Genomic DNA, 56,770 nt, shown 5'->3' with positions numbered 1-56,770 from the left:
CGATTCGCTGAACGAAGGGGTGCCGCAGGAGGCGGAGAAGCTGGCGCAGGAGGGTGCCGCGGCGGCGCGCGAGTATGGCGCCACGGACGTCTCGGCCGCTGGTTTCATGGGTGAGCCGGCCGCCATACTCGTCGACCAGTCCGGGTCAGCCGGCCTGCTGGTGACCGGCAGCCGCGGGCACCGGCCGCTCGCGTCGGCGCTGATCGGCTCGGTCGCCTACGCGGTGAGCGCGCACGCGGCCTGCCCGGTGGTCGTCGTGCGCGGCGACCTCGGGCCTGACGCCGGAGAGGGCCCCGTCGTTGTCGGGTATGACGGCTCCGAGATCGCCACGCGCGCAGTCGATTTCGCGGCAGACCAGGCCGCGCGAGCCGGGCGGGAGCTGCGCATTGTCACCGTGTGGTTCGACACCACCGAAGCCGCGGCAGCCCTGACCACGGTCACCGACCTGCGCACGCAGCTCACCGCCGATGCCGCCCACGTCGCGCGCCTGGCCGGGCAACGAGCGCTGCAGCGACACCCGCAGCTGGTGGTGTCCGAGGTCGCCTGCGAAGGGTTGGCAGCCCGCGAAATGCTCGCGCAAGCGCACGACGCCTCGCTCCTGGTGACCGGGACCCGTGGGCACGGCGGTTTCGCCGGCCTGCTGCTCGGTTCGGTGAGCCACGCGGTGCTCGGCGGAGCGCGCTGCCCGATCGCCGTGGTGCGCTGAACGCCCGCCGAGCGGGTGCATTAGCCTCAGCCCCATGTCGACGCAGGAAAGCGGTCCCATCGAGGGGTTCTGGACGGTCATCCCTGCCGGGGGTTCGGGCACGCGGCTGTGGCCGCTGTCGCGCTCCGGTTCACCCAAGTTCCTGCACGACCTCACCGGCTCGGGGTGGTCGCTGTTGCAGGGAACGGTCGACCGGCTGGCGCCGCTGTCGGAGGACCGGCTGCTGATCGCGACCGGCCTGCGGCATGCGCCCGAGGTGCGCCAGCAGCTGCCCGATCTCGGCATCGATGCGCTGCTGGTGGAGCCGTCGCCGCGCGAGTCGATGCCGGCCATCGGGCTGGCCGCGGCCATCCTGGAGCAGAAGGACCACGACGCCGTCGTCGGGTCGTTCGCCGCCGATCACGTCATCCGTGACGACGAGTTGTTCCGGCGTAGTGTGCGGGAGGCGGTCGCGGTCGCGCGCACCGGGCGGCTGGTCACCATCGGCATCGAACCCACAGGTCCGGCAACGGGATTCGGCTACATCAAGCTGGGTGACCCGCTCGCCGTCGACGGTGCGCCGCACGCGCGCGGGGTGGAGTCGTTCGTCGAGAAGCCGGACGCGGCGACTGCGCGCAGCTATCTGGATAGTGGCCAATACCGCTGGAACGCAGGCATGTTCGTCTTCCGGGCGACCGTGCTGCTGGACATGCTCGACCACTACCAGCCAGGTCTGGCCAGCGATCTGCGCTCGATCGCGAACAACCCGCTGCGGCTGACCGAGCTGTGGCCGCGGCTGCGGGAGATCTCGATCGACAAGGCGCTCGCCGAACCTGCCGCGGTCGACGGCCGGGTGGCTGTCATCCCGGGCGAGTTCGACTGGGACGACGTCGGCGACTTCGACTCTCTCGGCGCGCTGCTCGCCGACAGCGAGGACGGCGTGAAGGTCCTGGGCAACGCGGCGGACGTCGTCGCCGAGGACACCAGCGGGGTCATCGCGCCGCGGTCCGGCCGGGTGGTCGTGACCCTCGGGGTGCGGGACATCATCGTCGTGGACACGCCGGATGCGCTGCTGGTCACCACCCGGGCCCGCGCGCAGGACGTCAAGAGCGTCGTCGAGCGGCTCAAGTCCGGCGGCCGGGCCGAGCTGACCTGACCATGTCCGTGCGGGTGCGCGCGCTCGACGCCGGCTACCGGAATGCGGTGCGGCCGTTGCTGTTCCGCGTCGGCGGCGGCGACGCCGAGGCCGCGCATCACCGGACGCTGCGGCAGATGCAGTGGATCGGGGAGCATCCCAGCGTCATACGGGCGCTGGAGCTGGGGGTGCCTCGACCGGCCACTCCGGTCGAGCTGGCGGGGCTGCATTTTCCGGGGCGCGTCGGCCTCGCGGCCGGGGTCGACAAGGACGGCGTCGGCGTCAAGACCTGGGAATACTTGGGTTTCGGGCACATCGAGCTCGGCACGGTCACGGCACATGCGCAGCCCGGCAACCCGCAGCCGCGCCTGTTCCGGTTGCGCGACAGCCACGCGATCATCAACCGGATGGGCTTCAACAACTCCGGTGCGCAGGCGCTGGCGGAGCGCCTGCGTGCGGCAGGCCCGGTCGGCATACCCATCGGGGTGAGCATCGGCAAGACCAAGGTCACGCCGGTCGAGGACGCGATCGAGGACTACCTGGCCAGCCTCGCGGTGCTCGACGGGTGCGCCGACTACTTCGCCGTCAATGTGTCGAGTCCCAACACGCCCGGGCTGCGCTCGCTGCAGGACAAGGGGCCGCTCGCGGAGCTGCTCACGCACCTGGTGCGGGCCGCGGGGGAGCGGTCGGGGACGCCGATCTTCGTCAAGATCGCGCCCGACCTGACCGATGGCGCGATCGACGACGTGCTGGAAGTCGCGCAGGCGGCCGGAGCCAGTGGCGTGATCGCGACCAACACCACGCTCTCGCGGGACGGGCTGGCCGGCACCGACCTGCCGCTTGCCGCGGAAGCCGGCGGCCTGAGCGGCGCCCCGCTCACCCGTCGCGCCCGGTATGTCGTCACCCGGATCGCCTCGACCGGCGGTCTGCCCGTCATCGGTGTCGGCGGCATCATGACCGCCGACGACGGCCGGGCGCTCGTCGACGCCGGCGCCTCGCTGGTGCAGGTCTACACGGGCTTCATCTACCGCGGCCCCGCCCTCGTCGCCGAGCTCAACCGCGCCCTGGCCTCCTGATCGAGCGGCACACAAACGCATCGACCGGCACAGTAGATCCGGCCGTATTTCTGGGCCGCTCGTTCAGTGTGTGTACCGCTCAATCACGGAGGTGTGCATCGACTTGCGGGGAAGGGGTCCGTCCGGGAGGGCCCAGCCGCCGTTCTGCCCAGGTCGGAATGGCTCCGGGCGGACGCCGAGCCCCGCCATGACCGTCGCGAACCGGTGCGGGTTCAGCGCCTCTCCCCAGTCCCAGTGCCCGACATCGCGTATGTCGGGGTGCCGGCGCAACCGGTCGTCGCGGCGCTTGGCGCGCCATACTGCCTCCTCCGCCGCGTCTCCGGTCAGGCCGTCCGCGACGTGAAACTTCATCCGCCCGTCCGCCTCGCCCACGATGCCGAGTTGCCGCCAGTAGAAGTCGACCCGCCCGATGAAGCCGGACGCATCGAAGAACTCGACCTGCAACTCGGGCATCGGCAGCCCGAGCTGGAAGATGCGCGTGCGGCTCAAGGACTCCAGCGGCGACTCGGCGCGAGCGTCGGAGAGGCACATGGCTAGTTCGGCCATCTTGCAGCCACGCGATCGCTTGGGCAGCGCCCGGGCCTGGGAGAGAAGTGCGGACTGCTCGACCACGCCGAGACGCAGTGCGGCGTCGGCTGCCGCGATCGCCGACTCCAGCGACGCCGATCGTGCCCGGTCGATCACCGTGCGGTCGAAGGTCGTCACCCGTAACCCTTCGACCTCGATGTGCTCCGGCGCGAGTGAGGTCCGGCGTCTTCGGGACTGCGGTGATCGTCCGCGTATGTCGGGAGCTGTCGCGAACTCGACCAGTTCGGTGGCGTTTCCGATCGCTGGAAGGTCCAGGATCGCATCCGCCGTGCTGTGCGAGAAAGTGAGCGGAGTGCGCGCGGCGTGCTGTACCGCGAGCGCCATCAGGATGCGTCGATCGCGATCGTTCAACGTCCTGAGGTCGCAGGCGGCGAAGGCGCCGCGTCGAAACCGCGACCACATGTCGCTGGACACTGATCCGTTGCTGGTGATCAATGCCAGCCGGTCGGCAGCGGTCGGCACGAAGAGGTCATGGACTCGGCGCACTGTCTCGGCACAGGAGGCAAGGTGCGCTCGGCGCGCATCCGCGAGATTCTCCGGTCCGTGGGCACGGACCGGATCAGGTGTGAAGGCGTGCGCAGAGGTCATGGCGCAGCAGCCTGCCGCAGCACACGCAATCCGCGCAGAAGTTATCCACAGCCTCCATCGGGCCCATATTGACCGGCACACAAACGCATTGACCGGCACAGCAATTTGCGGATTTTTCTGTGCCGCTCGATGCGTTTGTGTGCCGCTCGATCGGGGAGGGTGGCCGGTAGCCTGGGCGGGTGTTGCGTCGGGCCAAGCGGATCCGGGAGCTGTTCATCCCGGTCGTGTTCGGGCTGCTCGTGCTCATCACGCTGGTGTGCGTGCTCGCGAGCTGAGGGACCAGCGGAGGCGGACCGGAGCGGACGCCCTGCAGCACGACGTGCGCGAGACCGCGGCCGAGATCTTCGCCGCGCGCGCGGCGTAGTCCGACCGCGGATTCGAGCCCTTCCTGGTGCTGGTCGCAGCCGCCGAAGGCACCGGTCGTAGCATCAATGACTTGTGAGTGAACTTGCCCAGACCCGCACCACCGAACACGCGACCGCTGCGGTCCTCGCCGAGGTCGACCGGCTGCTCCCGCAACTGATCGCCTGGCGCCGCGACCTGCACGCGCATCCGGAGCTGTCCTACCAGGAGACGCGCACCACCTCCTTCCTCGCGGACACGCTCACGGCAGCCGGCATGGCGCTCACTCCCCTGCCCAGGACCGGCTTGATCGTCGACATCGGGGCGTCCGAGCCCACCCAGCGCGTCGCGCTGCGCGCCGACCTCGACGCGCTGCCGGTGCCGGAGCGCAGTGGCCTGCCGTTCAGCTCGACCGTCGACGGCGTCTGCCACGCGTGCGGGCACGACGTGCACACCGTTGCCGTCCTCGGGGCCGCGCTGGCGCTGAAGTCAGTCGAAGCCGAGCTGATCGCACGCGGCCTCGCCGTGCGCTGCATCTTCCAGCCGGCCGAGGAGGTCGTCCCGGGCGGCGCACACGACGTGCTCGAGTTCGGCGCGATGGACGGCGTCGACCGGGCGTTCGCCGTCCACTGCGACCCCAGCATCGACGCCGGCACCGTCGGCCTGACCGTCGGTCCGATCACCGCGGCCTGCGACGCGGTGGACGTCACCCTCACCGGCCCGGGTGGCCACACCTCGCGCCCCCACCTCACGGCCGATCTGACCTTCGCGCTCGCGAAGGTTCTCACCGAGGTGCCGTCGGTGCTCAGCCGGCGACTCGATCCACGGTCGGGAGCCTCGCTGGTCTGGGGACAGGTCGACGCGGGTCACGCCGCGAACGTCATCCCGGCGACCGGTCACGCCCTGGGCACGCTGCGCATCCTGGACGCCGACGAATGGCGCCGCATCGACGGGCTGGTCGAGCAGGCGGTGCGGGACGTCGTGGCGCCATACCAGGTGGTGGCGAAGGTCGACCACGTCCGCGGAGTGCCGCCGGTCGTCAACGACGCAGCGGCGGTCGCCGCACTGGACCGGGCGGTCCGTGCCACCGAGGGCGACCAGGCCGTGGTGCCCACCCGGCAGTCGCTCGGCGGCGAGGACTTCTCCTGGCTGCTGCAGTCAACGCCCGGCGCGCTTGCCCGGCTCGGCACCCGCACCCCCGGTGGTGCGACCTACGAGTTGCACCAGGGGGACCTGGTCGTCGACGAGTCCGCCATCGGCATCGCGGCCCGGCTGCTGGCCGTCGCAGCGCTCGACGGAGCCTGAATCCGTCCCGTTCCGAACGCCGTCCGCCCGGCCGGGAAGTAACGGTTCGGTCCCATCGCGGTGATCGGTGGGCGCGTCGCCGCCGGCGACGATAAGCTGCCCACTTGCGCTGGATCCGGGAGACAGGTGTCACCCCTCCGGCATACCCTGAGCACCCGCACCCCGCGGAGCCTTCTCAAACCCGACACAACGTAGTTGCACAACCAAAGGAGACACCGTGCGTTCGGTGATGAAGATTGCGGCCGTCTCGGCCATCGCAGCCATGGCCCTGGCCGGCTGCGGCAGCAAGCCAGCCAAGAACAGCTCGACCAGCGCAGCCGGCGGCAGCACGAAGTCTGCGGGCTCGACCGGCGGCACGACCGCCAAGGCAACCGGCAAGAAGCTGAACGCCTGCATGGTGCTCGACACCGGCGGCGTGGACGACAAGTCGTTCAACGAGAACTCCTGGGCCGGCATGCAGGCCGCCCACCAGGCCAACCCGAACGTCTCGATCAAGTACGTCCCGTCCAACTCCGGCAGCGACTACACCCCGAACCTCACCAAGTTCGCGCAGAGCGGGTGTGACCCCGTCATCGCGGTCGGCGGGCTGATGGGCGACGCCCTCAAGAAGGTCGCCGCCGCCAACCCGAAGGTCCACTTCGCCGAGATCGACAACGGCAACCAGAACGCCAGCAACATCTACGGCATCGAATACAACACCGCGCAGGGCGCCTTCCTGGCCGGCTACCTCGCCGCCGGTATGACGAAGACCGGCACGGTCGGCACCTGGGGCGGTTTGGCCATTCCGCCGGTGACGATCTACATGGACGGCTTCTGGGAGGGCGTGCAGTACTACAACAAGCAGCACTCCAAGAGCGTCAAGGTCCTCGGCTGGAACGAGAAGAACCAGAAGGGCGGCACCTTCTCCGGTTCGTTCACCGACCAGAACAAGGGCAAGTCGATCACCCAGGCGATGGCCAGCCAGGGCGCCGACATCGTCTTCCCGGTCGCGGGCGCCTCCGGTCTCGGCGCCGGCGCGGCCGCTGCTGCCTCCGGTGGCAAGCTCAACCTGATCTGGGTGGACACCGACGGCTGCGAGAGCGCGGCGAACTACTGCAAGTACTTCATCTCCAGCGCGACCAAGAACCTCGCCGGCGGTGTCGAAACCTACCTGAAGGCTGCGTCGGCCGGCGCGTTCCCGACGGGCAACTACATCGGCACGCTGCAGAACAACGGAGTCGGCCTGGCGCCGTTCCACGACTTCGCCTCGAAGGTCCCGAGCGTGCTGCAGAAGGAGCTCGCGACGGTGAAGGCGGACATCATCTCCGGCAAGATCACCATCACCTCGCCGAGCCAGCCGAAGTAGGCACAGGCGATCGACGGGGTGGGCGGCGCGCGCAGCGGCCGCCCACCCCGAACCTGTCAGCACGAAGGTAGGGAGTCTCTGCGTGAAGCTCGAACTGCGTGGCATCACCAAGCAATTCGGCTCGTTCACGGCCAACGATCACATCGACCTGGTGGTCGAACCCGGGCAGATCCATGCGCTGCTCGGTGAGAACGGCGCCGGCAAGTCGACGCTGATGAACGTGCTCTACGGCCTCTACGAGCCGACCGCGGGCGAGATCATCGTCGACGGCGAGCCGCAGAAGTTCGACGGCCCGGGCGATGCGATGCGCGCCGGCATCGGCATGGTCCACCAGCACTTCATGCTGGTGCCCGTGCTGACGGTGGCCGAGAACGTCATGCTCGGCGACGAATACACCAAGTCGGCCGGCATGCTCGACCAGCGCAAGGCGCGTGAGGTGGTGCGCAGGCTGTCGAAGGACTACCACCTGGAGGTCAATCCCGACGTCCTCGTGGAGGACCTCCCGGTCGGTATCCAGCAGCGGGTGGAGATCCTCAAGGCGCTTGCCCGGCACGCCAAGGTGCTGATCCTGGACGAGCCGACCGCCGTGCTGACCCCGCAGGAGACTGACCATCTGATGGACGTCATGCGGTCGCTGAAGGCGGACGGCACGTCGATCGTGTTCATCTCGCACAAGCTTCGCGAAGTCCGTGCCATCGCGGACACCATCACCGTCATCCGCAGGGGAAAGGTCGTGGGCCAGGCCGATCCGTCCGCGACACCGGCCGAACTCGCGGCCCTGATGGTCGGCCGGCCGGTGCAGTTGCAGGTCGACAAGGCGCCCGCTGACCCGGGCGACGTCATGCTCGGCATCGAGGGCCTGCACGTCATCTCGCCCACCGGGCAGGTGCTGGTCGACGACGTCTCCTTGCAGGTGCGGGCCGGTGAGATCTACGCCGTGGCCGGGGTGCAGGGCAACGGCCAGTCCGAGCTCACCGAGGCGGTCGTCGGGCTCGTCGAGCCGACCTCGGGCACCATCTCGCTGGACGGGCGGGACATCACCGACACCAGCACCGACGAGATTCTCGGCCGCGGGGTCGGCTACGTCCCCGAGGACCGCATGCATGACGGTCTCATCGGCAGTTTCAGCATCGCTGAGAACCTCGTCCTCGACACGTATGACGAGGCGCCCTTCGGCAACGCGGTCTCGCTGAACCTGCAGGAGATCACCAAGAACGCCACCGAGCGGGTCGAGGAGTTCGACGTGCGCACCCAGAGCGCCGAAGCGGCAGCCTCCACGCTCTCCGGCGGCAACCAGCAAAAGGTCGTGCTCGCGCGGGAGATGAGCCGCCCGCTGAAGCTGCTGGTGATCTCCCAGCCGACCCGCGGTGTCGACGTCGGGTCGCAGGAGTTCGTCCACAAGCGCATCGTCGCCGAACGCGACAGAGGCACCGCGGTGCTGCTGGTGAGCACCGAACTCGACGAGGTCATCGGCCTCGCCGACCGCGTCGGTGTGATGTATGCCGGCAAGATCATCGGCGAGTTGCCGCCGACCGCATCGGCCGAGGAGTTCGGTCTGCTGATGGCGGGACAGACCGCCACCGACGCGAAGGAGGCGTCATGACCGACGAAGGTCCGGAGCAGCAGCCCGCGCCACCGGAGCGCGGTGACGTGCTGGTCGCCGAGCAGGAGGCCGGCGGTCAGAAGACGCGCGACACCATCGGCGACATCCTGCGCAGCGACCACCCCGCCGTGGTCACGGTGCTTGCGGTGATCTGCGCGATGATCGTCGGCGCGATCCTGATCATCGCCTCCGACAGCGCGACCCGCGAAGCGGCGGGCTATTTCACCGCCGCTCCCATGGACACCATCTCGGCGGCATGGGACGCGGTCAAGGACGCCTACATCGCGCTGTTCCAGGGTGCGATCTACAACCCGAATGCCCCGCAGGCGTTGTCGCCGATCTCCGAGACGCTGGTCTACGCCACTCCGCTGATCCTGGCCGGCCTGTCGGTGACGCTGGCGTTCCGGGCCGGACTGTTCAACATCGGCGCGCAGGGCCAGATCCTGATGTCCGCGGCACTCGCCGGCTACATCGGCTTCGCGTGGCACCTGCCGGCCGGCATCCACATCATCGTGGCGATCGTCGGCGGCATCGTCGGTGGCGCGATCTGGGCGGCGGTGGCCGGCCTGCTGAAGGCGAAAACCGGCGCGCACGAAGTGATCACGACGATCATGCTCAACTACATTGCGGTGTTCTTCGTCAACTGGCTGCTCACCGAGAGATGGTTCCAGGCGCCGCCATACAACCAAGCGCAGTCGCGCACGGTCGCCGGCAACGCACAGTTCTGGCACCTGATGGGCTCCGACCTGCGGGTCAACTTCTCGTTCATCCTGGCGATCGCCGCCACGGTCTTCGTGTGGTGGCTGCTGAAATACGGCACCTTCGGTTTCCGGGTGCGTGCGGTCGGCGCCAACCAGGACGCGGCACGCACCGCAGGCATGAGCGTCGCCTCGACCTACATCGGTGTGATGATCGTGGTGGGCGCGCTGTGCGGCCTGGCCGGCGTCTCGCAGATCCTCGGCACGGCGAACAACTACCAGGTCACCGCCAGCGTCGACGGCGGGGTCGGCTTCACCGCCATCACCGTCGCGTTGCTCGGGCGCGGCACCGCGTGGGGCACGTTCGCGGCAGGCCTGCTCTTCGGGGCGCTGTCCGCGGGCAGCGGCCAGCTCCAGGTCGCGACCCAGACACCGCCCGACCTGGTGCAGGTCCTGCAGGCCCTTGTGGTGATCTTCATCGCGGCGCCGGGCCTGATCCGGCTGATCTTCCGGCTCCGGCGCAGTAAATCCGCTGGCTCGGCCGTGCTCGCGAAGGGATGGAACGGATGAGTCCCGAACTCGGCAAGAGCGACGCGATCGTGGAGTCCTCGGTCGACACCGTCGAGGTGTCACCGGGCGAGGTCGTTACCCAGCACCTGGTCGAGGTGCGTATGTCGACCCGGCGCCGCATCGGCATCGGCGTCGCGATCATCGTCATCGGCCTGATCGTTGCGCTTGCGCTGGCAGCCTCCGCCGGCTCGCACTCGACGCGCTTCGACCTCAACGGCGCCAACCCGGGCGTCTCGGTGCCGAAGTTCTCGCTTCCCGGTGTCACGGTGATCGTGATCTGCGGTGTGCTGATCGTGCTGCTCGGCATCGCGCAACTCGCCCGGGGCTTCGGCAAGCGCACGATGCGGTGGGTCGGCATCGGTGTCGCCGTGCTCTTCCTGCTCGGCTTCCTGACCTGGGCCGGCACCGAAGGCAAGCAGCCGATTCAGGTGGGGTCGCTGCTGCAGCAGACGCTCTTCCTGGCGACACCGCTGATCCTCGGCGCGATGGCCGGTGTGATGTGCGAGAAGACCGGCGTCATCAACGTGGCGATCGAGGGGCAGATGCTCTTCGGTGCCTTCGCCGGGGCGCTCTTCGGCACCATCGCCAGCAACTGGGTGGGCCTGCTCGCCGCAGTGGTGATCGGTGCGCTCGTCGGTGCGCTGCTCGCGGTCTTCGCGATCAAGTTCATGGTCAACCAGGTCATCCTCGGCGTGGTCATCAACGCGTTCGCGCTCGGCCTGACCGGCTATCTCTTCGACGCGATCATGGCCAACAACGGCGGCGGCACCAACCAGCCGAGCGTGTTCAACCCGATCAAGATCCCGGTGCTGGGCGACATACCCGTCGTCGGCTCCCTGCTGTTCGACCAGACGATCATCACCTACCTGATGTACGTCATCGTGATCGTCATCGACGTGATGCTGGTGCGGTCGCGGTGGGGCCTGCGCACGCGCGCGGTCGGCGAGCATCCGAAGGCGGCCGACACAGTCGGCATCAATGTGCTGCGGCTGCGCTACCAGAACGTCATCATCGGCGGTGGCATCGCCGGCCTGGCCGGTGCGGCGCTCACGATCGGGTCAGTCGGGCAGTTCAACAAGAACATGACCTCCGGCCAGGGCTTCATCGCGCTCGCGGCGCTGATCTTCGGCCGGTGGACGCCGCGTGGCGCCCTCGGTGCGGCGCTGTTCTTCGGCTTCGCGAGCGCACTGCAGACCGCGCTGTCGTTGCTGGCCACACCGGTCAACATCGACTCCAACCTGCTGCAGATGCTGCCCTACCTGGCCACCATCTTCGCGGTCGCCGGCCTGGTCGGGCGGGTGCGCGCACCCGCCGCCGACGGTGAGCCCTACGTCAAGGGATAGGTGAGCCGATGAGTGCGGATGCCGGTGTCGACTGGGACGCGCTGACTGCCGAGGCGGCCAGCGCGATGCGGCACGCCTACGTGCCCTACAGCAAGTTCCCGGTCGGCGTGGCCGGCCTGGTCGACGACGGCCGGGTCGTGTCGGGCTGTAACGTCGAAAATGCGGCGTATGGCGTGGCGCTGTGCGCCGAGTGCGGCATGGTCAGCGACCTGGTGCGCGGCGGCGGCGGGCGGCTGGTCGCGGTGTCCTGCGTCAACGTGCAAGGCGAGGCGCTGATGCCGTGCGGGCGGTGCCGCCAGCTGCTCTGGGAGCACGGCGGTCCGGAGTGCTTGCTGCTGACCCCGCTCGGCGTGCGCACCATGCAGGAGGTGCTGCCGCAGGCGTTCGGCTCCGGCGATCTGGAGCACGTCGGACGTGGTTAGCCGGCGGTCGGCACTCCGCCGGCCAGGCAGCTGGTAGTCACCTTGGCCAGCTTGGTGGCGTCCAGCGGGTTCAGCTGCTCGATCTTGCCGTTCTTGAGGGCGAGCAGCGTGGCCTCGGAGAATTGCGAATATCCTTTGTCGGCAACGCAATTGGTCACATTGCCAACCAGGGACCGCGGCACGCCCTTGCCGACGAAGTAGTTCGTCATACCGGCTGCGACCTGGGCCTTGCTGGGCTTGGCGTAACCGCCGGATGCCGTGCTGGGGGACGTGCTCGGGGCGGCGGCGGACGACGACGTGGGTGAGCTCACCGCCTTGTGCGACGTGCCGGAACTGCAGGCTGCGAGCCCGAGCGGCAGAGCGAGCAACAGGCCGGCGGCAGCGGCCAGCTTGAAGTGCAGCGAACGCATGGGGTGTCCTCCCGGGTGGTGATGTGTCGGCTCTTGGACGTCGAAACGCCCCGGTCGGTTGCACACCGATCGGGGCGTTTCGAGGTACGGCGGGCGGGTCAGCTGCCCTTGACCGCGGCCGTGGCGCAGGTAGTGGTGGCGTTCTTGAGCGTCGTCTCGTCCTTGGCGTCGCCCTTGGAGCTCGAGCTGCCGCTCTTCATCGCGTTCAGGGTCTTGGCGCTCAGCTTGTCGTAGGTCTTGTCCAGGGTGCAGGTCGCAACCTTGTTGGCGACCGAACTCGAGATCCCTTTGGACTGCATGATCTTCGCGTATCCGGTGGCAGCGTCTGCCTTGGACGGCTTGCTGCCGCCGCCACCACAGGCGGCGAGGGTCATGGGCAGGCTGAGCAGCACGGCGGCTGCGGCGGTGCGGGCGATGAGCTTCATGGGTTCCTCCAGAGGGATCGAGCTGGTGTGTGGATGTGGTTTCCGGTGCAATGGACGCACCGGACGCGCAAGCGGTTCCCGGCGACTGCGAGAATCACCGACATGACCGAGAGTTTCGATGCCGTCGATGTGATCGCCGCCAAGCGCGACAAGCGAGTCCTGCGCAAGGACGCTATCGACTGGGTGATCGACGCCTACACCCGAGGTGCCGTCGCCGACGAGCAGATGTCCGCGCTGGCGATGGCGATCTTCCTCAACGGAATGAGCCGCGAGGAGATCGCACACTGGACGACGGCGATGATCGTATCCGGCGAGCGGATGGACTTCGGCTCGCTGTCTCGCTCCACCGCCGACAAGCATTCGACCGGGGGGGTCGGTGACAAGATCACCCTGCCCCTTGCTCCGCTCGTCGCCGCGTACGGCGTGGCCGTGCCTCAGCTGTCCGGCCGCGGACTGGGCCACACCGGCGGCACCCTCGACAAGCTGGAGTCCATCCCCGGGTGGCAGGCGTCGCTGACGAACGAGGCGATGCTGCGCCAGCTCGACGAGATCGGTGCGGTGATCTGTGCGGCCGGTGCCGGTCTGGCGCCCGCGGACAAGAAGCTCTACGCGCTGCGCGACGTGACTGCCACGGTCGAGTCGATCCCGTTGATCGCGAGCTCGATCATGAGCAAGAAGATCGCCGAGGGCACCGGCTCGCTGGTGCTCGACGTGAAGGTCGGCAGCGGCGCCTTCATGAAGACCGCGGAGCAGGCGCGCGAACTCGCGCGCACCATGGTCGATCTCGGCACCGACGCCGGTGTGCGGACCGTCGCGCTGCTGACCGATATGTCGACGCCGCTCGGGCTGGCCGTCGGCAATGCGATCGAGGTGCAGGAGTCGGTCGATGTGCTCGCCGGCGGCGGGCCGGCCGACGTGGTTGAGCTGACCGTTGCGCTGGCCCGCGAAATGCTCGCCGCCGCAGGCAAATCCGATGTCGACCCCGCCGAGGCGTTGCGGGACGGCAGCGCGATGGATGTATGGCGCAGGATGATCTCCGCACAGGGCGGTGACCCCGACGCCGCACTGCCGGTGGCGACCGACAGCGAGGTGATCACCGCGGACAGCAGCGGTGTGCTGCAGCGCCTGGACGCGCTCGCGGTCGGTGTCGCGTCGTGGCGGCTCGGAGCGGGCCGGGCCCGCAAGGAGGATCCGGTGCAGGCAGGCGCCGGGGTCGTCATACACGCCAAGCCGGGGGATGCCGTGACCGCGGGGCAGCCGCTGCTGACCCTGCTCACCGACACCCCGGACCGCTTCGCCCGGGCGAAGGAGTCGCTGCGGGACGCGTGGTTGATCGGTGAATCGGCCGACGAGACAGTGCCGTTGGTGATCGACCGGGTCTCCTGAGCACCCGCTGTCCCGGCACTCACTAGAGTGTCGGGATGGTCACCCGTTACACCGAACCGGTCCGCATCCCCGTCCCCGGCGGCAAGATCATCGATGAGCACATCGGTGCGGCCAGCACCGGCGAAGGACAGGTCAGCGTCGCCCACATGCAGGCGCCGCCAAATTGGTCGGAGCCGTTCCAGACGCCGGAGTTCGACGAGTTCACCGTGGTGCTGAGCGGGTCCGTCATCGTCGAGCACGGCGCCGGCGAGACCACGACGGTCACGGCCGGACAATCCCTGAAAACCACTGCGGGCGAACGCATTCGCTACTCCACCGGCCCGGACGGTGCCGACTACTTCGCCGTCTGCATGCCCGCCTTCTCTCCCGAAACGGTCAACCGTGATGAGTGAATCCGACATCCGCCCCGAGATCCTGGCCCTGCCGAAGGTGCTGTTGCACGACCACCTGGACGGTGGCCTGCGGCCGGCGACGATCATCGAGCTGGCACTCGAGAGCGGCTACGACGCGCTGCCGGAGACCGACCCGGTCGCACTCGGCAGGTGGTTCCGCGACGCCGCGGACTCCGGATCCCTCGTGCGCTATCTCGAGACGTTCGACCACTCGGTCGCGGTGATGCAGACCGCGGAACAGTTGCGGCGGGTGGCGTCCGAATGCGCGCAGGACCTCGCAGCAGACGGCGTCGTCTACGCCGAGGTGCGCTACGCGCCCGAGCAGCACCTCGCGGGCGGGCTTGCGCTCGAGGAGGTCGTCGAGGCCGTCAATGCCGGCTTCCGCGACGGCGAGCGCGCGAGCGGCGGCACGATCGTCGTGCGCGCTCTGCTGACCGCCATGCGTCACGCCGCGAAATCCACCGAGATCGCCCGGCTCGCAGTGCGTTACCGCGACGACGGGGTTGCCGGTTTCGACATCGCCGGCGCCGAGGCCGGCTTCCCGCCCACGCGGCACCTGGACGCGTTCGAATACCTCCAGCGCGAGAACGCGCACTTCACCATCCACGCGGGGGAAGCCTTCGGGCTGCCGAGCATCTGGGAGGCGATCCAGTGGTGCGGCGCCGAACGGCTCGGGCACGGGGTGCGCATCATGGATGACATCACCGGTGTCGGGACCAACCATGAGCAGTTGGGGCGGCTGGCGGCATACGTCCGCGACACGCGCATCCCGCTCGAGATGTGCCCGTCCTCCAACCTGCAGACGGGTGCCGCCGAATCCATTGCGACACATCCGATCTCGCACCTGAAAGACCTGCGGTTCCGGGTCACCGTCAACACCGACAACCGGCTGATGAGCGGCACCTCGATGTCCCGTGAGATGCAGTTGCTGGTCGACGAGGCGGGGTGGAGCGTGGACGATCTGCGGTGGGTCACCATCAACGCGATGAAGTCGGCGTTCCTGCCCTTCGACGAGCGGCTCGCGATCATCGAGGACGTCGTCAAGCCCGGCTACTAGGGCGCCGGCCCAGCGGGTCCGGCGGGAGCAGGCGTTCCCGGATGGCCTGCTCTCGGCGCAGCCGGGCAGCCTCCCGGTCGCTGCGCGCCGTGAGCACCGCGGACAGCACGTCCTCCGGATGTGCGGGCGGCGGGGGAGGTGCGACGAGCGGCATCACCTGCTGCATCAGGTTGGTAGTCATGGCAGTTCGGGCGGCCGGGGTGAGGGCGGCGCGGCGGATCAGGAACTGCCGGATCGCCAGTGCCAGCCCGTCGGGCAGCGGCGCGAGGTCGGCGTGGACCGCCCAGTCGCGCAGGTATGGCGGCGCCGGTGGTGGCGGGACCAGCTTCATGCCGGTCTGCTCGCGCACGACATACGTGCCGGCGGCGAAGTCGCCGAGCCGCTTCCCGCGGGCATTGCAGACCGACGCTATGACAGCGACGACCCCTGAGGTGAAGACGATCTCGATCACCCCGACCAGTCCGCGCACGAAGGCGTGCCGGAAGACGATCGGGCCGCCGTCGTCGCGCACTACGCGCAGTTTCAGGATCAGCTTGCCGAGCGAACTGCCCCGCGTGAGCGTCTCGATCGTCACGGGCAGCACGAGCACGCAGGTCACCGTGGCCAGCAGCATGAGCGTGCTGAAGGTGGCACTGCTGCTGTCGCCGGAGGTGAAGATCAGCAACAGATAGAGCCCGAACAGGACGAGGAAATAGAGCGCCCAGTCGATCAGCGCCGCCAGGAGGCGGCTCGGGAGGCTCGCGGCGGGGATGTCGATCAGCACCGCTTCGCCGGTCACCAGCAGGTCGTCGACGCCGCCGCGCAGCGGACGCGCGGGTGTCGTGCCGATGTCTGCGGGCATGTCCGCAGCCTATAGTTACTCGGCGTGGACCTCGACGCGTTCGTCTCGGCGCACTACGGGGAGTGGGAGCGGCTGCGCTCGCTCGCCGGCCGCCGTGCGCTCACCGGCGCCGAGGCCGACGAATTGCTCGACCTCTACCAGCGGGTGGCAACCCACTTGTCCATCCTGCGTTCCGCGGCCCCGGATCCCACGGTGCTGCAATATCTGTCGACAGTGCTGGCGAAGGCGCGCACCGCGTCGCTGCGCCGGCGGACGCTCTCGTGGTCGCGGGCCGGCGATTTCGTCATCCGGGAGCTTCCGGCGGTGCTCTACCGCACGCGCTGGTGGTGGATCACCACGGCGGCGGTCAATGTTGCGGCGGCGCTGGTCATCGGTGTCTGGGTGGCGCGCAATCCGTCGGTGCAGACGTCGTTCATCTCGCCGGGGGCCGCGCAGCAACTGGTGGGCCACGACTTCCGGCACTACTACTCGGAGTATGGCGGGACCGATTTCGCGGCGCGTGTCTGGACGAACAACGTGTGGGTGGCGGCCATCTCGATCGCGTTCGGCGTGCTCGGTTTCCCCATTGCGTACGTGCTCTGGAACAACGTCGTGAACGTCGGGGTTCAGGGCGGCATCATGGTGTCCTACGGCCACGGCGCGGAATTTTTCGGGCTGATCCTGCCGCATGGAATCCTCGAATTGACAGCGGTTTTCATTGCCGCCGGCTGCGGCCTGCGGCTCTTCTGGTCCTGGGTCGAACCCGGCGGACGCACCCGCGCCGACGCGATGGCGCACGAGGGGCGGTCACTCGTGGTCGTGGCGCTCGGGCTGATCGGCGTGCTGCTCGTCAGCGGTGCGATCGAGGCGTTCGTGACGCCGTCCGGGCTGCCCACCGTCGTGCGGGTGGGCATCGGCGTGCTGGCCGAGATCATCTTCCTCACCTACGTCTTCGTGCTCGGGCGCCGCGCCGTGCGCGAGGGCTACACCGGCGACGTCACCGCGCAGGATCTCAGCGCCGTCCGCCCTGTTGCGGGTTGAGCGGGTGGCGTCGGGCGCGGGCGGTGGCGTCCCGGACTCGCGACCGTCGCGCCTTGGGGACGCGGATTGCGGCAGAATCCGTCCCCAAGGCTCGACGGTCGCGCTTTGGGGACGCCCTGACCCTGGTTTCCCGTCCCGAAGGCTCGACGGTCGCGCTTTGGGAACCGCGACGGAGCCCCCCACACCCGCCTACAGCAGGCCGCCACTCTTCAGCAGCAAGTAGTGGTCGACGAGGGCGAGGGGGAGGGCGTCCGGCTCCTCGTCGAGCACCGTGACGCCGAGCCGCTCCAGTGCGGTGCGGGTGTCGAGGCGGAGCAGTTCGGTGCGTTCGGCGGCGCTGGCGTCATACACCTCGGCGGCGGTGCCGCGCTGGGTGCTCATGGCCCGTATGCCGGGGTCGGCGACCGACGCAAGGATCACCCGGTGGCGGGTGGCGGCGGTCGCGAGGACGGGCAGCAGTCCTTCCTGGATCGCCGCGGGCTCCAGCGGCGTGATCAGCACGACGAGTGAACGCCGCTTCGGGATCACGCCTTCGGCACCGATGAGGCCACGCCAGTTTGCTTCCACGAGAGCGGATTCCAGCGGTGCCATGGCGTTGATGACGGTGTGCATCAGCTCCGCGCGATCGGAGATGCCGGTGACTCGGGCCCGGATCCGGCGATCGCCGGCCAGGAAGTCGACCCGGTCGCCGGCCCGCGACGCGAGCGCCGTGAGCAGCAGGGCCGCGTCCATTCCGGCATCCAGCCGGGTTCCGTCGCCGATGCGGGCGGCCGAGGTGCGGGAGGTGTCGAGCAGGATCACGATGTGCCGGTCGCGCTCGGGCTGCCAGGTGCGCACCACCGGGCGTTGCCGGCGGGCGGTCGCGCGCCAGTCGATGCTGCGTACGTCGTCCCCGTCGACGTAATCCCGCAAGGAGTCGAACTCGGTGCCCTGACCGCGGATTCGCACCGCCGAGCGGCCGTCGAGCTGCCGCAGCTGGGCCATCCGGCTCGGCAGGTGACGCCGGGACGGAAAGCTGGGCAGCGCGCGCACCACGCCCGGCACCTCGCGGGAACGCTGCCGCAGCGCAAGCCCGAGCGGCCCCGCGGTACGCACGGTGAGGCGGTCCGCGCTCCGGTCGCCCCGGCGGGTCGGCGTCAGCTCGATCACCTGGCGCGCCTGTTCACCGGGCCGCAGCCGCAGCGCCATCCGCGTGACGCCCGCTCCCGCCGACGGCTGCCAGGCGTCGCGAACGGCTCCGCGGACGGTCCGGTTGCCGGTGTTGCGCACCGTCAGCATGCTGCTGGACGACTCGCCCAGCCGGACCGGGCGCACCGGGGACCGTTCGGCAGCAACGGATTCCGTCGACGGTGCGAGCCACAGGTCGACCCCGACGAGGGCTGCCACCACCAGCAGCCACCAGAACACCGTGCTGACCGCAGGGTGCACCAGCACCGCCACCATGCCGAGGGCGGTGAGCAGCGCCGTGCGTCCGGTGATCGCCATACGAAGGCCTACCGCGGCACGGGGACCGAGCCGACCGCGGCGTCGAGCACCGTTGCTGCGCCGACGCCTTCGAGCTCCGCCTCCGGCCGCAGCTGCAGCCGGTGCGTCAGCGTCGGACGCGCCATCGACTTCACGTCGTCGGGCGTGACGAATTCGCGCCCGGACAGCCACGCCCAGGCGCGGCTGGTCGCCAGCAGCGCGGTGGTCGCCCGGGGGCTCGCGCCGAGCGACAGCGACGGCGAGTTGCGGGTCGCTCTCGCGATGTCGACGATGTATGCCGCGACGTCGTCACGCACCTGCACCTGTTGCACCGCGGCGGCACCGGCCGCGAGGTCGGCTGCGGTCGCTACGGGCCGGATCCCTGCGGTGGCAAGGTCTTTGGGGTCGAAGCCGACCGCGTGCCGGCGCAGCATCTCCAGCTCGACGTCGCGCGCGGGCAGCGGCATCGACACCTTCATCAGGAAGCGGTCGAGCTGTGCTTCGGGGAGCGGATAGGTGCCTTCGTATTCGACCGGGTTCTGGGTGGCGGCGACCATGAACGGAGCCGGCAGCTGCCGCGCGACGCCGTCGACGGACACCTGGCGTTCCTCCATCGCCTCCAGCAACGCCGACTGTGTCTTGGGCGGGGTGCGGTTGATCTCGTCAGCCAGCAGCAGATTGGTAAAGACCGGACCTGGCCGGAAGGTGAATTCCGAAGTGCCCGAGTCGAATACGAGAGATCCGGTGATGTCGCCGGGCATCAGGTCAGGCGTGAACTGGACGCGCTTGGTCTCGATCGAGAGTGCCGCGGCCAGCGACCTCACGAGCAAGGTCTTGGCCACGCCCGGCACACCCTCGAGCAGCACGTGTCCGCGCGCCAGCAGGGCGATCACCAGCGCGGACACGGCCGCGTCTTGCCCGACCACCGCCTTGGCGACCTCGCCGCGCACCGCGCCGAGCGCGTCGCGGGCGCGCTGCGCGGCGGCAGCTTGGTCGGGGGAGAGCGATGTCATCGTCGTACCTGCCTTTCCAGCTGGTGCAAGTCTTGCGCGAGGGTGACCATGGATGCCTCGTCGGGCGGGTCTGTGCCGTAAAGCAATTCGGCGGTATGTCGTGGGTCGCTCCCAGCCGCCTGGCTGGTGCGCGCCACGAGTTCGTCAGGTGGTGCGTTCGCGGCCAGCCCGAGATAGCGGGCCAGCCGAGCCCGGGTCGCCATACGGAGCACGGCGAGAGCCCGGGAGCGGTCTCGGGCCTTGCGATAGAGCTGACCGCGGCTGCGGGTTGTCTCGTCGGAGGGCACCACCACGGGCAGCGGTTCGACGGCGAGGCGGCCGAACCGCCTTCCGCGCCAGAGCATCACGACCAGCACCACGGCGCCGGCGAGCCACACGCCCGGCCTGAACCAGGCGGGCCACTTCGCGCCCTGCGTGTGGGGGTTGTCCGCGGTGGCGAGCGTCGGCGCCAGCCAGACGACCCGGTCGGCGGAGCCGAGGATGCGCAGGGCGATCGCGGCATTGTCCGCAGAGGTGATCGTCTTGTTGGTGAGCGCGGCGCGGCTGCCGAGCAGCACCGTCTCCGGTGTCTGGTCACTCGCCGGCAGCACCGCGATCGCGCCGGAGCCACCCTCGCCGAAACAGGTCGCGCCCTCCTCCGGCGTGTAGGAGATGTCGGCGAAAGTCAGCCGCAGGCCGGTCAGCCACGGCACAGTGCAGTATGGATCCGGTTTACTGTCAACGGGTTCCAGCCCCGAAACGGGAAGCTGCAACGCGTCGACGACCTGCGGGTCGGCATCGACGATGACCAGCCGCCGCGCACCCGCTGCGGCCGCCATGGTGCGTCGTAGTGACGCCGCGGACAGCAGCTCCGGGCGGGTCAGCACGACCGTCGCGCCCGCGACCCCCCGCAAGCCGGCCGCGCGACGCACGACCGAGACGTGCACGCCATGCTGATCGAGCACCTGGGCGACGGCGCGCGTTCCATCTCCTTGTGCCGAGTCAGGGTCGAGCGGCTGGTCGGTGGTGCGGGGCGCCAGCAGCACGACCCCGACAAGGATCAGCACGAGGACCCCGCCGATCGCCGTCAGGACGACCCGGCTGCGGGTGATCATCCGGCCGCCTGCGCGAGGTGCTGCGGGCGGGCGTGCTCGATGCCCTGGTCGAGAGCCCGGATGCGGTCGACATCGCTTGCGTTCGCGTCAGCCGCGCCATACCGAATCGCATCGAAATGGGTTGCCGCAGAGGCGAGTTCACCAACACTCCCGGGGAAGAATGGCGCGAGCTCGATGCCGACCTCGTGCGCCGTGCGACCAGGCTGCGGGAGTAGCAGCGCGCGTTCCTCCGCCCGTCGTGCCACAGCCCGGAAGAAATCGAGGTATGCCGCGGCGTGCTTCCCTTCCACCTCCGCCCGCGCGGCGCGCTGCCGCAACTGTTCGGCGCTGAGCTCGACACCGGCCAGCACACCCTCGGTCGCCGCGCCGCGCCCGCCGGCGAAGTTGCCGCGCAGCCGGGTCAGGCCAAACACCACCAGCGCGATGATCAGCACCAGCAGCGGAACGAGCACGTAAGTGGGCAACGCGCTGCCGACGCCGTTCAGCAAGTCCTGCAGGTGGCTGGTCGCCCAATCCCACAGCCGTTGCAGGAGCGTGCGCTGGTCGGCATACACCGGTTTGGCCAGCTCGTGCTGCAGCCAGCCGTGCGCGGTCTTGCCGTCGGGGGTGAGTGGCGCCCCGTCATCTGCCACCGGTGGCGTCCTTGCCGGCCGCTTCCATCAACGTGACGTCGAGCGCCTCCTTGCGGATGCGCTGGTCGAGGTAGAGCAGCGCGGTGACCCCTGCGGTGAACGGTGTCGTGAACGCGGTCACCACCACCGAGACGAGCTGCACGGCGACGGCGGCGCCGGCACTGAGCCCGTTCGTGCCCGACATGGCGACCGCGATGAGCGCGACCGGAGTGGAGACCACCTGGCTGATCACATAGACGATGAGCTGCGCCAGCAGGGTGATGCCGAGGATCCGCCACCACTGGCCATTGGTCAGCGACCACGAACGGCGCAGGGCAGCCACCGGACCGATGCGCTCCAGCACGACCGCGGGCGCGGCGAGCGAGACCTTGAGTCCGATCCAGACGATCGCCACGAACAGCCCGAGGCCGAGCACGATTGCGGCGATCACGGCGGCGACGGAACTGACGGCTACGGCCAGCAGCACCACGATGCCGACCACGATGCCAGCGGCGATCCCGGCCGCCAGGCCGATCAGCAGCATCAGCCCGATCAGCGGCAGCAGCCGGCCGCGCACCCGCCGCCAGGTCTCGCCGATCGTGATCCGGTGCCCCAGCACGGCTTCGGAGACCACCGTCGTCAGCATGCCGCCGAGCACCACGCTGGCGATGCCGGACAGCAGGGAGCCGACCCCCAGCCCGATCTGGCTGCCGAGATTGGTCGTGACTCCCGAGTCGCTGGTCACGGTGATGCCGGAGTTGACCAGCAGCACCGTGATGATCACCGACGGGATGGCCACGATCAGCGCCATGACGGCGGACAACCCGATGGTCGCGCCGGGATTGCCGCGGATCGTCGCGAACGTGCCGCCGAAGATGTCGCTGAGCGTCAGCGGCCGCAGCGGTATGACGCCCGGCTTCGGCGCGAGCTGGTAGACCGGCGGGTAGTAACCGCCCGGCGGCCCGTACTGCCCGTACTGCGGTGGCGGTGGCGCGTACTGCCCGTACTGAGGTGGCGGCGCGTACTGCCCGTACTGCGGTGGCGGTGGCGGCGGTGGCTGCCCTCGGCCGTCGCCGGGCGAGTCACCCCCGGGGCTCGTCCATCCGTTCGTCATGCACCGACCCTAGATCACTCACGCGCCGGGAGCTGCCCGGCGAGACGGCGCGCCAGTTCCTTGGGGCGCACCGGCTGCGCGCCGAGCTCGCGCTGCAGGTCGACGATCGCCGGCTCGGCGGCGGCCAGCCGCAGCCCGCGGCGCACCAGCACGCGCGGCGGCTTGCGTCGCTCGGACAGATCGCGCACCAGCCGGCGCGCGAACGTCAGCCAGCGATTGTGGTGCACGCAGTAGGCACCGAGCAGCAGCCCGCGCTCCCGCAGCGGCTCGATGACGTATGGCGCGAAGATCCCTTCCGCGATCACGACAGGAGCACCGCCCAGGAGCACTCGGTGGGTGCCGGTCGCGCGCGACGCGGAGATGTCGTAGACGGGGGCGACGATCTCGCCCGTGCCGCACAACTGCGCCAGTGCCGCCACCGCGTCGTCGCACCGCCACGACCGCACGTCGTCCCAGTCGGCGAGGCCGCTGGGCAGCACCGGCAGGCTCCGGTCGTCGCCGTCCTTGTAGTAGTCGTCCAGGCGCACGATCGGCCAGCCGTGCTCCCGGGACAGGCTGGCCGACCAGCGCGATTTGCCGGAGCCGCTCGGGCCGCCGATCACGAGCACCCGGGCGTGCGGGGAGGGTCCGGTCATGGATGCAGCAGGACTACTGGCCCTTGGGGTGCCAGACGGTCTTGGTCTCCAGGAACGCACGTGTGCGCGAAAGGTCAGGCGTTGCAAACCAATCCGGCTCGACCGCGTCCGTTCCGGTGCCGGCGGGACGGACGACGCGCTTGACCGTGTCGGCCGCGGCGGCCTCGAGCTCACCCCAGGGCACGGCGGTCGCACCGGCCAGATCGATCGCGTTCACGTCGCGATGTGCCGCGAGCCAGGGAGCGACCTCTGCGGTGCGCCCGGTCACGATGTTGACGACACCGCCGGGCACGTCGGAGGTGGCCAGCACCTCGGCCAGCGAGATCGCGGGCAACGGCCGGTCCTCACTCGCGACCACGACGACGGTGTTGCCCGACACGATCGCCGGCGCGATCACCGAGACCAGCCCGAGCAGTGAACTCTCTTGCGGCGCAAGGATGCCCACCACTCCGGTCGGTTCGGGAGCCGAGATGTCGAAGTAGGGCCCGGCGACCGGGTTGAGGTTGCCGAGCACCTGCGCCAGCTTGTCGGGCCACCCGGCATACCAGACCCAGCGGTCGATCGCGGCGTCGACGACCTTGGCCGCCTGCGGCCGGGTCAGTCCCTCGGACGAGGCGACCTCGGCGACGAACTGCTCTCGCCGTCCTTCCAGGATCTCGCCGACGCGGTAGAGCACCTGTCCCCGGCCCATTGCCGTGGCCCCCGACCACCCCTTCACCGCGGAGCGCGCGGCGACGACCGCGTCGCGGATGTCCTTGCGCGAACCCTGCGCCGCGTTGGCCAGGAACTTCGGCGCGCGACCCGAGGACATCACCTCGTAGGACCGGCCGGACTCCGACCGGGGGAACGCGCCGCCGATGTAGAGCTTGTAGGTCTTGCGCACCTCGAGGCGAGACATCAGTGCGTTCCTTCCGTGTCCAGGTATGCCGCCAGGCCGTGCCGGCCGCCCTCCCGGCCGTAACCGCTCTCCTTGTAGCCGCCGAACGGCGAGGTCGGGTCGAAGCGGTTGAACGTGTTGGCCCACACCACGCCCGCGCGCAGCCGGTCGGCCATGGCCAGGATCCGCGAACCCTTCTCGGACCAGATGCCGGCGGACAGGCCGTAGGGGGTGTTGTTCGCCTTGGCGACCGCTTCGTCGGGGGTGCGGAAGGTGAGCACCGACAGCACCGGGCCGAAGATCTCCTCCTGGGCAATCCGGTGCGTCTGCGCGACGCCGGTGAAAACCGTTGGCGGGAACCAGAATCCGTGCTCGGGTAGCTCGCACGGCGGGCTCCACCGAGTCGCACCCTCCGCCTCGCCGGCCGCCGTCAGCGCGGTGATGCGGGCCAGCTGGGCGGCGGAGTTGATCGCGCCGACGTCGGTGTTCTTGTCCATCGGGTCGCCGACGCGCAGCGTGCCGAGGCGCCGCTGCAGGCGGTGTATGACGTCCTCGGCCACCGACTCCTGCACCAGCAGGCGGCTGCCCGCGCAGCACACCTGTCCCTGGTTGAAGAAGATGCCATTGACGATGCCCTCGACCGCCTGGTCGACCGGCGCGTCGTCGAAGATGATGTTCGCGGCCTTGCCACCCAACTCCAGGGTGAGCCGCTTGCGGGTGCCTGCGACGGTGCGGGCGATGCTCTTGCCCACGTCGGTGGAGCCGGTGAACGCGATCTTGTCGACGTCGGGGTGCTCGACCAGGGCCTGCCCGGTGGCACCCGCACCGGTGACGATGTTGACCACTCCGGCCGGCAGATCGGCCTGCTGGCACACATCGGCGAAGAGCAGCGCGGTGAGCGGGGTCGTCTCGGCGGGCTTGAGCACCACGGTGTTGCCGGTAGCGAGCGCGGGTGCGATCTTCCACGCGAGCATCAGCAGCGGGAAGTTCCACGGGATGACCTGGCCGACCACCCCCAGCGCACGCGGACTCGGGCCGAGACCCGCGTACTCGAGCTTGTCCGCCCAGCCCGCGTGGTAGAAGAAGTGCGCCGCCGCGGTCGGGATGTCGACGTCCCGCGACTCCTTGATCGGCTTGCCGTTGTCGAGCGTCTCCAGCACCGCGAACTCGCGCGCCCGCTCCTGCAGCAGCCGGGCGATGCGGAAGAGGTACTTGCCGCGTTCGGCGCCGGACAGCCGGCTCCAGGTGCGCTCGTAGGCGCGCCGCGCCGCGCGTACCGCTTTGTCGACGTCGGCGGCATCGGCCTCGGCGACGTCCGCGAGCTGTTCCTCCGTGGCCGGGTTGATGGTCTTGAACGATTTCCCGCCGGACGGGTCGACGAACTCACCGCCGATGAACAGCCCGTATGACGAGGCGATGTCGACGACCGAGCGCGACTCCGGTGCCGGTGCGTATTCGAATTTCCGTGTCATTACGTGTCTTTCGGGGTCAGTCGATGGTGACGTAGTCGGCGCCGGAGTAGACCCCGGTGCGCAGCTTCTGACGCTGCAGCAGCAGATCGGTCAGCAGGCTCGACGCGCCGAAGCGGAACCGCTGGGGGGTCAGCCAGTCGTCGCCGGCGACCTCGCTGACCATGACCAGATAGCGCAGCGCGTCCTTGCTGGTGCGTATGCCACCGGCCGGTTTCACACCCACCAGCTCGCCGGTGAGTTCGCGCCAGTCACGGACCGCTTCGAGCATGAGCAGCGTGACCGGCATGGTCGCCGCCGGCTGGATCTTGCCGGTGGAGGTCTTGATGAAGTCGGCGCCGGCGAGCATCGCCAGCCAGGACGCGCGACGCACGTTGTCGTAGGTCGCGAGCTCACCGGTCTCCAGGATGACCTTCAGGTGGGCGTCCGGCTCGTCGCCGGTCCGCGCGCACGCCTCCTTCACGGCGGCGATCTGGTCGAACACGAGGCGGTAGTCGCCCGCGAGGAACGCGCCGCGGTCGATGACCATGTCGATCTCGTCGGCGCCGGCTCGCACTGCGTCCTTCGTGTCGGCGAGCTTGACCGCGAGACTGGCGCGACCCGAGGGGAACGCCGTGGCGACCGCGGCGACGTGAATCCCGCTGTCGCCCAGGGATTCCCGGGCAATGTGCACCATGTCGCCATACACGCAGACGGCGGCGACCTGCGGTGTGCCGAGATCGGTCGGGTCGGGCAGCTTCGCCTTCGCGCACAGGCTGCGGACCTTGCCGGGTGTGTCGGCGCCTTCGAGAGTGGTCAGGTCGATCATGCCGATGGCCGTGTCGATCGCCCACTCCTTGCTCGTGGTCTTGATCGAGCGGGTCGCCAGCGCGGCGGCGCGGGCCTCAATGCCGACCTGGTCGACACCGGGCAATCCGTGCAGCCAGGTGCGGAGTGCTTTGTTGGTCAACGACCCGACGCCGAGCAGCTCCCGAGCACGCGACGTTGCAGATGATGGGCTCACCGGTGCAGCCTACCTGCCATGCAGTTCACTCTTCCCGGTCGTGGCTCGGCTCAGTCCAGCCCGCGTCGCACCTATCGACAGCCCGCCATGCTCGTCCCCGGAGTCCTCCTCACGGTCCTCGGCGTCGTCGCCGTGGTGATCGTCCTGTTCGACGGCGGAAGCTCGCTGCGCGACGTCCTCTGGCCGATCGCGGAACTGCTTGTCGTCTGGGTGATCTTCCTGCGGCCGTGCGTCCGGCTCACCCAAGCAGGCGTCGAGCTGCGCAATCTGGTGCGGGACGTGCGATTCGGCTGGCCGGCGATCGATCTGATCGAGCAGCGCTGGAATCTCAAGCTCGTCGACGAGCACGGACACGCCTACGGCTCGTGGGCGATCGCGGCGCAGCGGCCCCGCCGGGCGGTGGCCCGGAGCGGATGGCGACCCGGCGCCGGGCGTGGGACGGTCGACCCTGTCGACCCGGCCGACGTCATGCGGACGCGACCCGGCTCCGCGGCCGGCGTCGCATCCGCGATCCGCGACGCCCAGCTGGACTATGCGTCGGCGACGGCGCGCGACGCGTCATACCTCGCGAACGACGAGATCGTGGCCGGGCCCGCGTGGGGCCCGATCGCCGCGCTGGTGCTCGCGGTGATCTGCGTGGTGGTGTCGGTCGCGGGCTGACGCCGCGGACCGGCTCAGGGCGCAGTCAGCGTCTCGAAGTCGGCCCGGACGGCGGCGAGTCGCTCACGGGCGAGCGACGGGTCGGCGTCGATCGTCTCCAGGTAGACCTTCAGCTTCGGTTCGGTGCCGCTCGGCCGCACGATGATCCGGGTGTCGTCGGCGAGGAAGTAGCGCAGCCCCTCGGTCGGCGGCAGACCGGCTGACCCCTCGGCCAGGTCATCAATCCGCGAAACCTCTTGTCCGGCAACGGATCCGGGTGGGTTCGCGCGCAATCGTGCCATGATCGTGCCGATGATCGACAGGTCGTTGACGCGCACCGAGAAGCTGTCCGTCGCATGGGTGCCGTATGTCGCGGCCAGCTCGGCGAGCACCCCGTCCAGGGAGCTGCCCGCGGCCTTGCGCGTCGCGGCGAACTCCGCGATCAGCAGCGCGGCGCTAATGCCGTCCTTGTCGCGCACCGCGGCCGGGTCGACGCAGTAGCCGAGCGCCTCCTCGTAGCCGTAGGCCAGGCCGGGCACCCGGCTGATCCACTTGAAACCGGTGAGCGTCTCGGCGTGCGGCACCCCGGCACCCGCGGCCATCGCGGCGAGCAGCCGCGACGACACGATCGAGTTGGCGAAGACGCCGCCGGGCGCGACGCCGCGCTCCAGCAGGTAGGCGCCGAGCAGCGCGCCCACCTCGTCACCGCGCAGCATCTCCCAGCCGGTCGCACGGGGCACCGCCACGGCGCACCGGTCGGCGTCGGGATCGTTGGCGATGACCAGGTCGGCACCCGTCCGCGCGGCGAGCGCGAGCGCGTGATCGATCGCGCCGGGCTCCTCCGGGTTGGGGAACGCCACGGTGGGAAATGCGGGGTCCGGCTCGGCCTGGTCGGCCACGGACTCCGGCGCCGGGAACCCGGCTCGCTCGAAAGCCGCTCGGAACACTGCGGATCCGACGCCATGCAGCGCCGTGTGCACGATCGTGATGTCCCGCGGCCCATCCGGCCGCACGACCTGCACGACTGCGTCGAGATAGTCGTCGACGACCTCGTCGGACAGTGTCTCCCAGCCGTCGTCGGCGAGCGGTACGTCCGCGGCGCGGGGGAACCGGCTGATGGCGGCGCTGATCTGCGCGTCGGCGGGTGCCACGATCTGGCTGCCGTCACCCAGATAGACCTTGTAGCCGTTGTCCTGCGGCGGGTTGTGGCTCGCCGTCACCATCACGCCGGCGTCCGCGCCGAGGTGGCGGATCATGAAGGCCAGCACCGGAGTCGGCAGGGTGTGCGGCAGGATCATCGCGCGGCCGCCCGCTGCCACGAAGACGGCTGCGGTGTCGCGTGCGAACACGTCGGAGTTGTGCCGGGCGTCATACCCGATCACGACGGTGACGTCCGGCTTGCCGAGCGACTCCTGCAGGTATGCCGCGAGCCCCGCCGCCGCGCGGATGACGACGACCCGGTTCATCCGGGCCGGACCGGCGCCGAGCGCGCCGCGCAACCCGGCGGTGCCGAATTCGAGCAGCCCGGAGAACCGGTCGCGCAGGTCGTCGATGGCCGCGGAGTCGCCGGATTTTGCTGCCGCGACGACGGATTCGAGCTCGGAGCGGGTGGCTGGGTCGGGGTCGTCGGCGAGCCAGGCGCGTGCCTCCGCCAGCAGGTCGTCGTTCATTCGGCGGCGTCCTGTCCGGCCGCGATGCGTCCGACCACCTCGGCGAGCAAGCGGCCACAGCGACCGGCTGCAGCCTGCCCTGCCTCGATGACCTCCGCGTGGGAGAGCGGCTGGTCGCTGATGCCGGCGGCCAGGTTGGTCACCAGGCTGACGCCGAGCACGTCCAGGCCGGCCTGCCGTGCCGCGATCGCTTCCAGCGTGGTCGACATGCCGACCAGGTCGGCGCCGATGATCCCGGCCATCCGCACTTCCGCCGGCGTTTCGTAGTGCGGCCCGGTGAACTGCGCGTAGACGCCCTCGTCGAGCGAGGGATCCACCGACCGGGCGATGTCGCGCAGCCGCGGGGTGTAGAGGTCGGTGAGGTCCACGAAGTTGGCGCCTTCGATGGGGGAGTGCGCGGTCAGGTTGATCTGGTCGCGGATCAGCACCGGGGTGCCGGGTCCCCAGGACCGGTTGAGGCCGCCGCAGCCGTTGGTGAGCACGATCGTGTGGCAGCCCGCCGCGGCGGCGGTTCGCACGCCGTGGACGACCGCGCGCACGCCCTTGCCCTCGTAGAAGTGTGTGCGGGTGCCGAAGACGAGGGCGCGGGCACCGGTGTCGCCGATGGCGATCGAGCGCATCGCGCTGGAGTGTCCGGCCACCGCGGCAGCCGCGAAGCCGGGCACGTCGGCGTTGTCGATGGTGGTCAGGGTTTCGCCGATGCGGTCGGCGGCCTGGCCCCAGCCGGACCCGAGGACCAGCGCGATGTCGTGCCGCGGGGCACCGGTGCGTTCGGCGATGACCGCTGCCGCGGCTGTGGCGACCTCGAAGGGGTCGGTCGCCGGATCGGAGAGTTCAGTGGTTGCAGTCACGGGCGCCAGCGTATGACGTGCCGGTCCCGCCCGCAGGCGATCGGTGGCCCGGCAGGTGTAGCCGGGCTCTGCCCGCATGGAAGGATGGGCTCCCGTGAACGGGCGTCAGCAACACGTGGTGATCATCGGCGGTGGTCCCGGCGGTTACGAGTCGGCACTGGTCGCCGCGCAACTCGGTGCCCGGGTCACGGTGGTCGAGCAGAACGGGCTGGGCGGCGCGGCGGTGCTCACCGACTGCGTGCCCAGCAAGACGCTGATCGCGACCTCCGACTTCATGTCCCGCTTCGCCGCGGCGGGCCGGCTGGGGGTCGGCTTCGAGGGCACCCGGGACGACCAGCATGCCGAGGCGCACGCGACGCAGGTCAACGGCCGGATCCTCGACCTGGCCAGTGCGCAGAGCCATGACATCCGGGCCCAGGTGGAGCGGGTCGGCGTCAGCGTCCGCATCGGGCGGGGCCGCATCGCCGGGCCGGGCAAGGTCGCGGTCGAGCTTGCCGACGGCGGCGCGGAGTTGCTCGCCGCGGACGTCATCCTGCTCGCGGTCGGCTGTGCGCCGCGGGTCATGCCCACCGCCATACCGGACGGGGAGCGGATCCTCACCTGGCAGCAGATCTATGACCTGAGGGAGCTTCCGGAACGGCTGATCGTCGTCGGCTCCGGTGTCACCGGAGCCGAATTGGCCCATGCCTACTTGGGATTGGGCAGCCACGTCACGCTCGTCTCGTCGCGCGACCGGGTGCTGCCGGGCGAGGACGCCGACGCGGCGACGGTCATCGAGAACGTCTTCCGCCGGCGGGGTATGACGGTGCTCGGTCACTCCCGCATGCAGTCCGCCCGGCGGGACGGTGACGAGGTCGTGGTGACCCTGGAGGACGGGCGCGAAGTGCGCGGCTCGCACGTGCTGCTGGCCGTCGGATCGGTGCCGCTGACCGGCGACATCGGGCTGGACACTGTCGGCGTCGAGGTCGGGGACGCGGGTCACATCGTCGTCGACCGGGTCTCCCGCACCTCGGTGCAGGGCGTCTATGCGGCAGGTGACTGCACCGGGGTGCTTCCGCTCGCCTCGGTGGCCGCCATGCAGGGCCGCATCGCGATGGCGCACTCGCTGGGCGACGCCGTGGCGCCGCTCAACCTGCGTGGCGTCTGCGCGAACATCTTCACCGACCCGGAGATCGCGACGGTCGGTTACTCGCAGGCCGACGTCGAGTCAGGTCGTGTCGAGGCGCGCACGATCACCATGCCGCTGTCGACCAACCCGCGTGCGAAGATGCGCAACATCACCGACGGATTCGTGAAGATCTTCAGCCGTCCCGGTGGCGGCACCGTGATCGGCGGAGTGGTTGTCGCACCTCAGGCGTCGGAACTGATCTACCCACTGGCCGTCGCGGTGCAGAACCGCCTCACCGTCGATCAGCTGGCCAGCACCTTTTCGGTCTACCCGTCGATGACCGGCACGATCGCGGAGGCCGCGCGCCGGCTGCACGAGTCGGAGTCCTGACCCGCAGCGGTCAGCGTTCGTCGCCAGGGTCCCGGTCTGCGCGGGAGTCGTCCTCGTGCGGTGCATACGGGTCGACCTGGTGGGGGAGCAGTCCGGCGTCCTCCCACCTGCGCATCCGCTGCTGGTGCAGTTTCGGGCGCACGTAGCGCAGCGCGAATATCACGCCGACCAGGACGACGATCAGCACGACGAACTTCACGAAGGTTGCCACGGCACGGGTTCCGATCCGCTAGCGGGTATGGCGGTCGGACCCCAATCTACTTCGCGCGCGGTGCGCGGTCAGTGACCGGTGGCGAGGTGGGTGTAGTAGCGGCGGATCGGCTGCCGGCGGGCGATCCGCACTCTGCGGTTGGCGGTGAAGAAGCGGGTCAGTGTCACGGTGGCGAAGGCGGCGAAGAGTGCGATCGCGACCGCGTTGACGATCACGAAGCCGATGAAGAAGTCGTTGATGTCGACCATGGCGAACTCCTGAAGTCATGTTCACTACGTCTGTAGTAATCAAGACACTACGCCTGTAGTGGTCGCCGTGCAAACCGGCTCGGCGTGGCATCGCTCACACCGGCGCCGTGGTCGTGAAAGAGTGGCCGGGTGGCTCACCAGCAGCGATCCGTCGAGCGGCGCCGGGGCACGTCTCCGGAGGGCACCGCGGCGCGCCAGGAACTCCTCCTGCGCAGTGCTATCGCCGTGGTCGGCGAGTCCGGGATGCGCGGGCTGACCCATCGTGCGGTCGATCGTGCGGCGGGTATGCCGGAGGGCACCTGCTCGGTCTACTACCGCACCCGGCTGGCGCTGCTGACGGCGCTCGGCAGCTTTGTCGCGGCTGCGCTGCATGCGGACGTGCGCGCGCTCGGCGCCGAACTGCCCAGCCCGACCGACGATGCCGGGGTCGACCGGGCGGTCAGCGCGACGACGCAGATGCTGCTGCGCTGGTCGGAGCACCCGGATCTCATCGTCACGATGTCCGAGCTGGTGCTGGAGGCGGCGCGCACTCCCTCGCTGAGCGAGCCGATCATCGCCTGGCGGTCCGACCTGATCGAGGTCGTCGATGGCATCGTCTGCCGCACCGAGCAGCCTGGGGCGCGATTGCGTGCCGAAGCGATCGTCGCCGCCCTGGACGGCGTGGTGCTGAGCGCTCTGCTGGCGACGTCGAAATCGGACCGGCCGGCCTATCTGCGCCGGATGGTGACGCTCGTCCTGCGCGGCATCATCGACGCCGATCTCCACGAATACAAGCTCAACTGATCGTCGCCACCACGGCACCGGCTCTGACGGTGTCGCCGGCGGCGACGGACACGGTGGTCACGGTTCCCGCGCGGTCGGTGGTGATCGGCTGCTCCATCTTCATCGCCTCCAGCACCACGATCGTGTCGCCGGCCGACACCTGATCGCCCTCACGGACGGACACTCGGACCACGGTGCCCTGCATGGGCGCGGTCAGCGAATCGTGCGTAGCGGCAATGCCATTCGAAGCCTTCCGGCTTCGCTTGGGTGCAGGGCGCAGCCCGTGCGCGGAAGGTGCCGGAGCCGGCGGTGCGGCATACGGCGCGAGCTGCCCGGCGAACTCGGTTTCGATCCACCGGGTGTGGATGGCGAACGGCGTCTCGTCGTCGGTCGCGAAGGCGGGGTCGGTGACCACGGCTCGATGGAAGGGCAGCACGGTCGGCAGCCCGTCGACGACCAGCTCGGCCAGCGCGCGGCGGGACCGCTCCAGCGCCTCTCGGCGGGTGCGGCCGGTGACGATCAGTTTGGCCAGGAGTGAGTCGAATGCCCCGCTGACGACGTCGCCGGCGGTCACGCCCGAGTCCATCCGCACGCCGGGGCCGCCCGGCGCTTCGAACGTCGCCACGGTGCCGGGCGATGGCAGGAAGCCGCGGCCCGGATCCTCTGCGTTGATGCGGAACTCGAAGGAGTGGCCGCGCGGCTCGGGGTCGTCGTAGCCGAGCGGCTCGCCGGCCGCGATGCGCAGTTGCTCGCGCACCAGATCGATGCCGGTGACCTCCTCGGAGACCGGGTGCTCGACCTGCAACCGGGTGTTGACCTCCAGGAAGGTGAGCGCGCCGTCCGGTGCGACCAGGAATTCGCAGGTGCCCGCACCGACATACCCGGCAGCGGACAGGATCGCCTTCGAGGCGCGTGCCAGCTCGGCGTGCTGCGCCGGGGAGAGGTATGGCGCGGGCGCTTCCTCGACCAGTTTCTGATTGCGTCGCTGCAGCGAGCAGTCGCGTGTCGACACGACTACGACATTGCCGAAAACATCTGCCAGGCATTGTGTTTCGACATGCCGGGGCCGGTCGAGGAATCGTTCGACGAAGCACTCGCCACGCCCGAATGCGGCCACCGCCTCACGCGCCGCGGAGTCAAACAGGTCGGGGATCTCGGCGAGTGTGCGGGCGACCTTGAGACCGCGACCGCCGCCGCCATACGCGGCCTTGATGGCGACCGGAAGGCCGTGCTCGCGTGCGAACTGCGCCACCTCGGCCGCGCCGGAAACGGGCCCCGCGGTGCCCGGCAGCAGTGGCGCGCCGACTGTCGTCGCGATGCGCCGCGCCGTCACCTTGTCGCCCAGGGCCTCGATCGCTGCCGGGGGTGGACCGATCCAGCTCAGCCCGGCGTCCAGCACCGCCTGCGCGAACTCTGGTTGCTCGGACAGGAAGCCATAGCCCGGGTGGACGGCGTCCGCTCCCGCGCGGCGCGCGGCATCGAGCAGTTTCGCCTGGTCGAGGTAGGTCTCGGCGGCGGTCGACCCGCCGAGCGGATGGGCTTCGTTGGCTGACCGGACGTGCAGCGCATCCCGATCCGGATCGGCATACACCGCAACGGATTTCAGACCAGAGTCGGTGCAGGCCCGCGCCACACGCACCGCGATCTCACCGCGGTTGGCGATCAGGACCTTGCGGAGCGGTGCCATGCACCGACCCTACTGAACAGGTGGTTCGGACCGGCCGGTCAGGACTGGACGCCGGCCTCGTGCACCAGACCCATCGCCACCTGGGCGAGCTGCTGGGCACCCGGGATGCCGAACTGGCTCATCAGGTTGCCCGCGACGGCACTGTCGATCACATTCCCGATGGCCGACACAGCAGCGTTCCATGCCGGGTTGCTGTTGAGCATGGCGTTCGGGGTCGGGATCGGCAGCGGCAGCGGTGCGCCATAGCCGACGCGCGGGGTCTGTGCGAACCAGTGATCGCCCGGGTGGGAGAACGCACCGAACGGGTCGAAGTGGTATGACGTGTGGTCGCCCTGCAGGTAGCCCTGCACCTCGTTGTTCACGGCCATCGCATTGGTGAACGGGTTGGCGGCGTTGCAGATCACGTCGTTCTCGTTGCAGACCTCGCTGACGTCGACGCCGTGGAAGTCCCGCGGGCCGGGCGCGTCGATGGTCGGCAGGTTGGGCAGCATGGTCAGAATGCCACCGGCGAGACCTTCGACACCCTTGTTCTGCGGGGCCCGGCGCGGGTCGCCGAAGAGCACGGCGTTCATCTGGTTGTGCGGGATGGAGTTCTTGGCGGCCAGGTCGGCGATCGCGTCGCCCGCGACGAGGGCGCCGAACGAGTAGCCCATGAAGGCGATCTTCGCGCTCGGGCAGGACGCGTGGTAGTCGGTTGCCAAGCGCTCCAATGCCGGCACGGCCTGAGAAACGGTGTCGTTGAGCGTGGTCGGGTCCTTGATCGGGATGATGCCGTTCTGGTAGCGGAACAGCTCGCGGTCCCAGCCGGGGGCGGTGGTGACCTTGCTCAGACTAGGACCGCCGAAGCTGTTTCCGGTCTCGCCGTTGCCGTAGCCGTCGACCAGGAAGATCTTGTTGTTGCACCCCGCCGCGGTGGCGGCCGGTGCGTTGTGAACGGCCGCTGCTCCCAGCGCGGTCACGGTCAGTGCCCCGCTGGCGATCATGGTCAGCGTTCTGCGAGTAATCGTTTTCTTGCGAAGCGACATCTGCTCAACCTCCGTGGTAGGGATCGCGTCGGCCGGTGTGGGTGTCCTGGTGGCTGCCGACGCCCAGGACGCTAGGTGCAACTCACGAGTAGCAAAACAACAAGATCTCCAAGTCTTGGTAAAGATTTTCCAGGCCGGATGCAGCGGCTAGCGGCGCAGCGTGCGCAGGTCCGCGTGACAGCGTTCCTCGACGACCGCGAGCTCACGCAAGGTCTGCTCGATGTCGGCCCGGCGCTGTTCGAGCTCCACCCGTCGCTCGGCGATCTGCTCCAGCAGGTAGTGCAACTGCCCGACTTCGCCGGGCTGTTCGTCATACATGTCGATGATCGTGCGAATCTCATCCAGGGGAAAGCCGATCCGCTTGCCGCGCAGGATCAGCGCCAGGCGCGTCCGGTCCCTGCGGTGGAAGACGCGCACGGTGCCGCGACGCTCCGGAGTGATCAGGCCGAGCTCCTCGTAGTGCCGGATCGTGCGGTGGGTGATCTCGAACTCGTCGGCCAGCTGCGCGATCGTCCACGTCGGGTGCCCGTCCGGAGTTGTCATGCCGAAGATCGTGCTTTACGTTTACGTCAACGTCAAGTAGGGGCGCCCGACTCACGAAGGATCACCGCAGCATGTTCGAGCTGACTCAGGAGCACGAGGACTTCCGCCAGGTGGTCCGCGATTTCGCCGAGCGCGAGGTCGCGCCGCACGTCGCGCAGTGGGACCGGGAACATCACTTCCCGGTCGAGCTCATGCCGAAGCTCGGCGAGCTCGGGCTCTTCGGCCTGGTCGTCCCGGAGGAGTATGGCGGGGCCGGTCTCGACGAGGGCGGCTTCACCTACCTGTGCCTGGCGATCGAAGAGCTCGGCCGGATCGACCAGTCCGTCGGCATCACGCTGTCCGCAGGCGTGGGCCTGGGCATCAACCCGATCCTGACCTACGGCTCGGCAGAGCAGAAGCAGCGGTTCCTGCCCGACCTGGTGGCCGGCCGGGCGCTCGCCGGTTTCGGGCTGACCGAGCCCGACGCCGGCTCGGATGCGGGCGCGACCCGCACCCGGGCAACGCTGACGGGCGGCCAGTGGACCATCGACGGCGCCAAGGCGTTCATCACCAACTCCGGCACCGACATCACCTCGGTCGTCACCGTGACCGCCCGGACCGGCACCGACGAGAGCGGCCGTCCCGAGATCAGCGCGATCATGGTGCCGTCCGGCACGCCCGGGTTCACCGCCGAGCCGGCATACGACAAGCTCGGCTGGCACATCTCCGATACGCACGGACTGACCTTCTCCGGCTGTGTCGTGCCCGAGGAGAACCTGCTGGGGGAGCGCGGCAAGGGCTTCCGGCAGTTCCTGAAGACACTCGACGACGGGCGCATCGCGATCTCGGCGCTCGCGGTTGGCCTGTCCCAGGCGTGTCTCGAGGCGGCGACCGAATATGCAAAGACCCGAACGGCTTTCGGCAAGCCGATCGGCGTGAACCAGGGCGTGTCGTTCCAGTTGTCCGACCTTGCCGTGATGGTCGAGGCGTCGCGGCTGCTGACCTACAAGGCCGCGTGGCTGAAGGACGAGCTGGAGGCCGGGCGCCGGTCGGTCGCGGAGGTCAAGCAGGCGGCGGCGATCGCCAAGCTCTACTCGACCGAGTCAGCGGTCACCGCGACCCGCATCGCCACCCAGATCTTCGGCGGCAACGGCTTCATGGAGGAATACCCGGTGGCGCGCTTCTATCGCGACGCCAAGATCCTGGAGATCGGCGAAGGAACCTCCGAGGTGCAGCGGATGGTGATCGCCCGCGGCCTAGGGTTGTGATGTGGCGCAGGAGACGGTGAGCGACGGATCGCTGGTCGCACGGCGGCGCATCGCGCTGCTCGTTGACGACGAATCGTTCGTCGAGGACGGCCGCGCCTCGGCAGTCGCCGACGGCATCGTGACCGGGTCCGCCCTCATCGACGGGCGACCAGTGGTCGTCGTCGCATCCGCACCGCGCACCGGGCCGTGGAGCGCGCAGGCGATCGACAAGATCGAGCGCGGGGCGGCATCCGCGGTGCGCCGCGGAGTGCCGGTCTGCTGGCTGCTGGACGGTGCGGCGGACCCGGACCCCGCCGGCGTCGCGAACGGGCCCGGCATCGACCGGATCGCGCAGCAGGCGGTCGCCCTGTCGCAACGGGCGCCGCAGCTGTGCTGTGTCTTCGGCACGCTCGTCGGCGACCGCGCACTCCTGCCCGGGCTCACCGACGTCGTCATCCTGGTCGACGGTGCCGCAGTGCTGAGCCTCGGCAGCGTCGATGCAGCGGAAGCGGTTGACGGCGAACACGTTTCGCTGGTGGAGCTCGGTGGCGCGCGGATGCACTGCACGGTCTCGGGGTCGGGTGACCTGCTGGCCGCCGACGATGCTGACGCGATCGAGCTGGCGCGGCTCTACCTGTCGTACGTGCCCGCCCGGCGCGGGGAGCAGCCCCCGGCCTACCTGGGCGAAGAGCCGGTGCGCCCGCTCACCGCGGACACGGTGCCGGCCGGGGCGAGCCGGCCGTTCGACATCCACGACCTGATCGCCGGCATCGCCGACGCCGACTCGTTCTTCGAGCTGCAGCCGCTCCTCGCTCCTGGACTGGTGACCGGATTCGCCCGGCTCGACGGCCGCTCGGTCGGCATCGTCGCCAACAACTCCGCGGCCGGGGGTGGTGTCCTCGGGGCGGACTGCGCGCAGAAGGCGGCCGGCTTCGTGCGGCGCTGCGCCGCGCACTCGATCCCGGTGCTGCACCTGGTCGACCTTCCGGGGCCAACTGCCGGAGTGGCGGCCGCCCGCGGTGGCGTGCTGCGGCGCGGCACCGACCTGCTGGCCGTCGTCACGGCCGCCCCCGTCCCGCACGTGTGCGTGATCGTGCGCACCGGGTATGCCGCCGGCCTCCTCGCGATGTGCGGACCGCGCTCCGAGACCGAGGCGAGGCTCGCTCTGCCGACCGCCGTGGTCGACGGGCGCACGGCGCAGGAGGCGGCTGTCGGACTGCTGGTCGACGCGGTCGTCCCGCTGCCGGAGCTGCGCGCCGAACTGCTGCGACGGCTGGCGCATGCCGCGAAGAGATGAGTCGACCGGTTACCGTAATGGGGTGCCAGCGCGCGTGGCGATCGACCGGGCCCAGCGGAGATTCCCGCCGCTGGGTTATCCCATCGCCGTCGTCTACAAGTTCTTCGACGACATGGGCAGTTATCTTTCGGCGCTGCTCGCTTACTACGCGTTCGTGTCCCTCTTCCCGCTGCTGATCCTGGCGACCACGATCCTCGGCGTCGTGCTGGCCGGTGACCCGCACCTGCAGCAGCACCTGATCCGGTCGGCGCTGAGTGAGTTCCCGATCATCAGCGATCGCATCAAATCGCCGAACGCGCTGTCCGGCAGCTGGGTCTCGATCACGGTCAGCACCCTGGTCGCGCTCTACGGTGCACTCGGTGCGGCGCAGGCCTTCCAGTTCATCGCCAACAGTGTCTGGCAGGTGCCGCGCAACTCCCGGCCCAACCCGTTCACCGGCCGCGGGAAGTCGATCGGCCTGATCGGGCTGCTCGGCACGTCGCTGCTGGCGACCATCGGCCTGACCCAGGTGGTGCCGCGGCTGGTGCACCTGGAGGGCCTCGCGTCGTTGGGGATCAAGGCGGGCACCCTCATCATCGACGGGCTCGCGCTGATGGTCGCCTATCGGGTCGCGACCAGCCGGCCCTTGCGGTGGCAGGACACCTGGCCCGGCGCGCTGTTCGCCGCACTGATGTGGCAGGTGCTGCAGCGCTTCGGCGGTCTGTATGTCGAGCACGTCCTGCAGCGCAACAAGACGATGGGTGACCTCGCAGTCGTTCTCGGTCTGATCCTGTTCCTCTACATCGCCGGCATCATCATCGTGATCAGCATGGAGATCAACGCTGTTCTCGCGATGCGTCTGTGGCCGCGGGCACTGCTCACGCCGTTTACCGACAACGTCGAGCTGACCGAGGCCGACGCGCGCGCCTACACGGGGCTGGCGAAGGCGGCCCGGCTCAAGGGCTTCCAGCAGATCGACATCGGCTTCGAGAAGCCGCCGCAGCTACCCGAAGCACCCGGCAAGGCAGCCCCGCCGGCACCGTGGCTGGGCGACATGCCATTGCCGCTCGACTTCGAGAACGCGGATCGCGCACCGGAGCCGACACCTCCGCCCGCCACCGTGCCGATGCCGGCGCGGCCGTCCCAGGACCCGCGGGAGGCGCACCGGCTGCCACCCGTGCCGGCGCCCGGCCCGGGACGCGACGAGGCGCGCACCATCCCGATGGTCGGCCGGCACCCCGTCGCGACGGACGACGAGGACGATGTCAACGACACCGCCCCCGTCATCCGCGGACCCTGGTCGGCGGAGCGCTGAGCAGTCAGCGCCGGCTACGTTGCCGCCGGGCCTCCGCCTCGCGTGCGCGATCCTCGCTGGATTCCACCAGCAGGCGCGGAACGGTGCGCGGGGTGCCGTCCGCGTCGACGGCGACGAAGGTGAGGAACGCTCGCACGATCTGTCGCTCCTCACCCGGCCGGTTCCACCGCTCGGCGAACACCGTGGTCAGAACGTCGAGCGAGCTGCGTCCGACGGCCGCGACGACGGCTGTCACCTTCAGCAGATCGCCCACCTGGGCGGGCGCCAGGAAATTGAGCTGGTCGACCGACACCGTGACCGCCGGACCACCGGAGTGCCGCGCGGCAGCCGCCGCGGCGGCGTCGTCGATGAGTTTCATGACGACGCCGCCGTGCACCGTGCCGTAGAGGTTGGTGTCACCTGGGCCCATGATGTGCGCGAGCGTGATGGCGCTCACCGCCGGCGGCTTGTCCTCCAGCCGGTCGGTGAGCACGGCCTTGCGTCCCGCCCAGCCCGGGTCGGTCACGAGGACACAGTCGCGCGCACCGCGGCAGCGGCGGACACCAGGTTGGCCAGTGCCGGACGGACCTCGTCGGTGCGGCGCGTCTTCAGCCCGCAGTCCGGGTTCACCCAGACCTGGCGGGCGTCCAGCGCACCAACCGCCCTGGTCAGCAGCTCACGGACCTCGTCGGCCGACGGCACCCGCGGCGAATGGATGTCATAGACGCCCGGGCCGACGCCCTTGCCGTAGCCCGCGGTGTGCAGTTCGTCCGCGAGCGACATACCCGACCGGGTTGCTTCGAGACTGATCACATCGGCGTCCAGGTCGTCGATCGCGGCGAAGATGTCACCGAAGTCGGCGTAACACATGTGAGTGTGCACCTGAGTGGTGTCATCGACGGAACTCGTTGCCAGCCGGAACGATTCGGTCGCCCAGTCCAGGTATGCCGCACGGTCGGCGACCCGCAACGGCAGCGTCTCGCGCAGCGCGGGCTCGTCCACCTGGATCACCCGGCAGCCGGCCGATTCCAGGTCGGACACTTCGTCGCGCAGCGCCAGCGCCACCTGTCGTGCCGTGTCGCCGAGCGGCTGGTCGTCACGCACGAACGACCACGCGAGCATCGTCACCGGGCCGGTCAGCATGCCCTTGACCGGGCGCTGCGTCAGCGACTGCGCGTGCTGCCACCAGCGGACCGTCATCGGCTCGGGGCGCGACACGTCGCCGAAGATGATCGGTGGGCGCACGCACCGGGTCCCATAGGACTGCACCCAGCCGTGCGTCGTTGCCAGGTATCCGTCCAGTTGCTCGGCGAAATACTGCACCATGTCGTTGCGCTCGGGCTCACCGTGCACCAGCACGTCGAGGCCGATCTCCTCCTGTAGGGCGATCACGGCGCCGATCTCGTCGCGCATCGCTGCGTCATACGCCGCCTGGTCGATCTCGCCGCGCCGCAGAGCTGCGCGTGCCTTGCGCAGCGCGTCGGTCTGCGGGAACGAACCGATGGTGGTTGTCGGCAAGAGTGGGAGTCCGAGCTCGGCCTGCTGCACCTCGCGCCGCTGCTCGAACGCTGACCGCCGGTGCGCGTCCGCGTCGGAAACGGCGGCGACCCCTGCGCGCACGGTGTCGTCATGAGTACGAGCCGACGTATGCCGGGAGCCGATCGCCTGCCGGGACCTCTCCAGACCCGGGGTGGCCGCCTCCTCATCGCCGAGTGCCGTTGCCAGTGTGCGCAGTTCGAGCACCTTCTCGCGAGCGAAGGCGAGCCAGCTGCGCAACTCGTCATCGAGGGAGACCTCCTTGGAGGCGTCCAGCGGGACATGCAGCAGGGAGCACGAACTGCCGACGACCAGGTCGTCGACCTGGCCGGCGAGACGCCGCAGGATGGCAAGCTTGTCGTCCAGGTCGGCAGTCCAGATGTTCCGGCCGTCGATCACGCCGGCGACCAGGCGCTTGCCGGGCAGCCCGTGCTCCAGCACGGCCGTCACGTTCTCCGGCACGGTGCAGTCGACCGCGAGACCGTCGACCGGCGCCTCGGCGAGCACCTCGAAGGCATCCTGCAGCGCGGCGAAATAGGTCGCGACCAGCAGCTTCGGGCGAGCGGTCGCGGAGCCGAGCCGGTCCAGCGCGTGGCGTGCGGCATCGAGCACGTGCGCCGGCTGGTCGAGCACCAGTGCCGGCTCGTCCAGCTGCACCCACTGCGCACCCGCGTCGTGTAGGGCCGCGAGGATCTCGGCATACACGTCGAGCAGCGGGTCGAGCAGCGACAGCGGCTCGAAGTCTGCCGGCGCGTCCGGTGCCGCCTTGGCCAGCAGCAGGAAGGTGAGCGGACCGACGAGCACCGGCCGCGCGGTGTGGCCGGCAGCGGTTGCCTGGGCGAGGTGCGCGAGCTGGCGGGACGCGTCGGCGGCGAACGTCGTCGCGGGGGAGAGCTCGGGAACGAGGTAGTGGTAGTTGGTGTCGAACCACTTGGTCATCTCCAGCGGCGCGACGGCGTCGTTGCCCCGTGCCATCGCGAAGTAGACGTCCAGATCGGTCTCGGCCGCGTCCCGGTAGCGCTGCGGGATCGCGCCGACCATGGTGGCGGCATCGAGCACGTGGTCGTAGTAGGAAAAGTCGCCGGTCGGCACTTCGTCGATGCCGTTGTCCGCCAACAGTTTCCAGGCATCCGCGCGGAGTCCGGTGGCAACGCTGTCCAGCTCGGCGGCACTGCTGCGGCCCGCCCAGTAGGACTCGATCGCGCGCTTCAGCTCGCGCTTTGGGCCTTGCCTAGGCCAGCCGAGGACGGTGGCGGGGGTGGGGGTGGGGTTGATCATGAGAACACTCCTTAGCGACCTTCCCGAGAGGTCACGAATCGGCCGATCCCGGGTCCGGGGTCGGGCGACAGGCAGGTCTTCGGACTCGTGAGCGTGCCCGTGGTGGGCGCCTACTGTCCGTCGCTTCCCAGCCGGATGGCCAGTGCGTATGACGGAGGTCGTTCTCACATACCGCTGCGGGGCAGTCCCGGATTCACACCGGGTTCCCTCTTGCGACGCGCCACCCCAGATCGTGCAGGTATGGCGCGAACCTGTCGCGCCAAGCAGCCTACTGGGCGGCTTCGGCGTCGTCCGGCGCGGTTCGGCCTCCGGGCTCGCTGGTGCCGATCACCGCGTCCATGGGTGCGCCGAAGGCGAAGCCGATATACGTATGACGCTCGACACCGTCGTCGGTTGCTGCGACCTGCCGCGATCGCTCCATCCAGCGGGAGATCAGCTTCCCGAATTCGTTCTGGAACTCCTCGACCTCGGAGCGCGAGAGATGCACACCGAAGTCGTTGAACCAACTCGTCGGCTCGCCGGGCCCGTCGTTGTCGTCCTCGAGTGCGACCGAAAGCGCCGCCCGTGCGGCCTCCTGGGTGAGGTTCTGTAGGGACCCGACCGCCTGAGGTCCTCCGGGTAGCTTGCGCAACTCGCCCAGGTCTGCTTGGAACCCCTCGTCGGAGGTCATTCGCCACCACCGTTCACGGGCGTCCGTGCCTCGCTCGGTGTCCTCTCCGATCAGGCCGTAACGTGCCAGTTGACGCAGATGGAAACTCACCGAATTAGCCGGCTCGCCAATGGCGTTCGCAAGATCGACCGCACGAGCGGACCCTCGTGTGGTCAGCTCGATGACGAGGCGCATCCGTAGTGGATGGGCGAGGGCCTTCAGCTCACGCGGGTCGGCGATGCGCTTCGGCTCGGTGCGGTCAGGTCGCTCGCTCACGTCGCCAAGCCTGCCGAAGACCCGAGAAATTCACAAGAACAGATGCGCAAATAAAAATGCGCAAACTTACTTGCCTAATCTTCCGCGGTGGGGAAAGCTGGCGGTCATGAGTTCACCGCCCCTCTGGCGCAATCGCGACTTCCAGTTGCTGATGGTCGGCAACACGCTGAACGGCATCGGCTCCCGGATGAGCGGCCTGGCCTTCCCGCTGCTCGCGCTGTGGATGACCGGCAACGCCGCGCTGGCCGGACTGGTCGGGGGAGCGGTGGTCGCCGGCATCGTCGTCGCGGGGGTGCCGGCCGGGGCGTTCGTCGATCGCTGGAACCGGCGTGCGGCGATGGTCGGGTCGGCGCTGGTGGCCGCTGCGGCATACACGACCGTCGTGGTCGCCTATCAGGCCGGGCACCTCACGATCGCGCACCTGGTGATTGCCGGTCTGGTGGTCGGCGCGGCGGAAGCCGTCTTCGAGCCCGCGGACACGCTGGCCACGAAAACCGTTGTGCCGGCGGAGGAACTGGGGTCGGCCATGTCTGCGGTGCAGGGCCGGCAGGGTGTCACCGGCCTCGTGGGGCCGCCGCTCGGCGGCGCTCTCTTCGCGATCTCCCGGTCGCTGCCCGTGCTCGCCGATGTCATCTCCTATGTCATGTCCGCCGCCGCGACGCTGCTGGTGCGCACGCCGCTGCCGGCGCCGCCACCGGATGGCGGAGCACACGAACCGCCCATGCGGGCAATGAGATCCGGCCTGCGGTTCGTCTGGCGCCACGAGGTGCTGGGGCCTGTCGTCATCGTCGCGACCCTGCTCAATTTCGCCGTGAACGGCTTCCTGCTGGTGCTGATCGTCGTGCTGCGCGATCGCGGTGTCCGCCCGGCCGGCATCGGTCTCGCGGAGACGGCGATCGCGGTCGCCACCATCGTCGGAGCGGTGCTCTCCGCGGTGGTGCTGAAGAAGCTGCCCGCCGGGAGGACCCTGATCGCCGGTGCCGTGTTGCTCGGAATCTGTTTGGTGGCGTGTGCTTTCGTGCACAGCTACCTGGTGGTGCTGGCCGTGCTCACCGTCGGATTTCTGCTGGTCCCAGCAGGCAACGCCGGGTTCATGACCTACGTCATGCTCATCACGCCGGACGCGATGCAGGGCCGGGTGCAGAGCGCGCTGATGACTTCGGTGATGGGGATGTCCCCGCTCGCACCCGTGGTCGGCGGGCTGCTCGCACAGTGGTGGGGCGGAGAGGCGGCGCTCGTCGCGCTCGGCGGACTCACCCTGCTGACCGCGCTGCTGGTGCTGCTGATCGGCCCACTGCGGCGCATGCCGCTGCTGGCCGACGTGCAGCCGGTCGGCGCACCCGAGGCCGCGGCAGCGTGAGCTGCGTCCGTCAGCCGGTGGATTCGGCGACCACACTCGTGTCCTGGGTGCCGAAGCGAATCCCCTTCTGCTCCTTGCCGATCAGCGTCAGGATGATCACCGCGACAAAGACCGGCACGATGGTGACCGACAACGCGAACGGGTAGCCATGCGAGGACGCCAGGGACTCCTGGATGGGCAGGTTGAACGCCGCCAGGCAGTTGCCGAGCTGATAGGTCACGCCCGGATAGAACCCGCGGATCTCGTCCGGAGACAGTTCCGTCAGATGCGCCGGTATGACGCCCCATGCACCCTGCACCATCATCTGCATCAGGAACGAGCCGAGGATGATCATGCCCACCGACGTCGAGTAGGCGAAGAGCGGCACGATCGGCAGCGCCAGCACGGAGCACAGCACGATCAGCGTGCGGCGGCCGTAGCGCTCCGACAACGCTCCCGCGATGGCGCCGCCGATGATCGCACCGATGTTGTAGATCACCGCGATCCAGGTGGCCGTCGACTTGGCGAAGCCGAGTGCGTGGTCGGTCGTCTCCTTCAGGAAGGTCGGGTAGACGTCCTGGGTGCCGTGGCTCATCCAGTTGAATGCGGTCATCAGCAGCACCAGGAAGATGAACCGCCGCCAGATGGCTGGGTTCTTCACGATGTCGGCGACGCTCGTCGTGGTCTGCTTGAAACGCTGCTGGCTCTGCCGCCATACCTCCGACTCCTCGACCCGGGAGCGGATGATCAGCGAAATCAGCGCGGGGACGATCGACAGCGCGAACATCCAGCGCCAGGACAGGCCCCACCAGGTGTTGACCACCAGGAAGGCCAGTGACGCGAGCAGGTAGCCCATCGAGTAACCGCCCTGCAGGATGCCCGAGAAGAACCCGCGCCGCTGTGCCGGGATCTTCTCCATCGCGAGCGCCGCGCCCAGCCCCCACTCGCCGCCCATGCCGATGCCGTAGAGCATGCGCAGCACCATCAGGATCCAGAAGTTCGGTGCGAAGGCGCACAGGAAGCCGACGACCGAGTAGAACGACACGTCGACCATCAGCGGGATCCGGCGTCCGGCGCGATCCGCCCACAACCCGAAGATGAACGCACCGACCGGTCGCATGATCAGCGTCATCGTCGTGATGAGCGACATCTCGGTGAGCGACTTGTGGAAATCCTTGGCGATCTGGGCGTAGATGAGCACGACGAGGAAGTAGTCGAAGGCGTCCATCGCCCAGCCCAGATAGGCGGCAGCGAAGGCGTTACGCTGGTCCGGCGTGAGCTTGCTGCGTGGCGTGGTCGCGGTCATGGCGCTCCTTCGGCTGGGTGCGATGAATGGCGGTCCGGGGAGTGACGCTAGCCGCACCGCGGGAGCGATCGGGGCTTGGCGATCGGTCGATTTGCCTGCTGACCAAACCGTTATCTTCCGAAGAGACAATTGTCCGGCCGGTGGTGGCAGGGTGAGGAATTGTGACGGTGCACGGGAGGGGGCGCGCGGGGGTGGCCACGGGCAATTCACATCGCCCACCGTTGCGACATAACAAGGACTACGCGTTGCTGATCGCTGGGGGCGCCGTCTCGAGTCTCGGCAGCCAGATGAGCAGTCTGGCGTTCCCGCTCATCACCCTGGCCACCACGCACAGCCCGTTCGCCGTCGGACTCGTGACCGGTGCCGCCACGATGGCCCTCGTGCTGATCGGACTGCCGGCGGGCGCGCTGGTCGACCGCTGGAACAGGAGGTGGACGATGATCGCCGCCGCCGCGCTGGGCGCGATCGCCTACGGCTCGGTCGCGGCCGCCGCGTTCGCCCATCGAGTGACCGTGCCGCACCTGATGATCGCTGCCGCCTGCGGCGGTGTCGCGAACAGCTTCTACGGCCCGGCCGAGCAGGTCGCGGTTCGTAGCGTCGTGCGAACACGGGACATCCCGCGCGCCGCTATGAACAACGAGGTGCGTTCGGCGGCCGCGGGACTGGCCGGTCCGCCGATCGGCGGGTTCCTCTTCGGCATCGCTCGGGGCCTGCCGATGGTGGCCGACGTGGTCACTTACCTGGTTGCGATCCTCACCGCGTCGCGGGTGCGCACGGCCCTGCCGGGTCCGGGCACGAAACAGCGGGAGGCGCTGCTGCCGGCGATTCGCAGCGGGCTGACCTTCCTTTTCGGCAACAACCTGCTGCGGGCGATCACCCTATTGTCGATGTTCCTGAACTTCTTCGGCACCGGGCTGGTCGTCTCGGTGACGATCACGATGCAGCAGCGCGGCACCGACGCCACATGGATCGGTGCGGTGTCCAGTGCGATGGCCGTGTCGATGCTCGTCGCCTCGTTCCTATCCGGCCGCCTGCTCCGGCACCTGAGCGTCGGCGTGCTGATGCTGCTCACCCCGATCATCGGCGCGGTCGCCTTCGCAGGTATGGCGTTCGTCCACGCGCCGCCCGTGCTGATGGTCCTGATGGCGTGCGCGACGTTCCTGCTTGCCCCCTGCAACGCGGCAGTGATTTCGGTGCTGACCAGCACGACGCCCGCGGAGAAGCTAGGCCGGGTGATGAGCGCGGACAACGTGCTCTCGCTGGTGCTCACCTCGCTGGCTCCGGCGACCATGGGTTTCCTGATCGGCGGGATCGGCGGGCGTGAGGCGATGCTCATCTTCGCCGTGCTGCTCGTGGTGTCAGGCCTGCTCGTCCTGGCTTTTCCGCGGCTGATGCGCCTGTCGGCAGTCGCTCGCGCCACCGCGTAATCCGTTGCGGCGCAGCCGGATTCAGCCCCGCAGCTGGTCGAAGGTGACCCCGATCTCGCGGAGCATCTCGCGCAGCACGGGCAGGCTGAGCCCGACCACGTTGTGGTGGTCGCCCTCGATACGCTGCACGTAGGGGCCGCCGAGACCGTCGACCGTGAACGCGCCTGCGACGCGCAATGGCTCGCCCGTCGCGACATACGCCTCGATCTCGGTGTCGGTGAGGTCGGCGAAGTGCACGACGGTGGAGGCGAGGACGCCGAAGGTGGCGCCCGTCGACTCATCGCGTGCATCGATCAGCCAGTGGCCGGTGTGCAGCGTGCCGGACTTCCCGCGCATTCGCTGCCAGCGGGCCACGGCCTCGCCGGCGTCGGCCGGCTTGCCGAAGGTGTCGCCCGCGAATTCCAGCACCGAGTCGCAGCCGAGCACCAGGGCGTCCGCGTCGCTTCCGGCGGCGACCGCCTCGCACTTGGCGCGAGCGAGCAGGAACGCGACCTCGTCGGTGGCCAGCGTGTCGCCCAGCCGTTCCTCGGCGCGGGCGATGGCGGCCGGCTCGTCGACGTCCGACACCACCACGTGCGGTTCGACGCCCGCGGAGCGCAGCGTGGCGAGGCGGGCGGGGGAGGCCGAGGCCAGCACGAGATCGACGGTCACGGCGAGCAGCCTAGTGTCCGGGGCGGCAGCTCAGCCGAGCACGTCGTCCACGAAGCACCACCGCCACCCCTCGCCGGGCTCGAAGGAGCGCATCACCGGGTGACCGGTGTGCGTGTAGTGCTCGGTCGCGTGCTTGCCCTCCGAGGAGTCGCAGCAGCCGACGTGGCCACACGTCATACACAGCCTCAGGTGGACCCACACGGTCCCGTCGCGCAAACACTCCTCGCACCCGTCCGGCGTCCGCGGATCGATGGTGAAGGGCGCCTCGGCCAGGTGCTCGCAGCCGAAGCGGCGCTCCTCCGGCGTGAGCAGCAGTTGCTCGTTCAGTTCGCGGTCCTGGGCGTCGGCGCGCGCGATCATCGACTCCTCGATGTCCAGCAACTGCATCGCCTCTTCGAGCACCTCGTGATCCATGACGCCCTTATCCCGCAGCTTGATCACCTTGGACCGTTCCGCATCGAGCATCGCCGACCGCAGCCGCCGGTAGGCGTCCGACGGGGTCTCGGTGGTCGGATCGCTGCGGCCGAGGCGCTCCCAGGCCAGGTTCGCGCGCCGGGTGCTCTGGTGCCGCAGGGTTTCCACGACCTGCTCGGGCACCTCGAATTCGCTGTCGTCCAGCTCCTGTTCGAGTCGCCGGTTGCCGGCGTTGATGGCCGCCTGCACGAGCTGGGCGGTCTGCAGCGCGTCCTCCCGGGGATCCGGTCCGTGCAGGTCCAGCCAGCGCGCGACGGTGCCCAGCGTGAAGCCCTGGATGACAAGGGTTCCCACGGTCACCACCAGTGCGATGAAGATCATCGCCTCGCGTTCGGGGGTGTCGGTGGGCAGCAGGGACGCGGCAGCCAGGGTCACCACGCCGCGCATGCCGGCCCATGACGCGATCGCTGTCTCGCGGCCGGTCAGTGAGGTATGCCGCCAGCCGAACCGGCGACCGATCAGGTCCAGCCCGATCAGCCAGATGGGTCGCAGCAGCATCGTGGTGAGCAGGATGATGACGGCGATCACCACGGTGCGGCCGAAGCCGCTGTCCGAGCGCTGCACGGCCTCGACGATGGTGCGGGTCTGCAGGCCGATCAGCAGGAAGACCATGTTCTCCAGCAGGTAGGTCACCGACGCCCAGTTGAGCCGCTCGGCCACCCGCGACTGGGCAGTCTGCAGGGCCGGCGCCGCATGCGAGGTGGCGACGCCGCAGACGACGGCCGCGAACACGCCCGATGCGTGCAGTTTCTCCGCGGGCAGGTAGGCGATCCAGGGGCTGAGGAAGCTGAGCGACACGATGGTGACCGTGTCGGTGACGTGTCGCCATACCCACTTGACCAGCAGGTATGCCAGATAGCCGATCGCGGCGCCGCCGAGCGACGCCCACAGGAAGTCGCGGCCCGCGGTGAGGATCGTGACCGCCCCGGCGCCCCCGGCGATCAGTCCCTTCGCCGTGTTGACGATCACCAGGGCGGTGGCGTCGTTGAAGAGCGACTCGCCCTCGAGGACGCCGACGACCCGACGCGGCAGCCCGATGCGCCGGGCGATGGCGGTGGCGGCCACGGCGTCCGGCGGCGCGACGATGCCGCCGAGGGCGACCGCCGCGAAGAACGGCACGTCGAGCAGCTTCCACGCGACCACGGCGACGCCGAACGCGGTGAACAGCACCAGCAGCACCGAGAGCCGGAGGATCTGGTTCCGCTCGCGGCGCAGGTCGATCAGCGAGGTGTTGGACGCGGCGCCGAAGAGCAGCGGCGGCAGGAAGCCGAGCAGGATGATCTCCGGATCGACGTCGAACGGGTAGGGCATGAACGGCAGGAACGACACCACCGCGCCCAGAGCGACCAGGAACAGCGGCGCGGACAGCCGCAGCCACCGGGCGAGGGTCGCGCCGGCCACGACCGTCGCGGTCAGCAGCAGGATCGGCAGGGCGATATGCACCCCGTCATCCTTCCAGGCCGGAGCCGGTCAGAGTGTGCCGAGCACCGCCGCGCGCAGTGTGTCCAGGCCGACCGAGCCGATGTCGAGCGCACGCCGGTGGAACGACTTCAGGTCGAAGTCGGCGCCCGCACGCTCGCGGGCGTCGTCGCGCAGCTGCAGCCAGATCCGCTCCCCGACCTTGTATGACGGTGCCTGTCCCGGCCAGCCCAGGTAGCGGTCGAGCTCGAACCGCAGGAAGCCCTCGGCCATGTCGCAGTGCGCACCCAGGAACTCCCACGCCTTGTCGTAGGTCCACGCGCCGCCGCCGACCTCCGCCGGTGCCTCGAAACCGCAGTGCACGCCGATGTCGAGCACGACCCGGGCGGCGCGCAGCGACTGCCCGTCGAGCATGCCGAGCTTGTTGCCGGGGTCTTCGAGGTAGCCCAGGTCGTCCATCAGCCGTTCGGCATACAGGGCCCAGCCCTCGCCGTGCCCGGAGCACCAGACATCGAGGCGCCGCCAGCTGTTGAGCAGCGCGGAGCGGTAGATCGTCTGGCCGCACTGCAGGTGATGTCCGGGGACACCCTCGTGATAGACGGTGGTCAGCTCGCGCCAGGTGCCGAACTCCTCGACACCCTTCGGCACCGACCACCACATGCGGCCGGGCCGGGAGAAGTCGTCGCTCGGCGACGTGTAGTAGATGCCGCCGGATTGCGTTGGGGCGATGCAACATTCGATGGTGCGGACCGGGCCCGGTATGTCGAAGTGCGTGTCGGCGAGGGCGCTGATCGCCTCTTCCGCCTTCTCCTGCATCCAGCGTTGCAGGGCGTCGGTGCCGTGCAGCTGGTATGCCGCGTCGGACTCCAGGGCGTCCATCGCTTCGCGGACGGACGCGCCCGGCTTGATGCGGTCGGCGACGCGCCGCATCTCGCCGGTGATGCGGGCGAGTTCTTCCTGGCCCCACGCGTAGGTCTCCTCCAGGTCGACCTGCGCACCGAGGAACTGCCGCGAGTGCAGCGGATAGGCGTCCCGGCCGCACCCGTCGGCCTCGGGTGCGAGCGGCAGGAAGCGTTCCTGCAGTTGCTCGCCGGCGGCGGCGTAGGCGCGCGCGGCGACGTCGACGTCGTCGGCGATCTCCGGGTGGTCCCGCTTCAGCCCGGCGAAGTAGCCGTCGGCCGCGGTGTGGTCCTTGGTCTGCTGGATGCACGCCTGCACCTGGCGCACCGGACTGACGTTGCCCCGATCGGCCGCCACCTGCAGCGACTCGAACCATTGGTCCAGGGCCCGCGGTATGGCGCGCATCCGCCGGCCGATCGTCGCGATCTGCTCCGGCGTGTCGGTCGGCATCAGGTCGAAGACGTCGCGCACCTCCTGCAGTGGGGAGGCGATCACGTTGAGGGAGCTGTGCGGCAGGAGGGCGTCATACGATTCGATCTCGAGGCCGAGCCGCTCGCGCATGGCGTCGAGGGTGACCTTGTCGACGTCGTCCTGGGCGGTCACGCCGTCCAGCGCGCCGAGCGTCTCGCGGACCAGGTCGTGGCGCTCGGCGAGGCCGGCGGGGGAGAGGTCGTCGAGTTCGTCCTGCCGGTCGGGCGACCCGATGTAGGTGCCGCTGATGGGGGACAGCTCGATCGACTTCTCGTGGAAGCGCTCGGCGATCGAGTCGACAGGGGTCGGGGTGCGGGTGAGGTCGTCAGTCACACCTGCACGCTAGTCCGCCCGATTCCGCGTTGCACGGGGAATACGGCCGAGGAACAATCGGCCCCGTGGGATTCGAGGAGCATGCGGTTGCGTCCAGAGCGAGCGGTAGCGGGAGGGTGCTGTCGACCAATGTCGGCCGGGCAGAACAAAACTCGGCCAAGCCCACGATGACCGGCATCCACAAGCGGCCCGTCGATCGGGTCGAGGTGCGCGCGCCGGGCCCGAAGAGGGGCGGGCTGGGCAGCGGTGTGCTCGGTGACTTCATCGGTGACCGGGACAACCACGGCGGCGACGATCAGGCCGTGTATGCCGTGGCCCGCGAAGAGCTGGACTGGTGGGGTGAGCGGCTCGGCCGGTCGCTCGCCGACGGGATGTTCGGAGAGAACCTGACCACCGTCGGCATCGACGTGGACCATGCCGTCGTGGGCACCCGGTGGTCGGTCGGGTCGGCCGTGCTGGAAGTGACCGGCCCGCGGATCCCGTGCGGCACGTTTCGGGTGCACATGGCCGAGCGTGGCTGGCTGAAAACGTATGTCGCGCATGGTCTTTCGGGTGCATACCTGCGCGTTGTGGAGCCTGGCGTCATACGGCCGGGGGATGTGGTCGAGGTGGGCGCGGCGCCTGCACACGGCATTGAGGTCCCGACGGTTTTCCGTGCGTTCTATGACGACCAGGACGCGATGCGCGCCGTCGTGAGGGCTGGCGTGCTGAACTCGGTGGAGCACGAGCGTATGGCGGCGAAGCTGGCGTAGTCGGTTCTGGTAGCCGCATCCGCTGAAAGTCACCCACTCCGTTCGTGATCGTGCAATAGTCGAGGTGTCATCCGGGTTGCCTGAGCAAACCTCCATGTCGGTGGTGGATGGGGGGGAAGCGCTTGACTTGAGCCGTTACGTTCTTGCGAGAATATGGCGTGATCGCCGGCGCGCGATGTCTGTTGCGGTGGTGCTGGCGCTAGCTGTCGGATCATTTCTCCTGTTGAGCGGAGCCGTTCATGCGACGGCGGTGCGCACTGTCGGGACCGTGAATGGCGCGAATTCGACGTATGACGTGCTGATGCGGCCCGCGGACAAGTCGGGATCTGCGCACTCGCAGGGCCTGGTTCGGCCGAACTTCCTGTCCGGGACATTCGGCGGCATCACCCTCGCTCAGCTGGCGCGGATCCGCGGCATCAGCGGTGTCCAGGTGGCCGCGCCGATCGCGATGGTTGGCGAAGCATTCGAGCGGATCATGTACCCGATCGATGTCACCAAGTACGTTCGGCCCGGCCGGACTTCCGTGTTCCGCTTCCGGTCTGCCGCGACCGTGCTCCGGGGAAACGTCCGCTTGCCTGGTGAGTCGGGTTATGTACTGGTTGGGGACAACGTTTCTCTCGGCGGGTCGTCGAACGTCGAGCAGATCGGCAAGCGCCGGGTCCGAGTGTGCGTCCAGCCTGATCCGTCGGTCTTGTCCGACGAGTCTCCGTTCAGCGCTGCCAACATGTTTTCCGCACAGTGCTGGGACACCGGTGGAGGTGTCAACGGCGATTCGCTGTGGCCTGCCGGCCAAGGTCAGTTCATTGTCCAGGTGCCGATCGTCTTCCCCATCATGATCGCCGCAGTCGACCCGTCTGCCGAAAACCAATTGGACGGATTGTCGCGTGCGGTCAGCGCGGGTACGTCGCTTGCGGGTAGCAAAGTCACCAGCGAGAGCGACGGTTACGCGAATTTCTATACGGTTCCGGCGATTGCGTCGTCTCGCACGTACGTCGATGACACAACGTCAATCCGGGTGGACGAGCTTGATTCGGCCGCGGTACGCAAGCTCACTGCAGGCTCGGGCATGACCGCGTCGAAGGCTCGAGATCTGGTGATGGGAGCAGGCGGGAAGCCCATTGCGACGCGGACGGTGACGGCGGTGCAAGCGCACGATTCGTGGCTCAACGGGGGCACCGACTTCGACGGGACGCTGAACCCCACGATCTTGTTTCAGCCCGGACCCGTTCAGTACACCGGGACGCCAGAGACGGGCCTGACAGCCCGGCTGCAACCCCGTGATGATTCCGTGTGGCGCACCTACACGTATAGCAACGTTCCTTGGCCGCCGCTGCCACCCGCCACCAACACGCGCGGTTTCCGCACGATCACCCCGGTGCCGGAGTCTGGGCCGAATCAAGTGCAGTTGCAAGTCGTTGGCCAGTTCGATCCGGCACGGCTGACCAAGTCCTCCGATCTGGCAAAGGTGCCGATGGAGACGTATCAGCCGCCGACCGCCACCCCAGCCGATGCTCCAACCCGTGCCCTGCTCCATGGAAAGGCACTGGCACCCGACGGCAACCCCCGCGGCTACCTGCAAGAGCCGCCGATGCTGCTGGTTCCCATGAGCGCTCTGCCTCGATTCGCAGACTCAGGCACCTTTACCGCTCCACCCGGTTCGAATGCGCAGCGAGCTCCTATATCGGCGATCCGCGTACGAGTAGCCCATGCCGCCGGCAATTCGGCAACTGCTCAAGCGCGTGTTCGCTTGGTAGCGAACCAGATTCAACAGGCCACTGGGTTGCGGGTCGATGTCACCAAGGGCTCGTCACCCAGCACCGTTCGCGTGACAATTCCGTCGACGGCGCGAGGAGTGCCGACGATGACTGTGGATGAGCAGTGGTCACGGCTAGGTGTCGCCACCTTGATTGTGAATGCGATCGACCGCAAGACTCTCGCCTTGTTGATCCTGATCGTGATTGCGTCGGCCGTTGCCGTCACGATCAGCGCAAACGCCTCGGTCCGCGCGCGGCGCCAAGAACTCGGCGTCCTGGCCTGCATCGGCTGGAGACCTCGAACAATTCGTCTCGAAGTGATCGCCGAACTGTGCCTCATCGGTTTGGTCGCCGGCGCGCTCGGGTCGGTGGCCGCGCTCCTGACCGCTCCGATCGCCGGTGTCCACGTCACGTCTGGCTGGTATGCAGTTGCCGTTCCCGCGGCGGCACTGTTGGCAGTCGCAGCGGGCTTGCTGCCGGCCTGGGCCGCGGGCCGGGTCACCCCCGTGGAGGTCACCCGCCCAAGTGCGCGTGCCACTCACACCGGAGTGCGGCTGAGAGGAGTCAGGACCATGGCGATCACCTGGCTGGCGCGAACACCTGGCCGGGCTGCTGCCGGAGCTATCAGCTTGGCCTTTGGCGTCTGCGCGGTCGCGATCCTGCTCGGGATTCTGCGTGCCTTCCACGGCGCCGTGGTAGGCACGGTCCTTGGTGCCGCGGTGACTGTCCAAGTGCGTGCTCCGGACCTCGTTGCGGCCGGCGTACTTGCCCTCATCGGCGTGCTCAGCCTCGTCAACATTCTCTATCTCGACCTACGTGAGCAGGCGCCTCGATACGCCACCCTGCAAGCGACCGGCTGGCGACGCCTGACCCTGGTCCGGCTGATCATGTGGCAGGCCATCGCCATCGCAATTGCGGGTGCCGCAGTCGGGGTCCTGGGGGCCTTGGTCGCTCTCGACGTGGCCGTTGGCCTCGACCGGGCCGCCGTACTGACCACCGTCAGCGTCGGCGTTGTCGGCGTGCTCATTGCTGCACTGGCAAGTCTGATACCGGCGACTGCTGTGGGACGCCGTCCGAACGCACGCCTGCTCTCGGCGGAGTAGGCACCTTTGCATGAGCAGCCACTCGTAGCCGCAAGGAGAACCGCCATGACCACGACACACTCGATGCGAAAGCCGGCCCCTGCCGGCTCCCGCCTCGTCATCGCCGACCTGTGCAAGAGCTATCGCATGGGCGACCAATCGGTCTTGACCGCAGCCGACGACGTCAATCTGGAGATCGCTCCCGGAACCATCACCGCAATCACCGGCCCTTCTGGTTCAGGCAAGTCCACTCTGCTGCACCTCATCGGCGCGATCGATCGCGCCGACAGCGGCCGGATCCTGGTCGACGACACCGATATCACTGGGCTACGGGGCAACGCCCTCGCCGACTACCGAGCCAGCGTCGGATTCATCTTTCAGCAGTTTCACCTGGTCCCCTCGCTGACCGCCTTCGACAACGTGTTGGCGCCCTTGGTGTCGCGTAAGACGTCATTCGATCGGCGCTCACGTGCTCAAGAGCTCCTCGCGGAGGTCGGATTGGACGGACGCGAACGCGCGTTGCCGAGCCACTTGTCCGGTGGCCAGCAGCAACGAGTTGCGATCGCTCGTGCCCTCGTCAACAGCCCCGGTCTCATCCTCGCTGACGAGCCCACCGGGAACCTCGACGCGGCCAACGCCGCCGGCATCCTGAAACTCTTGCGACGGCTGCAAGAGGCGTACGGTACGACGATCCTGATCGCGACCCACGACGCGGCTATTGCGTCGAGGGCTGACTCCATCGTGACAGTCCGTGACGGTCGGACAACGGTCCAGGCGGGAGACTGAGCACCCCGCTTCCGGAACTTCTTGGCCCGGCTTCTCGGTGCAGGGGCAAACGCAATTGCGAGGCTGCATTCTCGTCCCTGCGGACCTATTGGTCGCACCTGGCTCGATATCAGGAAGCAGTGCCAGGAACACGCGCGGAGGTGCGTTTTGTCTCGCTGATCGAGTAGGCAGAGGAGGCCCGCCCTGAGTAGCGGAGGAGCGCAGCAGGGGAGCGTATCGAAGAGCGCAGCGGAGGAGCCGTATCCAGATCAGCCGCTGGTGTGGGCCGGGTAGCGGAGGCGCCGTAGTGAGGCCGGGCAATCACGTGTCGAGTGGGGTACGTCGGTGTCGAGCGGGGTAGATATCCGGTCCGTGAACGCCTCGGGTTGTACCCCGTTCGGCGAAGGAGCGCAGCGGTGAGCGTGCGGACGTCGGGGCGAGCCGGGTCGCGTGATCACGGCGGCCGGCCAGCGCGACAGGGGTGCTCGAGTGGGCGGCCGAGTAGCCGGAGGAGCGGAGCCGGCTGCGCGCGTGGAAGTGCTTGTGGGTGCGGCGGTTTCGGCGAGGTGGGTTGTCGGTGGTCGCACCTAGAATTGGGGATAAGAAGCAAGGCAGTGGCGACCGTGAGGAGGTGACCGGTGATGGCGGCAGACGGTGAGCAGCGCGATGGTGGGCGGCACGGCGAGGGGCCTGGCGGACGTGTGCTGGATGTGTCCGGTTTGCCGGGTCCGGTCGCGGACGCGGTCGCGTTGCTGGTGGCGCAATCGTCTCGGGGCGCAGCTCCTAGCACAGGCACCGACACCGATACCGACAGTGGCAACGGCGCTGGTGCTGGTGCTGGTGCTGTGTCGCGGGAGCGTCTGGGTGATGTGGTGCGGGCGGCGGAGGTGGTGAAGGGGTTCGCGGACGCGGTGCTG

Annotated in this window: 52 protein-coding genes and 1 riboswitch (1 of these 53 cut by a window edge); of the genes, 25 read left to right on the top strand and 27 right to left on the bottom strand. The window is 69.1% G+C overall.

Annotated elements, in window-relative coordinates:
- The 3 genes in view from EFY87_RS09340 to EFY87_RS09330 are tightly spaced (at most 34 nt apart) and all read left to right on the top strand, a layout consistent with a single transcriptional unit that may run on beyond the window.
- Positions 1–706 carry the 3' portion of a universal stress protein gene (locus EFY87_RS09340; protein ID WP_148043294.1) on the top strand. 155 nt of this gene lie to the left of the window's left edge, so the window shows 706 of its 861 coding nt (coding positions 156–861); its start codon lies off the left edge, out of view; the stop codon is at positions 704–706.
- A 34-nt stretch (positions 707–740) separates the two neighbouring features.
- On the top strand, positions 741–1,841 hold the full coding sequence (locus EFY87_RS09335) for a mannose-1-phosphate guanylyltransferase (RefSeq protein WP_123271216.1): 1,101 nt from the start codon (positions 741–743) through the stop codon (positions 1,839–1,841).
- A 2-nt stretch (positions 1,842–1,843) separates the two neighbouring features.
- Positions 1,844–2,896 (top strand): quinone-dependent dihydroorotate dehydrogenase, encoded by a 1,053-nt coding sequence (locus EFY87_RS09330; protein ID WP_123271215.1) that lies wholly within the window; start codon positions 1,844–1,846, stop codon positions 2,894–2,896.
- Between the two features lie 63 nt (positions 2,897–2,959).
- Here the strand turns inward: EFY87_RS09330 and EFY87_RS09325 are convergent, their stop codons facing one another.
- Positions 2,960–4,072, bottom strand: a complete 1,113-nt coding sequence (locus tag EFY87_RS09325) for a hypothetical protein (RefSeq protein WP_123271214.1) — start codon at positions 4,070–4,072, stop codon at positions 2,960–2,962.
- A gap of 438 nt (positions 4,073–4,510) precedes the next feature.
- On the opposite strand from EFY87_RS09325, the gene EFY87_RS09320 reads away from it, so the two are divergent.
- The 6 genes from EFY87_RS09320 (at position 4,511) to EFY87_RS09295 (ending at position 11,700) form a co-directional block, all read left to right on the top strand.
- A complete protein-coding gene (locus EFY87_RS09320; protein ID WP_123271213.1) occupies positions 4,511–5,719 on the top strand; it encodes an amidohydrolase in 1,209 nt (402 codons plus the stop codon).
- A gap of 217 nt (positions 5,720–5,936) precedes the next feature.
- A complete protein-coding gene (locus EFY87_RS09315; protein ID WP_245988564.1) occupies positions 5,937–7,064 on the top strand; it encodes a BMP family lipoprotein in 1,128 nt (375 codons plus the stop codon).
- A gap of 82 nt (positions 7,065–7,146) precedes the next feature.
- Complete coding sequence (locus EFY87_RS09310) at positions 7,147–8,667, top strand: ABC transporter ATP-binding protein (protein WP_123271212.1); 1,521 nt, start codon at positions 7,147–7,149, stop codon at positions 8,665–8,667.
- The gene (locus EFY87_RS09305) at positions 8,664–9,935 is read left to right on the top strand and encodes an ABC transporter permease (protein ID WP_123271211.1); all 1,272 of its coding nucleotides are present in this window, start codon (positions 8,664–8,666) and stop codon (positions 9,933–9,935) included. The genes EFY87_RS09310 and EFY87_RS09305 overlap by 4 nt, the downstream gene beginning before the upstream one ends.
- Positions 9,932–11,278, top strand: a complete 1,347-nt coding sequence (locus tag EFY87_RS09300; RefSeq protein ID WP_245988563.1) for an ABC transporter permease — start codon at positions 9,932–9,934, stop codon at positions 11,276–11,278. The genes EFY87_RS09305 and EFY87_RS09300 overlap by 4 nt, the downstream gene beginning before the upstream one ends.
- An 8-nt stretch (positions 11,279–11,286) precedes the next feature.
- Positions 11,287–11,700, top strand: a complete 414-nt coding sequence (locus tag EFY87_RS09295) for a cytidine deaminase (RefSeq protein WP_123271210.1) — start codon at positions 11,287–11,289, stop codon at positions 11,698–11,700.
- On the opposite strand, the gene EFY87_RS09290 is transcribed toward EFY87_RS09295, so the two are convergent.
- Positions 11,697–12,110, bottom strand: coding sequence for a hypothetical protein (locus EFY87_RS09290; protein ID WP_123271209.1), 414 nt, complete (start codon positions 12,108–12,110; stop codon positions 11,697–11,699). The two genes, EFY87_RS09295 and EFY87_RS09290, sit on opposite strands and share 4 nt — an antisense overlap.
- A 98-nt stretch (positions 12,111–12,208) precedes the next feature.
- A complete protein-coding gene (locus EFY87_RS09285; protein WP_123271208.1) occupies positions 12,209–12,535 on the bottom strand; it encodes a hypothetical protein in 327 nt (108 codons plus the stop codon).
- Between the two features lie 102 nt (positions 12,536–12,637).
- Here EFY87_RS09285 and EFY87_RS09280 point away from each other — a divergent pair, with 102 nt between their 5' ends.
- From EFY87_RS09280 to EFY87_RS09270, 3 genes are read left to right on the top strand one after another with little or no spacing between them, the layout of a single operon-like run.
- Positions 12,638–13,921, top strand: coding sequence for a thymidine phosphorylase (locus EFY87_RS09280; RefSeq protein WP_123271345.1), 1,284 nt, complete (start codon positions 12,638–12,640; stop codon positions 13,919–13,921).
- A gap of 35 nt (positions 13,922–13,956) precedes the next feature.
- Positions 13,957–14,313 (top strand): cupin domain-containing protein, encoded by a 357-nt coding sequence (locus EFY87_RS09275; RefSeq protein ID WP_123271207.1) that lies wholly within the window; start codon positions 13,957–13,959, stop codon positions 14,311–14,313.
- On the top strand, positions 14,306–15,370 hold the full coding sequence (locus EFY87_RS09270) for an adenosine deaminase (protein WP_123271206.1): 1,065 nt from the start codon (positions 14,306–14,308) through the stop codon (positions 15,368–15,370). The genes EFY87_RS09275 and EFY87_RS09270 overlap by 8 nt, the downstream gene beginning before the upstream one ends.
- Here EFY87_RS09270 and EFY87_RS09265 read toward each other — a convergent pair.
- Complete coding sequence (locus EFY87_RS09265) at positions 15,354–16,211, bottom strand: RDD family protein (protein WP_245988562.1); 858 nt, start codon at positions 16,209–16,211, stop codon at positions 15,354–15,356. The two genes, EFY87_RS09270 and EFY87_RS09265, sit on opposite strands and share 17 nt — an antisense overlap.
- A 24-nt stretch (positions 16,212–16,235) precedes the next feature.
- Here EFY87_RS09265 and EFY87_RS09260 point away from each other — a divergent pair, with 24 nt between their 5' ends.
- Positions 16,236–17,231, top strand: coding sequence for a stage II sporulation protein M (locus EFY87_RS09260; protein ID WP_123271205.1), 996 nt, complete (start codon positions 16,236–16,238; stop codon positions 17,229–17,231).
- Between the two features lie 189 nt (positions 17,232–17,420).
- On the opposite strand, the gene EFY87_RS09255 is transcribed toward EFY87_RS09260, so the two are convergent.
- From EFY87_RS09255 to deoC, 9 genes are read right to left on the bottom strand one after another with little or no spacing between them, the layout of a single operon-like run.
- Entirely contained in the window at positions 17,421–18,716 is a 1,296-nt protein-coding gene (locus EFY87_RS09255; protein ID WP_123271204.1) for a DUF58 domain-containing protein, read from the bottom strand.
- A gap of 8 nt (positions 18,717–18,724) precedes the next feature.
- On the bottom strand, positions 18,725–19,708 hold the full coding sequence (locus EFY87_RS09250; protein WP_123271203.1) for an AAA family ATPase: 984 nt from the start codon (positions 19,706–19,708) through the stop codon (positions 18,725–18,727).
- Positions 19,705–20,802 (bottom strand): DUF4350 domain-containing protein, encoded by a 1,098-nt coding sequence (locus EFY87_RS09245; protein WP_123271202.1) that lies wholly within the window; start codon positions 20,800–20,802, stop codon positions 19,705–19,707. Before EFY87_RS09245 ends, EFY87_RS09250 begins: the two co-directional genes overlap by 4 nt.
- Complete coding sequence (locus tag EFY87_RS09240) at positions 20,799–21,434, bottom strand: DUF4129 domain-containing protein (protein WP_123271201.1); 636 nt, start codon at positions 21,432–21,434, stop codon at positions 20,799–20,801. Before EFY87_RS09240 ends, EFY87_RS09245 begins: the two co-directional genes overlap by 4 nt.
- Positions 21,424–22,527, bottom strand: a complete 1,104-nt coding sequence (locus EFY87_RS09235; protein WP_123271200.1) for a DUF7847 domain-containing protein — start codon at positions 22,525–22,527, stop codon at positions 21,424–21,426. Before EFY87_RS09235 ends, EFY87_RS09240 begins: the two co-directional genes overlap by 11 nt.
- A 14-nt stretch (positions 22,528–22,541) precedes the next feature.
- Complete coding sequence (locus EFY87_RS09230; RefSeq protein ID WP_123271199.1) at positions 22,542–23,162, bottom strand: uridine kinase family protein; 621 nt, start codon at positions 23,160–23,162, stop codon at positions 22,542–22,544.
- A 13-nt stretch (positions 23,163–23,175) separates the two neighbouring features.
- Positions 23,176–24,060: an aldehyde dehydrogenase family protein gene (locus tag EFY87_RS09225; protein WP_123271198.1), complete on the bottom strand. Its 885-nt coding sequence runs from the start codon at positions 24,058–24,060 to the stop codon at positions 23,176–23,178.
- Positions 24,060–25,511: an aldehyde dehydrogenase family protein gene (locus EFY87_RS09220; RefSeq protein WP_123271197.1), complete on the bottom strand. Its 1,452-nt coding sequence runs from the start codon at positions 25,509–25,511 to the stop codon at positions 24,060–24,062. The genes EFY87_RS09225 and EFY87_RS09220 overlap by 1 nt, the downstream gene beginning before the upstream one ends.
- A gap of 16 nt (positions 25,512–25,527) precedes the next feature.
- Positions 25,528–26,511, bottom strand: coding sequence for a deoxyribose-phosphate aldolase (gene deoC, locus EFY87_RS09215; protein ID WP_123271196.1), 984 nt, complete (start codon positions 26,509–26,511; stop codon positions 25,528–25,530).
- Positions 26,512–26,529: 18 nt separating this feature from the next.
- Here deoC and EFY87_RS09210 point away from each other — a divergent pair, with 18 nt between their 5' ends.
- Positions 26,530–27,171: a PH domain-containing protein gene (locus EFY87_RS09210; protein WP_123271195.1), complete on the top strand. Its 642-nt coding sequence runs from the start codon at positions 26,530–26,532 to the stop codon at positions 27,169–27,171.
- Positions 27,172–27,185: 14 nt separating this feature from the next.
- Here EFY87_RS09210 and EFY87_RS09205 read toward each other — a convergent pair whose 3' ends face one another.
- A complete protein-coding gene (locus EFY87_RS09205) occupies positions 27,186–28,820 on the bottom strand; it encodes a phospho-sugar mutase (RefSeq protein ID WP_123271194.1) in 1,635 nt (544 codons plus the stop codon).
- A complete protein-coding gene (locus tag EFY87_RS09200) occupies positions 28,817–29,671 on the bottom strand; it encodes a purine-nucleoside phosphorylase (protein ID WP_245988560.1) in 855 nt (284 codons plus the stop codon). Before EFY87_RS09200 ends, EFY87_RS09205 begins: the two co-directional genes overlap by 4 nt.
- A gap of 76 nt (positions 29,672–29,747) precedes the next feature.
- On the opposite strand from EFY87_RS09200, the gene EFY87_RS09195 reads away from it, so the two are divergent.
- A complete protein-coding gene (locus EFY87_RS09195) occupies positions 29,748–31,169 on the top strand; it encodes an NAD(P)H-quinone dehydrogenase (RefSeq protein ID WP_123271192.1) in 1,422 nt (473 codons plus the stop codon).
- A gap of 10 nt (positions 31,170–31,179) precedes the next feature.
- On the opposite strand, the gene EFY87_RS09190 is transcribed toward EFY87_RS09195, so the two are convergent.
- On the bottom strand, positions 31,180–31,380 hold the full coding sequence (locus EFY87_RS09190; RefSeq protein ID WP_123271191.1) for a hypothetical protein: 201 nt from the start codon (positions 31,378–31,380) through the stop codon (positions 31,180–31,182).
- Between the two features lie 68 nt (positions 31,381–31,448).
- Positions 31,449–31,628, bottom strand: coding sequence for a hypothetical protein (locus tag EFY87_RS09185; protein WP_123271190.1), 180 nt, complete (start codon positions 31,626–31,628; stop codon positions 31,449–31,451).
- Positions 31,629–31,757: 129 nt separating this feature from the next.
- Between EFY87_RS09185 and EFY87_RS09180 the strand changes: the two genes are divergently transcribed.
- Positions 31,758–32,411, top strand: a complete 654-nt coding sequence (locus EFY87_RS09180; RefSeq protein WP_123271189.1) for a TetR/AcrR family transcriptional regulator — start codon at positions 31,758–31,760, stop codon at positions 32,409–32,411.
- Here EFY87_RS09180 and EFY87_RS09175 read toward each other — a convergent pair.
- The 3 genes from EFY87_RS09175 to EFY87_RS09165 form a co-directional block, all read right to left on the bottom strand.
- Positions 32,404–34,077: an acetyl/propionyl/methylcrotonyl-CoA carboxylase subunit alpha gene (locus EFY87_RS09175; RefSeq protein WP_123271188.1), complete on the bottom strand. Its 1,674-nt coding sequence runs from the start codon at positions 34,075–34,077 to the stop codon at positions 32,404–32,406. The two genes, EFY87_RS09180 and EFY87_RS09175, sit on opposite strands and share 8 nt — an antisense overlap.
- A gap of 38 nt (positions 34,078–34,115) precedes the next feature.
- Complete coding sequence (locus EFY87_RS09170) at positions 34,116–35,060, bottom strand: cutinase family protein (RefSeq protein WP_158607569.1); 945 nt, start codon at positions 35,058–35,060, stop codon at positions 34,116–34,118.
- Between the two features lie 189 nt (positions 35,061–35,249).
- Positions 35,250–35,645, bottom strand: coding sequence for a MerR family transcriptional regulator (locus tag EFY87_RS09165; RefSeq protein ID WP_123271186.1), 396 nt, complete (start codon positions 35,643–35,645; stop codon positions 35,250–35,252).
- Between the two features lie 71 nt (positions 35,646–35,716).
- On the opposite strand from EFY87_RS09165, the gene EFY87_RS09160 reads away from it, so the two are divergent.
- From EFY87_RS09160 to EFY87_RS09150, 3 genes are read left to right on the top strand one after another with little or no spacing between them, the layout of a single operon-like run.
- Positions 35,717–36,892, top strand: a complete 1,176-nt coding sequence (locus tag EFY87_RS09160; RefSeq protein WP_123271185.1) for an acyl-CoA dehydrogenase family protein — start codon at positions 35,717–35,719, stop codon at positions 36,890–36,892.
- Between the two features lies 1 nt (position 36,893).
- Positions 36,894–38,168: a carboxyl transferase domain-containing protein gene (locus tag EFY87_RS09155; RefSeq protein ID WP_123271184.1), complete on the top strand. Its 1,275-nt coding sequence runs from the start codon at positions 36,894–36,896 to the stop codon at positions 38,166–38,168.
- 22 nt (positions 38,169–38,190) lie between these two features.
- Positions 38,191–39,462 carry a YihY/virulence factor BrkB family protein gene (locus EFY87_RS09150; protein ID WP_220093582.1) on the top strand — a complete coding sequence of 424 codons (1,272 nt, stop codon included), beginning with the start codon at positions 38,191–38,193 and terminating at the stop codon, positions 39,460–39,462.
- Positions 39,463–39,466: 4 nt separating this feature from the next.
- Here EFY87_RS09150 and EFY87_RS09145 read toward each other — a convergent pair whose 3' ends face one another.
- The 3 genes from EFY87_RS09145 to EFY87_RS09135 all read right to left on the bottom strand — a co-directional run bounded on the left by EFY87_RS09145 (position 39,467) and on the right by EFY87_RS09135 (position 43,180).
- Positions 39,467–39,967: an acyl-CoA thioesterase gene (locus EFY87_RS09145; protein ID WP_123271182.1), complete on the bottom strand. Its 501-nt coding sequence runs from the start codon at positions 39,965–39,967 to the stop codon at positions 39,467–39,469.
- Positions 39,964–42,255 carry a 5-methyltetrahydropteroyltriglutamate--homocysteine S-methyltransferase gene (gene metE, locus EFY87_RS09140; protein WP_123271181.1) on the bottom strand — a complete coding sequence of 764 codons (2,292 nt, stop codon included), beginning with the start codon at positions 42,253–42,255 and terminating at the stop codon, positions 39,964–39,966. The genes EFY87_RS09145 and metE overlap by 4 nt, the downstream gene beginning before the upstream one ends.
- Before the next feature lie 53 nt (positions 42,256–42,308).
- A riboswitch (cobalamin riboswitch) is annotated at positions 42,309–42,525 on the bottom strand.
- Positions 42,524–43,180 (bottom strand): winged helix-turn-helix domain-containing protein, encoded by a 657-nt coding sequence (locus tag EFY87_RS09135; protein ID WP_158607568.1) that lies wholly within the window; start codon positions 43,178–43,180, stop codon positions 42,524–42,526. (Overlaps the previous riboswitch by 2 nt.)
- A gap of 106 nt (positions 43,181–43,286) precedes the next feature.
- Here EFY87_RS09135 and EFY87_RS09130 point away from each other — a divergent pair, with 106 nt between their 5' ends.
- Entirely contained in the window at positions 43,287–44,540 is a 1,254-nt protein-coding gene (locus tag EFY87_RS09130) for an MFS transporter (RefSeq protein WP_158607567.1), read from the top strand.
- Between the two features lie 10 nt (positions 44,541–44,550).
- Here EFY87_RS09130 and EFY87_RS09125 read toward each other — a convergent pair whose 3' ends face one another.
- Positions 44,551–45,825: an MFS transporter gene (locus EFY87_RS09125; protein WP_123271178.1), complete on the bottom strand. Its 1,275-nt coding sequence runs from the start codon at positions 45,823–45,825 to the stop codon at positions 44,551–44,553.
- 161 nt (positions 45,826–45,986) lie between these two features.
- Between EFY87_RS09125 and EFY87_RS09120 the strand changes: the two genes are divergently transcribed.
- Positions 45,987–47,252 (top strand): MFS transporter, encoded by a 1,266-nt coding sequence (locus EFY87_RS09120; protein ID WP_342769112.1) that lies wholly within the window; start codon positions 45,987–45,989, stop codon positions 47,250–47,252.
- Between the two features lie 21 nt (positions 47,253–47,273).
- Here the strand turns inward: EFY87_RS09120 and EFY87_RS09115 are convergent, their stop codons facing one another.
- Genes EFY87_RS09115 through EFY87_RS09105 form a run of 3 tightly spaced genes read right to left on the bottom strand, consistent with a single transcriptional unit; the run spans position 47,274 to position 51,500 of the window.
- Positions 47,274–47,903 (bottom strand): Maf family protein, encoded by a 630-nt coding sequence (locus EFY87_RS09115; RefSeq protein WP_123271176.1) that lies wholly within the window; start codon positions 47,901–47,903, stop codon positions 47,274–47,276.
- Positions 47,904–47,933: 30 nt separating this feature from the next.
- Complete coding sequence (locus EFY87_RS09110) at positions 47,934–49,820, bottom strand: Na+/H+ antiporter (RefSeq protein WP_123271175.1); 1,887 nt, start codon at positions 49,818–49,820, stop codon at positions 47,934–47,936.
- A 27-nt stretch (positions 49,821–49,847) separates the two neighbouring features.
- Positions 49,848–51,500, bottom strand: a complete 1,653-nt coding sequence (locus tag EFY87_RS09105; protein WP_123271174.1) for a DUF885 domain-containing protein — start codon at positions 51,498–51,500, stop codon at positions 49,848–49,850.
- Between the two features lie 65 nt (positions 51,501–51,565).
- Here EFY87_RS09105 and EFY87_RS09100 point away from each other — a divergent pair, with 65 nt between their 5' ends.
- From EFY87_RS09100 to EFY87_RS20660, 4 genes are all read left to right on the top strand, one after another.
- Positions 51,566–52,252, top strand: coding sequence for an MOSC domain-containing protein (locus EFY87_RS09100; protein WP_245988558.1), 687 nt, complete (start codon positions 51,566–51,568; stop codon positions 52,250–52,252).
- A 94-nt stretch (positions 52,253–52,346) separates the two neighbouring features.
- Positions 52,347–55,109: an FtsX-like permease family protein gene (locus tag EFY87_RS09095; RefSeq protein WP_123271173.1), complete on the top strand. Its 2,763-nt coding sequence runs from the start codon at positions 52,347–52,349 to the stop codon at positions 55,107–55,109.
- 45 nt (positions 55,110–55,154) lie between these two features.
- Positions 55,155–55,874 (top strand): ABC transporter ATP-binding protein, encoded by a 720-nt coding sequence (locus EFY87_RS09090; RefSeq protein WP_123271172.1) that lies wholly within the window; start codon positions 55,155–55,157, stop codon positions 55,872–55,874.
- A 620-nt stretch (positions 55,875–56,494) separates the two neighbouring features.
- Positions 56,495–56,770 (top strand): hypothetical protein (locus EFY87_RS20660; protein WP_220093581.1); only part of this gene is annotated, 276 nt, incomplete at its 3' end.

This window comes from Flexivirga caeni (assembly GCF_003724155.1).
GTDB lineage: Bacteria > Actinomycetota > Actinomycetes > Actinomycetales > Dermatophilaceae > Flexivirga > Flexivirga caeni.
Note: the sequence above shows the minus strand (reverse complement) of the source record. Positions and strands in the feature narration are given on the sequence as shown.

What these genes read in the sequence shown, in the direction of transcription:
- EFY87_RS09285 (WP_123271208.1), bottom strand. Translation starts at nt 12,535, where the DNA reads ATGAAGCTCATCGCCCGCACCGCCGCAGCCGCCGTGCTGCTCAGCCTG.
- EFY87_RS09250 (WP_123271203.1), bottom strand. Translation starts at nt 19,708, where the DNA reads ATGACATCGCTCTCCCCCGACCAAGCTGCCGCCGCGCAGCGCGCCCGC.
- EFY87_RS09305 (WP_123271211.1), top strand. Translation starts at nt 8,664, where the DNA reads ATGACCGACGAAGGTCCGGAGCAGCAGCCCGCGCCACCGGAGCGCGGT.
- EFY87_RS09230 (WP_123271199.1), bottom strand. Translation starts at nt 23,162, where the DNA reads ATGACCGGACCCTCCCCGCACGCCCGGGTGCTCGTGATCGGCGGCCCG.
- EFY87_RS09175 (WP_123271188.1), bottom strand. Translation starts at nt 34,077, where the DNA reads ATGGCACCGCTCCGCAAGGTCCTGATCGCCAACCGCGGTGAGATCGCG.
- EFY87_RS09220 (WP_123271197.1), bottom strand. Translation starts at nt 25,511, where the DNA reads ATGACACGGAAATTCGAATACGCACCGGCACCGGAGTCGCGCTCGGTC.
- EFY87_RS09225 (WP_123271198.1), bottom strand. Translation starts at nt 24,060, where the DNA reads ATGTCTCGCCTCGAGGTGCGCAAGACCTACAAGCTCTACATCGGCGGC.
- metE (WP_123271181.1), bottom strand. Translation starts at nt 42,255, where the DNA reads ATGATCAACCCCACCCCCACCCCCGCCACCGTCCTCGGCTGGCCTAGG.
- EFY87_RS09300 (WP_245988563.1), top strand. Translation starts at nt 9,932, where the DNA reads ATGAGTCCCGAACTCGGCAAGAGCGACGCGATCGTGGAGTCCTCGGTC.
- EFY87_RS09165 (WP_123271186.1), bottom strand. Translation starts at nt 35,645, where the DNA reads ATGACAACTCCGGACGGGCACCCGACGTGGACGATCGCGCAGCTGGCC.
- EFY87_RS09210 (WP_123271195.1), top strand. Translation starts at nt 26,530, where the DNA reads ATGCAGTTCACTCTTCCCGGTCGTGGCTCGGCTCAGTCCAGCCCGCGT.
- EFY87_RS09130 (WP_158607567.1), top strand. Translation starts at nt 43,287, where the DNA reads ATGAGTTCACCGCCCCTCTGGCGCAATCGCGACTTCCAGTTGCTGATG.
- EFY87_RS09255 (WP_123271204.1), bottom strand. Translation starts at nt 18,716, where the DNA reads ATGGCGATCACCGGACGCACGGCGCTGCTCACCGCCCTCGGCATGGTG.
- EFY87_RS09095 (WP_123271173.1), top strand. Translation starts at nt 52,347, where the DNA reads ATGTCGGTGGTGGATGGGGGGGAAGCGCTTGACTTGAGCCGTTACGTT.
- EFY87_RS09185 (WP_123271190.1), bottom strand. Translation starts at nt 31,628, where the DNA reads ATGGTCGACATCAACGACTTCTTCATCGGCTTCGTGATCGTCAACGCG.
- EFY87_RS09325 (WP_123271214.1), bottom strand. Translation starts at nt 4,072, where the DNA reads ATGACCTCTGCGCACGCCTTCACACCTGATCCGGTCCGTGCCCACGGA.
- EFY87_RS09195 (WP_123271192.1), top strand. Translation starts at nt 29,748, where the DNA reads ATGGAAGGATGGGCTCCCGTGAACGGGCGTCAGCAACACGTGGTGATC.
- EFY87_RS09265 (WP_245988562.1), bottom strand. Translation starts at nt 16,211, where the DNA reads ATGCCCGCAGACATCGGCACGACACCCGCGCGTCCGCTGCGCGGCGGC.
- EFY87_RS09170 (WP_158607569.1), bottom strand. Translation starts at nt 35,060, where the DNA reads ATGATCGCCAGCGGGGCACTGACCGTGACCGCGCTGGGAGCAGCGGCC.
- EFY87_RS09270 (WP_123271206.1), top strand. Translation starts at nt 14,306, where the DNA reads ATGAGTGAATCCGACATCCGCCCCGAGATCCTGGCCCTGCCGAAGGTG.
- EFY87_RS09275 (WP_123271207.1), top strand. Translation starts at nt 13,957, where the DNA reads ATGGTCACCCGTTACACCGAACCGGTCCGCATCCCCGTCCCCGGCGGC.
- EFY87_RS09330 (WP_123271215.1), top strand. Translation starts at nt 1,844, where the DNA reads ATGTCCGTGCGGGTGCGCGCGCTCGACGCCGGCTACCGGAATGCGGTG.
- EFY87_RS09160 (WP_123271185.1), top strand. Translation starts at nt 35,717, where the DNA reads ATGTTCGAGCTGACTCAGGAGCACGAGGACTTCCGCCAGGTGGTCCGC.
- EFY87_RS09235 (WP_123271200.1), bottom strand. Translation starts at nt 22,527, where the DNA reads ATGACGAACGGATGGACGAGCCCCGGGGGTGACTCGCCCGGCGACGGC.
- EFY87_RS09295 (WP_123271210.1), top strand. Translation starts at nt 11,287, where the DNA reads ATGAGTGCGGATGCCGGTGTCGACTGGGACGCGCTGACTGCCGAGGCG.
- EFY87_RS09090 (WP_123271172.1), top strand. Translation starts at nt 55,155, where the DNA reads ATGACCACGACACACTCGATGCGAAAGCCGGCCCCTGCCGGCTCCCGC.
- EFY87_RS09205 (WP_123271194.1), bottom strand. Translation starts at nt 28,820, where the DNA reads ATGAACGACGACCTGCTGGCGGAGGCACGCGCCTGGCTCGCCGACGAC.
- EFY87_RS09125 (WP_123271178.1), bottom strand. Translation starts at nt 45,825, where the DNA reads ATGACCGCGACCACGCCACGCAGCAAGCTCACGCCGGACCAGCGTAAC.
- EFY87_RS09280 (WP_123271345.1), top strand. Translation starts at nt 12,638, where the DNA reads ATGACCGAGAGTTTCGATGCCGTCGATGTGATCGCCGCCAAGCGCGAC.
- EFY87_RS09290 (WP_123271209.1), bottom strand. Translation starts at nt 12,110, where the DNA reads ATGCGTTCGCTGCACTTCAAGCTGGCCGCTGCCGCCGGCCTGTTGCTC.
- EFY87_RS09245 (WP_123271202.1), bottom strand. Translation starts at nt 20,802, where the DNA reads ATGATCACCCGCAGCCGGGTCGTCCTGACGGCGATCGGCGGGGTCCTC.
- EFY87_RS09335 (WP_123271216.1), top strand. Translation starts at nt 741, where the DNA reads ATGTCGACGCAGGAAAGCGGTCCCATCGAGGGGTTCTGGACGGTCATC.